At 35.2% G+C, this 57,671-nt stretch carries 53 protein-coding genes (1 of these 53 running past the window's edge); 36 read left to right on the forward strand and 17 right to left on the reverse strand.

Annotated elements, in window-relative coordinates; genetic code table 11:
- Positions 1–551: 551 nt before the first annotated feature.
- Complete coding sequence (locus BBI01_RS14785; protein WP_065395435.1) at positions 552–1,598, reverse strand: PA0069 family radical SAM protein; 1,047 nt, start codon at positions 1,596–1,598, stop codon at positions 552–554.
- A 122-nt stretch (positions 1,599–1,720) separates the two neighbouring features.
- Positions 1,721–1,915 (reverse strand): hypothetical protein, encoded by a 195-nt coding sequence (locus BBI01_RS14790; RefSeq protein WP_065395436.1) that lies wholly within the window; start codon positions 1,913–1,915, stop codon positions 1,721–1,723.
- A 174-nt stretch (positions 1,916–2,089) separates the two neighbouring features.
- On the opposite strand from BBI01_RS14790, the gene BBI01_RS14795 reads away from it, so the two are divergent.
- Positions 2,090–2,440, forward strand: a complete 351-nt coding sequence (locus BBI01_RS14795; RefSeq protein WP_065395437.1) for a hypothetical protein — start codon at positions 2,090–2,092, stop codon at positions 2,438–2,440.
- A gap of 89 nt (positions 2,441–2,529) precedes the next feature.
- Here the strand turns inward: BBI01_RS14795 and BBI01_RS14800 are convergent, their stop codons facing one another.
- Both BBI01_RS14800 and BBI01_RS14805 read right to left on the reverse strand, forming a co-directional pair.
- Positions 2,530–5,196 carry a DUF748 domain-containing protein gene (locus tag BBI01_RS14800; RefSeq protein ID WP_438830675.1) on the reverse strand — a complete coding sequence of 889 codons (2,667 nt, stop codon included), beginning with the start codon at positions 5,194–5,196 and terminating at the stop codon, positions 2,530–2,532.
- 22 nt (positions 5,197–5,218) lie between these two features.
- A complete protein-coding gene (locus tag BBI01_RS14805; protein WP_065395439.1) occupies positions 5,219–6,016 on the reverse strand; it encodes a DUF2797 domain-containing protein in 798 nt (265 codons plus the stop codon).
- A 90-nt stretch (positions 6,017–6,106) separates the two neighbouring features.
- Here BBI01_RS14805 and BBI01_RS14810 point away from each other — a divergent pair, with 90 nt between their 5' ends.
- The 9 genes from BBI01_RS14810 to msrA all read left to right on the forward strand — a co-directional run bounded on the left by BBI01_RS14810 (position 6,107) and on the right by msrA (position 19,500).
- Positions 6,107–7,135, forward strand: coding sequence for a GDP-mannose 4,6-dehydratase (locus BBI01_RS14810; protein WP_065395440.1), 1,029 nt, complete (start codon positions 6,107–6,109; stop codon positions 7,133–7,135).
- A gap of 136 nt (positions 7,136–7,271) precedes the next feature.
- Entirely contained in the window at positions 7,272–7,493 is a 222-nt protein-coding gene (locus BBI01_RS14815; protein WP_002662059.1) for a DUF2795 domain-containing protein, read from the forward strand.
- Positions 7,494–7,619: 126 nt separating this feature from the next.
- On the forward strand, positions 7,620–10,694 hold the full coding sequence (secA, locus tag BBI01_RS14820) for a preprotein translocase subunit SecA (protein ID WP_065395441.1): 3,075 nt from the start codon (positions 7,620–7,622) through the stop codon (positions 10,692–10,694).
- A 151-nt stretch (positions 10,695–10,845) separates the two neighbouring features.
- On the forward strand, positions 10,846–13,053 hold the full coding sequence (locus BBI01_RS14825) for a TonB-dependent siderophore receptor (protein ID WP_065395442.1): 2,208 nt from the start codon (positions 10,846–10,848) through the stop codon (positions 13,051–13,053).
- Positions 13,054–13,088: 35 nt separating this feature from the next.
- Complete coding sequence (locus BBI01_RS14830) at positions 13,089–14,291, forward strand: PepSY-associated TM helix domain-containing protein (protein ID WP_065395443.1); 1,203 nt, start codon at positions 13,089–13,091, stop codon at positions 14,289–14,291.
- Positions 14,291–16,405, forward strand: a complete 2,115-nt coding sequence (locus BBI01_RS14835; protein WP_065395970.1) for a TonB-dependent receptor — start codon at positions 14,291–14,293, stop codon at positions 16,403–16,405. The genes BBI01_RS14830 and BBI01_RS14835 overlap by 1 nt, the downstream gene beginning before the upstream one ends.
- Positions 16,406–16,428: 23 nt before the next feature.
- The gene (locus BBI01_RS14840; protein ID WP_065395444.1) at positions 16,429–17,640 is read left to right on the forward strand and encodes a PepSY-associated TM helix domain-containing protein; all 1,212 of its coding nucleotides are present in this window, start codon (positions 16,429–16,431) and stop codon (positions 17,638–17,640) included.
- A gap of 80 nt (positions 17,641–17,720) precedes the next feature.
- Positions 17,721–18,689 (forward strand): ROK family protein, encoded by a 969-nt coding sequence (locus BBI01_RS14845; protein WP_065395445.1) that lies wholly within the window; start codon positions 17,721–17,723, stop codon positions 18,687–18,689.
- Between the two features lie 256 nt (positions 18,690–18,945).
- Positions 18,946–19,500 carry a peptide-methionine (S)-S-oxide reductase MsrA gene (gene msrA, locus BBI01_RS14850; protein WP_065395971.1) on the forward strand — a complete coding sequence of 185 codons (555 nt, stop codon included), beginning with the start codon at positions 18,946–18,948 and terminating at the stop codon, positions 19,498–19,500.
- 55 nt (positions 19,501–19,555) lie between these two features.
- Here msrA and BBI01_RS14855 read toward each other — a convergent pair whose 3' ends face one another.
- Positions 19,556–20,416, reverse strand: a complete 861-nt coding sequence (locus BBI01_RS14855; protein ID WP_065395446.1) for a hypothetical protein — start codon at positions 20,414–20,416, stop codon at positions 19,556–19,558.
- A 397-nt stretch (positions 20,417–20,813) separates the two neighbouring features.
- Between BBI01_RS14855 and BBI01_RS22845 the strand changes: the two genes are divergently transcribed.
- The 9 genes from BBI01_RS22845 to BBI01_RS22850 all read left to right on the forward strand — a co-directional run bounded on the left by BBI01_RS22845 (position 20,814) and on the right by BBI01_RS22850 (position 27,467).
- Entirely contained in the window at positions 20,814–20,975 is a 162-nt protein-coding gene (locus BBI01_RS22845) for a hypothetical protein (protein WP_165602258.1), read from the forward strand.
- A gap of 54 nt (positions 20,976–21,029) precedes the next feature.
- Positions 21,030–22,682, forward strand: coding sequence for a tetratricopeptide repeat-containing sensor histidine kinase (locus BBI01_RS14860; RefSeq protein ID WP_083190123.1), 1,653 nt, complete (start codon positions 21,030–21,032; stop codon positions 22,680–22,682).
- Positions 22,683–22,694: 12 nt separating this feature from the next.
- On the forward strand, positions 22,695–23,360 hold the full coding sequence (locus tag BBI01_RS14865) for a response regulator (protein WP_065395447.1): 666 nt from the start codon (positions 22,695–22,697) through the stop codon (positions 23,358–23,360).
- Positions 23,361–23,429: 69 nt separating this feature from the next.
- Positions 23,430–25,151 (forward strand): hypothetical protein, encoded by a 1,722-nt coding sequence (locus BBI01_RS14870; RefSeq protein ID WP_065395448.1) that lies wholly within the window; start codon positions 23,430–23,432, stop codon positions 25,149–25,151.
- A gap of 18 nt (positions 25,152–25,169) precedes the next feature.
- Positions 25,170–25,301, forward strand: a complete 132-nt coding sequence (locus tag BBI01_RS23155; protein ID WP_262487296.1) for a hypothetical protein — start codon at positions 25,170–25,172, stop codon at positions 25,299–25,301.
- Between the two features lie 125 nt (positions 25,302–25,426).
- Complete coding sequence (locus BBI01_RS14875) at positions 25,427–25,759, forward strand: YegP family protein (RefSeq protein WP_065395449.1); 333 nt, start codon at positions 25,427–25,429, stop codon at positions 25,757–25,759.
- Positions 25,760–25,769: 10 nt separating this feature from the next.
- Positions 25,770–26,837, forward strand: a complete 1,068-nt coding sequence (locus tag BBI01_RS14880) for a type I restriction endonuclease (protein ID WP_065395973.1) — start codon at positions 25,770–25,772, stop codon at positions 26,835–26,837.
- A gap of 61 nt (positions 26,838–26,898) precedes the next feature.
- Positions 26,899–27,210: a hypothetical protein gene (locus BBI01_RS14885; RefSeq protein ID WP_065395450.1), complete on the forward strand. Its 312-nt coding sequence runs from the start codon at positions 26,899–26,901 to the stop codon at positions 27,208–27,210.
- 104 nt (positions 27,211–27,314) lie between these two features.
- Positions 27,315–27,467 carry a hypothetical protein gene (locus BBI01_RS22850; protein ID WP_165602259.1) on the forward strand — a complete coding sequence of 51 codons (153 nt, stop codon included), beginning with the start codon at positions 27,315–27,317 and terminating at the stop codon, positions 27,465–27,467.
- Positions 27,468–27,524: 57 nt separating this feature from the next.
- Here BBI01_RS22850 and BBI01_RS14890 read toward each other — a convergent pair whose 3' ends face one another.
- The 3 genes from BBI01_RS14890 to BBI01_RS14900 all read right to left on the reverse strand — a co-directional run bounded on the left by BBI01_RS14890 (position 27,525) and on the right by BBI01_RS14900 (position 29,415).
- Positions 27,525–27,974 (reverse strand): GNAT family N-acetyltransferase, encoded by a 450-nt coding sequence (locus BBI01_RS14890; protein WP_065395451.1) that lies wholly within the window; start codon positions 27,972–27,974, stop codon positions 27,525–27,527.
- Positions 27,967–28,590 carry a ribosome biogenesis GTP-binding protein YihA/YsxC gene (gene yihA, locus BBI01_RS14895; RefSeq protein WP_065395452.1) on the reverse strand — a complete coding sequence of 208 codons (624 nt, stop codon included), beginning with the start codon at positions 28,588–28,590 and terminating at the stop codon, positions 27,967–27,969. Before yihA ends, BBI01_RS14890 begins: the two co-directional genes overlap by 8 nt.
- A 63-nt stretch (positions 28,591–28,653) precedes the next feature.
- The gene (locus BBI01_RS14900) at positions 28,654–29,415 is read right to left on the reverse strand and encodes an alpha/beta fold hydrolase (RefSeq protein ID WP_065395453.1); all 762 of its coding nucleotides are present in this window, start codon (positions 29,413–29,415) and stop codon (positions 28,654–28,656) included.
- Positions 29,416–29,687: 272 nt separating this feature from the next.
- On the opposite strand from BBI01_RS14900, the gene mraZ reads away from it, so the two are divergent.
- The 17 genes from mraZ to BBI01_RS14985 all read left to right on the forward strand — a co-directional run bounded on the left by mraZ (position 29,688) and on the right by BBI01_RS14985 (position 49,613).
- Positions 29,688–30,146: a division/cell wall cluster transcriptional repressor MraZ gene (mraZ, locus tag BBI01_RS14905; RefSeq protein ID WP_065395454.1), complete on the forward strand. Its 459-nt coding sequence runs from the start codon at positions 29,688–29,690 to the stop codon at positions 30,144–30,146.
- A gap of 46 nt (positions 30,147–30,192) precedes the next feature.
- The gene (gene rsmH / locus BBI01_RS14910) at positions 30,193–31,086 is read left to right on the forward strand and encodes a 16S rRNA (cytosine(1402)-N(4))-methyltransferase RsmH (RefSeq protein ID WP_065395455.1); all 894 of its coding nucleotides are present in this window, start codon (positions 30,193–30,195) and stop codon (positions 31,084–31,086) included.
- Between the two features lie 70 nt (positions 31,087–31,156).
- Positions 31,157–31,522, forward strand: coding sequence for an FtsL-like putative cell division protein (locus BBI01_RS14915; protein ID WP_053327577.1), 366 nt, complete (start codon positions 31,157–31,159; stop codon positions 31,520–31,522).
- A complete protein-coding gene (locus BBI01_RS14920) occupies positions 31,506–33,497 on the forward strand; it encodes a penicillin-binding transpeptidase domain-containing protein (RefSeq protein ID WP_065395456.1) in 1,992 nt (663 codons plus the stop codon). Before BBI01_RS14915 ends, BBI01_RS14920 begins: the two co-directional genes overlap by 17 nt.
- A 60-nt stretch (positions 33,498–33,557) precedes the next feature.
- Positions 33,558–35,018, forward strand: coding sequence for a UDP-N-acetylmuramoyl-L-alanyl-D-glutamate--2,6-diaminopimelate ligase (locus tag BBI01_RS14925; RefSeq protein ID WP_065395457.1), 1,461 nt, complete (start codon positions 33,558–33,560; stop codon positions 35,016–35,018).
- 19 nt (positions 35,019–35,037) lie between these two features.
- Positions 35,038–36,279, forward strand: coding sequence for a phospho-N-acetylmuramoyl-pentapeptide-transferase (mraY, locus tag BBI01_RS14930; RefSeq protein ID WP_065395458.1), 1,242 nt, complete (start codon positions 35,038–35,040; stop codon positions 36,277–36,279).
- 62 nt (positions 36,280–36,341) lie between these two features.
- A complete protein-coding gene (gene murD, locus BBI01_RS14935) occupies positions 36,342–37,667 on the forward strand; it encodes a UDP-N-acetylmuramoyl-L-alanine--D-glutamate ligase (RefSeq protein WP_065395459.1) in 1,326 nt (441 codons plus the stop codon).
- Positions 37,668–37,735: 68 nt separating this feature from the next.
- On the forward strand, positions 37,736–38,974 hold the full coding sequence (locus BBI01_RS14940; protein WP_065395460.1) for an FtsW/RodA/SpoVE family cell cycle protein: 1,239 nt from the start codon (positions 37,736–37,738) through the stop codon (positions 38,972–38,974).
- 60 nt (positions 38,975–39,034) lie between these two features.
- The gene (gene murG, locus BBI01_RS14945; protein ID WP_065395461.1) at positions 39,035–40,138 is read left to right on the forward strand and encodes an undecaprenyldiphospho-muramoylpentapeptide beta-N-acetylglucosaminyltransferase; all 1,104 of its coding nucleotides are present in this window, start codon (positions 39,035–39,037) and stop codon (positions 40,136–40,138) included.
- 7 nt (positions 40,139–40,145) lie between these two features.
- A complete protein-coding gene (gene murC, locus BBI01_RS14950) occupies positions 40,146–41,504 on the forward strand; it encodes a UDP-N-acetylmuramate--L-alanine ligase (protein WP_065395462.1) in 1,359 nt (452 codons plus the stop codon).
- A 220-nt stretch (positions 41,505–41,724) separates the two neighbouring features.
- Complete coding sequence (locus tag BBI01_RS14955; RefSeq protein ID WP_065395463.1) at positions 41,725–42,102, forward strand: GxxExxY protein; 378 nt, start codon at positions 41,725–41,727, stop codon at positions 42,100–42,102.
- A gap of 44 nt (positions 42,103–42,146) precedes the next feature.
- Positions 42,147–43,124 carry a cell division protein FtsQ/DivIB gene (locus BBI01_RS14960; RefSeq protein WP_065395464.1) on the forward strand — a complete coding sequence of 326 codons (978 nt, stop codon included), beginning with the start codon at positions 42,147–42,149 and terminating at the stop codon, positions 43,122–43,124.
- Between the two features lie 88 nt (positions 43,125–43,212).
- Positions 43,213–44,595: a cell division protein FtsA gene (gene ftsA / locus BBI01_RS14965; RefSeq protein WP_065395974.1), complete on the forward strand. Its 1,383-nt coding sequence runs from the start codon at positions 43,213–43,215 to the stop codon at positions 44,593–44,595.
- An 84-nt stretch (positions 44,596–44,679) separates the two neighbouring features.
- Positions 44,680–46,563 (forward strand): cell division protein FtsZ, encoded by a 1,884-nt coding sequence (ftsZ, locus tag BBI01_RS14970; RefSeq protein WP_065395465.1) that lies wholly within the window; start codon positions 44,680–44,682, stop codon positions 46,561–46,563.
- A gap of 93 nt (positions 46,564–46,656) precedes the next feature.
- The gene (locus tag BBI01_RS14975) at positions 46,657–47,103 is read left to right on the forward strand and encodes a GatB/YqeY domain-containing protein (protein WP_065395466.1); all 447 of its coding nucleotides are present in this window, start codon (positions 46,657–46,659) and stop codon (positions 47,101–47,103) included.
- A 461-nt stretch (positions 47,104–47,564) separates the two neighbouring features.
- Positions 47,565–47,975 carry a BrxA/BrxB family bacilliredoxin gene (locus BBI01_RS14980; RefSeq protein ID WP_027372869.1) on the forward strand — a complete coding sequence of 137 codons (411 nt, stop codon included), beginning with the start codon at positions 47,565–47,567 and terminating at the stop codon, positions 47,973–47,975.
- A 105-nt stretch (positions 47,976–48,080) separates the two neighbouring features.
- Entirely contained in the window at positions 48,081–49,613 is a 1,533-nt protein-coding gene (locus tag BBI01_RS14985) for a GH3 auxin-responsive promoter family protein (protein WP_065395467.1), read from the forward strand.
- A gap of 69 nt (positions 49,614–49,682) precedes the next feature.
- Here the strand turns inward: BBI01_RS14985 and BBI01_RS14990 are convergent, their stop codons facing one another.
- The 9 genes from BBI01_RS14990 to BBI01_RS15030 form a co-directional block, all read right to left on the reverse strand.
- Positions 49,683–50,126: a hypothetical protein gene (locus tag BBI01_RS14990; protein ID WP_065395468.1), complete on the reverse strand. Its 444-nt coding sequence runs from the start codon at positions 50,124–50,126 to the stop codon at positions 49,683–49,685.
- A 28-nt stretch (positions 50,127–50,154) separates the two neighbouring features.
- Positions 50,155–50,517 (reverse strand): hypothetical protein, encoded by a 363-nt coding sequence (locus BBI01_RS14995; RefSeq protein ID WP_065395469.1) that lies wholly within the window; start codon positions 50,515–50,517, stop codon positions 50,155–50,157.
- 4 nt (positions 50,518–50,521) lie between these two features.
- Positions 50,522–51,493, reverse strand: coding sequence for an endonuclease/exonuclease/phosphatase family protein (locus BBI01_RS15000; protein WP_065395470.1), 972 nt, complete (start codon positions 51,491–51,493; stop codon positions 50,522–50,524).
- Between the two features lie 75 nt (positions 51,494–51,568).
- The gene (locus BBI01_RS15005) at positions 51,569–52,570 is read right to left on the reverse strand and encodes an endonuclease/exonuclease/phosphatase family protein (protein WP_065395471.1); all 1,002 of its coding nucleotides are present in this window, start codon (positions 52,568–52,570) and stop codon (positions 51,569–51,571) included.
- 8 nt (positions 52,571–52,578) lie between these two features.
- The gene (locus BBI01_RS15010) at positions 52,579–53,307 is read right to left on the reverse strand and encodes a rhomboid family intramembrane serine protease (protein ID WP_065395472.1); all 729 of its coding nucleotides are present in this window, start codon (positions 53,305–53,307) and stop codon (positions 52,579–52,581) included.
- 5 nt (positions 53,308–53,312) lie between these two features.
- Positions 53,313–55,103, reverse strand: a complete 1,791-nt coding sequence (mutL, locus tag BBI01_RS15015) for a DNA mismatch repair endonuclease MutL (protein WP_065395473.1) — start codon at positions 55,101–55,103, stop codon at positions 53,313–53,315.
- Positions 55,104–55,432: 329 nt separating this feature from the next.
- Positions 55,433–56,260, reverse strand: coding sequence for a YoaK family protein (locus BBI01_RS15020; RefSeq protein WP_065395474.1), 828 nt, complete (start codon positions 56,258–56,260; stop codon positions 55,433–55,435).
- Positions 56,261–56,290: 30 nt separating this feature from the next.
- Positions 56,291–56,785, reverse strand: coding sequence for a hypothetical protein (locus tag BBI01_RS15025; protein ID WP_065395475.1), 495 nt, complete (start codon positions 56,783–56,785; stop codon positions 56,291–56,293).
- Between the two features lie 400 nt (positions 56,786–57,185).
- On the reverse strand, positions 57,186–57,671 hold the final stretch of the coding sequence (locus BBI01_RS15030) for a sensor histidine kinase (RefSeq protein WP_065395476.1). 918 nt of this gene lie beyond the right edge of the window; only the last 486 of its 1,404 coding nucleotides appear in the window; its start codon lies beyond the right edge, outside the window — the gene reads right to left on this strand; its stop codon occupies positions 57,186–57,188.

Here is a 57,671-nt window from a genome sequence, read left to right on the forward strand (position 1 = left end):
AAAATTTTAAACATATGTTTGAAGGAGTGGGATCCAAGAGTATGAGGGCTGGAGTGTGGGTGGGTTTTATCTTTGGGCTAAAACCTATGTTGAGATTTATTTAGTAAACGGGCTAAAGCCGGTTCTAGTGAATGGATTGTGGTTGGGCATATTTTATTTAAATACATAGGCATGGATTGCGCAGAGAAGTATAGATGTTTTAGGAATATTATATATAATGGATTTAATCCTTCATAAAATGAATGGTTGATCTTATTATACATTATATAGAGGTGAAAGTAAAAGTATTATTGGGTTCACTAAAAGATAACTAATACGGTGATGAATGCCTATAGTGGAGACTATCGCTACATTACTTATCATTCATTAAAGGCACTTCTCCCCTAGCCCCGATAGAAACGGCTACCCCACAGCACACGCTGGAGAGGTTTTAGGCTTTGGGATGGAGAGCTAAGCGCGAGGAGTAAAAGTGGAGAGCGGGAATAAGCTCATAAATAAATGGTGAGAATGAAAAATTAGCATTATTATATATACCTAAAACTATGAGACCATCAATCAAATAATCTTAACTGCTGATCTTTACTTCCTGTAAAGCCTGTTGTAGATAGTTTTGGAAATTCTTTTCCGTCAAAAAACTTCTTTCTGCCAATTTTAAAAGTTGTATGAATCATTTCAGCAATATTCCCCTCTCCCCTTTGTCTTTCAAAATACCTTTTATCACCAAGTTTTCCACCACGCATGGAACGAATCAGGTTTAAAACTTTTTGTGCTCGGTCTGGAAAATGAGTTTCTATCCAATTAACAAAAACAGGTTCTACAGTATCATTGAGTCTTACCAAGGTATATCCAAATCCTAAAGCTCCTGCATCTGAGATTGACTTCAGAATATTTAAAGGCTCATCACTGTTCAATCCTGGGATAATAGGCGCCACCATAACATGTACGGGAATTTTATTTTCTGAAAGAAACTCAATTGCTTTAAGCTTATTCATTGCAGAACTTGTTCTTGGTTCCATTTTTCTTCTTAATTCTTCATTGATCGTAGGAATACTTAATGAAACGGAGACAAGATTCTGCTCCGCCATTGGAACTAAAATATCCAAATCTCTTAATACCAAAGCATTTTTTGTCAGAATATTGACAGGATGTCTGTAATCAAGACAGACTTGTAGTAATTTTCTGGTTATTTCAAATTGCCTTTCTGCCGGTTGATAACAATCTGTATTCCCAGACAACAAAATCGGAGCTGCTTTATAACCTCTTTTTTGAAAAAATTTTTCCAGCAATTCTGGGGCATTTTTCTTTACCATGATTTTTCTTTCAAAATCAACACCTGCACTATAACCCCAATATTCATGGGTAGGTCTTGCAAAGCAGTAAGAGCATCCGTGTTCACATCCCTGATAAGGATTCATGGAATATTCCATTGGAAGGTCTTCACTTTTGACCTGATTAACAATAGTTTTGGGGAATACTTCGGTGAAAGAAGTCTTTACAGTTTCGAAATCTTCATCTTCAGGCTCATAGGTATATCTGTCGAAACGATTGATAACGTTCCGCTGAGCTCCCTGACCTTTTATGAATTTTTCGTTTTGCATCCTGATGTAAAATTAGAATGGAATTTTTATAAAATAATGAACTTTAACATTAAAGTTTTCCACAAAAAAAATCCAACACCTAAGAAAAGTGTTGGACAAACATAATTAAATATATTTTTTTACTACTTCAGCGCGTAAAATTCAACTCCATGAGTTTCATCTTCTTGGTTCTTTTCATCAAAGTGCCTGTGATAATCCGAGTAGGCATCACTATATTTTTTATCTTTTTTAGTCAAAATTTTCTTAATGCTTATTAAACTTAATACTGCCAAAAGTCCAACTCCCCCTGCCAGTAAAACTCCAACTTCTTTTTTCATATTTTCTTTGATTTATTACAGTATGCATTGCAAAAAGTGTACCTATTTTATTTTTTTAAATTATAAATTTTGTTAACATTAAAGTTTATTTTTAGGGAAACTGTAATCCTTTATTTTTCTTATCTTTAGAAAAGCAATGGTTTAATTATTGTACTTATTAACAAAAATATTATTATGGAAAATTCAGAAAACATTGATAGAATGACGACCTTAAGCCAAGTTATGCAAAAGCTCTCCGAAAGAGGAATCCAAAGAGAATTCAGGATGAATGAAAACGGAGAAATGAAGTTTGAAAATTCTGAAAAAATTTATCAACCTGCTGATTTAACTATTCTGAAGACTTATCGTTTTGAGGGAGACAGCAATCCTGATGACAGTGCTGTGTTATATGTTTTAAAAGATGATTCAGGAAACCGCGGAATGATTATAGACTCTTATGGTGCAGACAGCAATTACCCAGGGGAAAAATTTGATGAATTCCTTAGAAACGTTCCTATTCTAGAAAGTAATGAGTTTAATTTTTAAATTCAATACCATACATATTATTTTTTAAACCATTAAGAATATCTTGATTATCTATATTCTAGCCAATCGCTTCTTAATGGTTTAAAATATTATTTCTCTTCAGTGTCTTCTTTCTTTTTAAAGATGTTATTGAAAAACCCTTTCTTTTCTTTCTTTTCTTCCTGTGGTTCTGATGAAGACTTTTTATCTTTTATCTCTTGTTTAATCTCTTTCACAGACTGCTTCATATCTTTTACTTTAGAGACTGCATTTTTCACTTTCTCTTCTGTTTTTTCCACATTCTTACCGATTAAAGTTTTCTTTAAACCTTGCTCAATTCCTTTCCAAAAGAGGTTAAAAAAGGATTTTGTTGGATCTCGTTCCACATTTTCAACGGTCACAGATTCAGGAAAACTTCCGGAGTTTGATTTTAAGAAAACATTTGCAACGGCTGTCAAAAACCCTTTCTTTTCATGATTATGCTTGTTCAGAACAGCAATTTTTAAATCCTTATGTTTTAAATTAAATGTTCCGTGTAATCCTTCCGGGTTGCCCTTAAAATTAAACAGCATCTCCTGAATAGTTCCTGCTGTAGCTGTCACATGAAGATAAGGTCTGATAAACGGATTGATCCCGTTTGCTGGTAAGTTGGATGTTTTTCCAGCAATTGAAAATCTATCACTTTGATCTGCTACATCAAAATTCCAGTTCACAGAAAGTGGCGACAAATTCATGAATGAGCAATCGATTTTAATATCAACTTTGGTAGATTTTCCTTTTGCCTTAGCAGAATTCAGGTTTTTAACCTTCATATTAAAATTGCTGAAGGTAAGCTTCCCGGGTCCCATACTTTCAGGCGTATCTTCTTCGTAAACTAAAATAGAGTTCTTCAGATCCAGATTATTAATATTCATTGGAATTTTGATGGATCGGAGCATTTTGGAATACAGTGCTTTTATTTTGGGATCATCTTTCGGAATTTTGCTCCTGAAAATATTTGCATCTGCAGATTGGATTGTAACATGAGAAGCATTGATGAATTTGTTTTGAGAAAACAGATCCCAATCTCCCTCTGCTGATATCTGCCCTGCTTTCAAGTCATACAAATCTCTCTCAACGGGTATCATTTTGATAAATTGGCTTCTCGAAACAAGAGGTTTCATGCCAAAATTATTGATTTGAACTTTATTTTTATTCAGTTTTAAAAGACCAACACTAATATTATAAAACTGAGTTTTGTAAGCAAAATTTCTTGTGGTTAAAAAATAGTCTTTTACATTAAATGATAGGTTTTGATCATTAGGTTTTGTTCCTATCTTGATATCGTTTACAGTAGCATTCAGGTCATGGAATGCCAGTGGTTCTTTTCCTTTATCATAAATAATATTTGAATTCTTTAGAGAAACCTTTCTTACAATAACAGATTGTATAATTTCAGAACCTTTATTTTTCTTTGGCTTATTTTCACCTGCTTTAATTGTCCCATTAAGATTTTCAACGAGGATGTCTTTAATGTCCAGATTCAGTTTTTTATTAATGAATTCCAGTTTATTGATATTAAATGCAATGTGATTGGATTTCAAATCCATCGTGGTTTTTCCCTTTTCAGAAGAACCGGGTGTAAATGACAAATTGTTGATTTCCCCATTCGTAGGCTTCAAAGCAATACTTCCGACATTAATATTCTGGTGATCGGAATATATAATGTCTTTACCAGAGAATGTGAAATCATGATAACCCACAGGAATAATTTGCTCTGATGTTTCTTTATTAAATGTCAGTTTATTGATATTCAAATTAAGATTGGCAGCAGATAATAGTTTACTTCCGTCTGGTTTATTAATTTGAGCAACCGCATTTTTAAGTTTAATATTTTCTAAATTAACCTCAAAATTTATTTTTTTTACTTCTTTTTTCTCTTTTTTAACGCCGGTATTATAAACCGTTAAAAGAGGATTTTGAAATTCTGCATCTGCAAGAGCAATCTTATTCTTGCTTAAAACAATCTCTTTAAAATCCATTTTCGGGATTGAAAACTCAAAGAGCTGTGTTTTTTTAGGGTAATATTTCTTAAACTGCTCAAAAGAAAGAAGCGGAATCAGTTTAAAATTTTCAACAGACATTTGTCCGTCAGCAGTATTGATGGTATTAATCGTAACAGCATATACATTATCAGGTCTGAAAAAGAATTTTTCACCTTTAATACTATATCTGTCAAATACTACAGGCAATTTATTCTCCACTGACTCTTCTGTCATTTGCAGGTTTTCTACAAACAGATTGAGTTTTTGAACTGATATAAATTTTTGTTTGGTATGCCTAAAAACAGCAATTTCCCCATCATTAATCCTGATATTTTCAAATAAGAACGGACTTTTTTTCTTTTCCTTTTTCTTATTAACAGGTTTTGCAAGAATGATATTCAGGTTAGGTTTTGCCAGCAATAGATCTGATGAGCTTATTGTTTTATTAAAAACTGCATCATAGATCCCAAAGCGACTTATTTTTAAAGTATCAACAGTTCCCTGAAGACCAATGACGTCTGTATTCTGCGGATCTTTATTATTAACAGAAATTCCGGTTGCCAGAATGTTCCCGGTACTAAGATCTACATCCAAAGATTTGTAGGAAACTTTATAGTCTGTGTTATTCTTAATATACTCAGGAAGACGGGTTTTAAGCCAATAATTAAGTCCGAAATTCGCAACAAGAAGTAATCCTGCCAGAATTCCGAAGCCTACTAATAGTCTTTTTACCCATTTTTTCATATTTGTGATTTGGTTTGTTTTTTTGTTATGATCAGTTGTTTACATTTAATTCAATTACATATCCTTCATGACCTCTTACATTAATAAAGTTCCCGCCTTCAAATCCAAGATACTGTCCTTTAATCCCTGTAAGTTTACCCGTAAATTCCGATTTCTTATCTAAAGTAAATGAATTTACTTTTTCTGGTTTTTCAAAAGGGTAATCAAACATCCATAATTCTTCTCCTTCACTATAGAATTTTTGGAAATCGGCAGGAAAATATTCTTTAATTTTCTGTCTGAAATCAGCAAGATCTACTTCTCCTTCAAAATCATCCTGAAGCATTTTTCTCCAGTTCGTCTTATCTGCTAAATGATCTTTTAAAGCAACTTCTATCATTCCTGCTTCATAACGATTTTCCGTTCTTGCAATCGGCAAGGCAAAAGTAGCTCCCTGGTCGATCCATCTTGTAGGAATTTGTGTATTTCTTGTTACTCCTACTTTCACATCTCCGGTATAAGCAAGATAAACCGTGTGAGGCTGTAGCTGAATTTGTTTTTCTATTTCCAAATCACGTTCTGCAACACCTAAATGCGCTGTAGAAAGCTCAGGACGGATAATGGTATCACTTGCATACGGGCTTTCAAAAAAACAGTTTTTACAGAAACCCATTCTGTAGATAGGCTTATCTTCTCCGCAGTTTACACATTGGAATCCGATATGTTTTATGCTTAACTCTTTCCCTAACAGCTCATTCATATGAATCAAATCTCCTGAAAGATTGAGGTAGTATTGGATAGGTTTAGCATCGTAGCTTGTCATTTTTAATATTTGCCCTTGAAACTGCATATTATATTTATATTACTTTTTTACGTAAATTTAATGATTATATTTTTCAAAAAGTAAAATTTATATTTTTGTGTTAATAAAAAACCACAGATGATTTATCTTGTAACAGGAGGCAGCGGGTTCATCGGTTCCCATTTAATTGAACAATTATTAAGAAATGGACATTCTGTCATAAACATTGACAATTTTGATGATTTCTACAGCTATCAGATAAAAATTAAAAATACTTTAGAGTCTATTGGTAAAAATTCGGATTTTAAATTCACCAATAAAGAAGATGATATTCAGCGTTTGATTTCCCTCTCCCACTCTGATCATTATACTCTTTATTACCAAGATATCAGAGATAAAAAAGGTCTTGAAAATGTCTTTAAAAATCATTCTATTGATATGGTAATTCACTTAGCCGCATTGGCAGGTGTTCGCCCTTCTATAGAAAGACCCTTGGAATATGAAGAAGTAAATGTTCGCGGAAGCATGAATCTTTGGGAACTATGCAAAGAATTCAACATCAATAAATTCATTTGTGCCTCTTCTTCAAGCGTTTACGGAAACAATGAAAAGACACCATTTTCTGAGACGGATAATGTAGATAATCCAATTTCACCTTATGCTGCCACTAAAAAGTGTGGCGAAATTTTGGGGCATGTTTATCATAACTTATATAGTATAGATATGATACAATTAAGGTTTTTCACTGTTTACGGTCCCAGACAGCGCCCTGATCTTGCTATACATAAATTTACCAAGCTTATTTATGAAGGTTCAGAAATCCCTTTCTATGGTGATGGAGATACAGCAAGAGACTATACCTATATTGATGATATCATTGATGGAATCATTAAATCAATAATCTATTTGGAAAACAACTCTGGTGTGTACGAAATCATTAATTTAGGAGAAAGTCAGGTAATTACTTTAACGGAGATGGTAGCAACTATTGAAAAAGTTCTTCAAATGACAGCTATTAAAAAAAATCTGCCAATGCAACCTGGAGATGTCACAAAAACAAATGCAGATATTACAAAAGCAAAGGATTTAATAAGCTATAAACCTGACACAGACTTCCAAAATGGCATAAAAAAATTTGTGGAATGGTTTTTGAGAAAACGACATTAAGTAAATTTCTGACAGGGCTGCCATGCAGTTGGTGACAGTCATTTATAGGAAAAAATTATAAAAAGAATTGAAAATCAAGTATAAAAAAGTTCATTATACAACCTATTTTTATACTTTTGCAAAAAATTAGAAAATTATGTACTGGACATTAGAATTAGCTTCATATTTAAGTGACGCACCTTGGCCAATGACAAAAGCAGAGCTTATTGACTACGCGATCAGAACTGGTGCACCGATGGAAGTAGTGGAAAACCTTCAAGCGATTGAGGATGAGGGAGAGATTTATGAGTCTATTGAAGAAGTTTGGAGCGACTATCCAACTGACGAGGATTTCCTTTGGAACGAGGACGAATATTAATAAAGCGATAAGCTTTAGGCTGCGTGCTTAGAGCTTTTTTGCCCTTTTTTATATATTAACTTACACGATAAGCGTGTCATTTAAAACGCTTAAAGCATCTTGCATTAAGCATAAAGCAAAAAATTTATGAGTTTTTTAAACAAAGTTCTTAAAGGGTTTTTGGGAGACAAAAAAGCGCAGGACCTAAAAGAAGTAAAAAAAGTTGTAACAAAAATCAAGGCTGTAGAACCCAACATCCAACAATTGTCGGATGATGGTTTGAGACAAAAAACTGCTGAGTTTAAAGCAAGTATTAAAGATGCTACCAGCAAGATTACAGCTCAAATAGAACAGATTAAAGAGCAGATAAAAAATTCAACAAACGTTGACGAGAAAGAAGCTCTTTTCTCAAAGATTGAGTCTTTAAAGAAAGAATCATACGAAATTGAAGAAAAAGTTTTGGTTCAGATTCTTCCGGAAGCTTTTGCATTGATCAAAGAAACTTCAAGAAGATGGGCTCAGAATAAAGAAATCCGTGTAACTGCTAGTGACTGGGACAGAGAACTTGCGGCTGCAGGAAAAGATTTCGTTGAAATTCAGGGAGACCAAGCTGTTTGGAAAAACTCATGGGACGCTGCCGGAACTCCTGTAGTTTGGGATATGGTCCACTATGATGTTCAGTTTATCGGAGGTATTATTCTTCACAGTGGTAAAATTGCTGAGATGGCAACCGGTGAAGGTAAAACTTTGGTAGGAACATTACCTATTTACTTAAATTCACTTCCGGAAAGAGGGGTTCACGTTGTAACCGTAAATGACTACCTTGCAAAAAGAGACTCCGCTTGGATGGGACCTCTTTATCAGTTCCACGGAATGTCTATCGATTGTATCGATAACCACCAGCCGAACTCAGACGGAAGAAGAAAAGCATATAACTCTGATATTACTTACGGAACGAACAACGAATTCGGTTTCGATTATCTGAGAGATAACATGGTAACTTCACCTTCGGAATTAGTACAAAGAGAATTGAACTTTGCTATCGTTGACGAGGTGGATTCTGTATTGGTAGATGATGCAAGAACACCTTTGATCATTTCAGGTCCGGTTCCTCAGGGAGACAGACAGGAATTTGACGTTCTTAAACCTTCTATCGACAGAATTGTTGAAGTTCAAAAGAAAACTGTTTCTACAATCTTCAATGAAGCGAAAAGATTAATCGCTGCAGGAAATACTAAAGAAGGAGGGTTCAAATTACTTCAGGCTTACAGAGGTCTTCCTAAAAACAGACAATTAATCAAATTCTTATCGGAAAGCGGAAACAGAGCATTGCTTCAGAAAGTGGAGGCGCAATATATGCAGGACAACAACCGTGATATGCCGATCGTAGATAAAGATCTTTATTTCGTAATTGAAGAAAAGAACAATCAGGTAGACCTTACCGACAAAGGTGTTGAATACATGTCTCAAGGTAACTCTGATCCTAACTTCTTCGTTCTTCCGGATATTGGAACTGAGATTGCAGAAGTAGAGGCTAAAAATTTATCTAAAGAAGAAGAATTCGAAGCTAAAGAAAGACTTTTCAGTGATTTTGCTGAAAAATCTGAAAGAGTTCACACGATGAGCCAGCTATTGAAAGCATATACATTATTTGAAAAAGATGATGAATATGTGGTAATTGATGGTGAAGTAAAAATCGTTGATGAGCAGACAGGTCGTATCATGGAGGGACGTCGTTATTCAGATGGTCTTCACCAGGCGATTGAAGCTAAAGAAAACGTAAAAATTGAAGCAGCAACGCAAACTTTTGCAACTGTTACGCTTCAGAACTACTTCCGTATGTACAACAAGCTTGCCGGGATGACTGGTACTGCTGAAACGGAAGCGGGTGAGCTTTGGGAAATCTACAAACTCGACGTAGTAGTAATTCCAACCAACCGTCCTATCTTAAGACATGACAAACAAGATTTAGTTTTCAAAACTAATAGAGAGAAATATAACGCTGTAATTGAGGAAATCGAAAGATTAACTGCTGCTAAAAGACCTGTACTTGTAGGTACTACTTCAGTAGAAATTTCTCAGTTGCTTTCAAAAGCACTTCAATTAAGAAAGATTCCACACCAGGTATTGAACGCGAAGCTTCACAAAAAAGAAGCAGAAATCGTTGCTGGAGCAGGACAGCCGGGAGTTGTAACCATTGCAACCAACATGGCAGGACGTGGAACGGATATTAAATTATCTAAAGAAGTAAAAGAAGCAGGAGGTTTAGCAATTATCGGTACTGAAAGACACGATTCAAGACGTGTTGACAGACAGTTGAGAGGTAGAGCTGGTCGTCAGGGAGATCCGGGAAGTTCTCAGTTCTATGTGTCTCTTGAAGATAACCTGATGCGTTTATTCGGTTCTGAGAGAATTGCTAAAATGATGGACAGAATGGGTCACAAAGAAGGTGAAGTTATTCAGCATTCTATGATCAGTAAGTCTATCGAAAGAGCTCAGAAAAAAGTAGAAGAGAACAACTTCGGAACAAGAAAGAGACTTCTTGAGTATGATGACGTAATGAACAAACAACGTGACGTAATCTATAAGAGAAGAAAGAACGCTTTATTCGGAGATCACTTGAAATATGATATTACAAATATGATTTTCGATGTGGCTAATTCTATCGTTGCGAAAGGGAAAGCTACTGGAAATTATAAAGATTTTGAATATGACATCATTAAAACATTCACAATGGAATCTCCGGTTTCTCAGAATGATTTTAATAACAAAAATATTCAGGATCTTACCAATATCCTATTCAAAGCTGCTCAGGAAGACTATCAGATGAAACTGAACTTATTGAAGGAAAAATCATTCCCAATTATTGAGAATGTATACCAAAATCAAGGTTCAATGTTCAAAATGATTCAGGTTCCTTTCACAGACGGACACAAAACAATGACTATTGTTGCTGACCTGAAAGAAGCTTATGAAACGAAATGTGAAAGTTTAGTAAATGATTTTGAGAAGAATATCACTTTATCAATCATCGATGAAAACTGGAAACTTCACCTTCGTGAAATGGATGATTTAAGAAGATCTTCTCAGGGAGCTGTTTATGAGCAGAAAGATCCACTTGTAATTTACAAGCAAGAATCTTTCCACTTATTCAGTGAAATGATCGATAAATTGAACAAAGAGATTATTTCTTTCTTATACAAAGGAGAAATTCCAGCGTAAGAAATCATTAATCATAATAACAAAAAACCGCTCTGGCATTGACCTGAGCGGTTTTTTGTTATTGATTGTATAATAATTTTATGATAAAAATCAAATATATTATTTATTTAGAATATTTAAAAATAATATATTTGCATAAAATTTGACTTTCATGAAAAATGTACTGATCTGCGCTTCCCTGCTGGGTACCATTATGGTAACAGCACAGGAGAAAGATTCTATTAAATCTAATGATATTGAAGAAGTAGTTGTAAACGGAAGATATTATAAGAAGTATGTAGAAAAGCAGGGTTCTTCTTCTCTTCGTCTAGATGAAGCCCTTATTAAAATACCTCAGAACATTTCAATCATTACCAATAAAGCTTTAGAAGACCAACAGGTTACCACTTTAAGTGACGGAGTTTTAAGAAACGTTGCCGGAGCTCAGAGACTTGAGCATTGGGGAGATATGTATACCAGAGTAAATATGAGAGGAGCCAGAGCTGCAGCTTTCATGAATGGTGTGAATGTAACTTCCAGCTGGGGACCTTTAAGTGAGGATATGAGCTACGTTGATCACATTGAATTCATTAAAGGACCATCAGGATTCTTAATGTCAAACGGTGAACCAAGCGGGATTTATAATATTGTAACGAAAAAGCCAACCGGACAGACTTTTAACGGAACAGCCAGAGTTACTCTTGGAAGTTTCAATATGTATAGAGGAGAAACAGATATTGACACAAAAATTACAGACAAGGTAGCTTTCAGACTGAATTTAATGGCTCAGAATAAAAATAGTTTTAGAGACTATGAATTCAATGACAGATATATCATCAACCCATCTGTTAAAGTAGATCTTAGTGATAAAACTACTTTAACAGCAGAATACATATACCAAAAGGCAAAGATGTCTGAAGTAGGTTCTGCTTATGTATTCAGTTTTCAGGGATACAAAGCAAAACCAGTTGGATATACAATTACTGATCCTGGTCTTGACCCTACAAAAGTTGATAACAATACCATCAATGTCAATTTACAACATAAATTTAATGAAAACTGGAAGCTAACCTCTCAATTGACGTATGTGAATGAATACACAATGGGAAGTGACATCTGGCCAAGTATGTTCGAAGGGAAATATATGATCAGACGCTTAAATTACTGGGAAGCTGATAATACCATGAAATTCGGGCAGGTTTTCCTAAATGGGCATGTAAAAACAGGATCTGTTTCTCACAAAATTCTGGCAGGACTTGACCTTGGAAGTAAAAAGTACATGGCAGACTGGTCTCAGGGATATAACATGGATAAATTTAATGCAAATGGAGATTTTGATGCGGACAATAATAATGTAGCAGATCATAGTTATTGGTACAATATCGATACAAACAATTATGACAGTAATGGACAAGGTGGATATTTCGGACCAAACAATACTGCAGCTTATAAACCTTTCAACAAGTCTACTCCACTTTCTGTAAGGGCGGGAGCCGGCAGTACCATTGACCAAAGATATACGGGGTTATACTTACAGGACGAATTAGGTTTCTTCAATGATGCATTAAGACTTACTTTAGCAGCCCGTTATACCAATGTAAAAGAGGTTAACTACGGAACAAAAGCAGAGGCTAACAGAATTACACCTCGTATTGGATTAAGTTATTCTATTAATGAAAATATGGCTGCCTATGCTTTGTATGATCAGTCATTTGTTCCTCAGGCAGGTTTATTCAGAGATGGAACAACTGCAACTCCATTAACAGGAAACAATATTGAAGTAGGATTTAAGAAAGACTGGTTTGCCGGTAGGTGGAATACTACTCTTTCAATATATAATATTAATAAAAATAATGAAATTACAGGAGATCCAGACCTTACAAATAACCCAAATGGAAAATACTCTATTCTACTTGGAAAGACAAGAGTGCAGGGATTAGAATTTGACCTTAAAGGTGAAATTGTAAAAGGATTCAATGCTATTTTCAACTATGCCTTTACAGAGAATAAGTTCACCGAAAATACAGCTGTAAGCAAAAAAGGAGACCGTGTTCCAGGATATGCAAAACACACGGCAAACGGTTGGTTAAACTATACTTTCTCCAATAATATTCTTCAAGGTTTCGGATTAAGCTTTGGAGGAACTTATATGGCAGACAGAAGCAGCTGGGGTTGGGGAAGTACAAATACCCAACAAATGGCTGATTATGTAAAATTTGATGCCGGCGCTTCATGGGAAAATTCAAAATTCAGAGTGAACCTTAATGTATTTAATGTTTTCAATAGATATCTATATTCAGGAGCTCCATATGCAGGGTATTACTACTATCAAGCAGATGCACCAAGAAACTTTAGATTATCAATCGGATATAAATTTTAAAATAAAGGTTAGCCCTTCAGGGGTTAACTTTTTCTATGAAAAAGAAACATCACCATAAAAAGAAAGTTTCTCCAGCAAAGAAATGGTCTGCCAAACTACATCTGTGGTTTGGTTTGTCCGTTGGTATTATTGTCTTCATTGTCTCTCTTACAGGGACTTTATATGTTTTTAAGGATGAAGTACAAAACAGTCTGCGTAAAGAAGCTATTTATATAAAACAGGAAGATTCTTCAAAAAAACCGTTGTCCATTAACCTGCTTCGTGAGAAAGTAAGTATGGAGCTTAATGAAAAATACCCGCTAAACTCAGTAGAAATCTCTCTTGACAAAGGAAAATCATATCGTTTTTTATACTATGAAAAGAGTAAGAAAGGATGGAATTATTTTCAGCAGGTACTGATTAACAAGCAGGTCTATATTAATCAATATACAGGGGAAATCCTTGCTGTTTATGATGAAAAATATGATGTATTCAATATTTTGAAATATATACATTGGGGACTTTTATTAAATTCCGAATGGGGACCATATGTAGTAGGAATTCCTACTGTATTGTTTATCATCATGTTAATCACCGGAATTATCCTGTGGTGGCCCAAAAATAAAAATGCAAGAAAAGGACGATTCTGGTTCAATTGGAAAAATGTAAAAAACTGGAAACGTAAAAATTATGATCTTCATAATGTATTAGGCTTTTATGCCTCATTTATTGCCTTAATAATGAGTATTACCGGGATTTACTTTGCATATCCTTATGTAAAAAATACTTTTAATCTTACCCTATCCGGCTATTGGGAACAACCAAAGGAAAAACAGATAAAATCTCCTGATTCATTGATGGCAAAGAGGTCTGATCTTTTTGATATAACAGCTTTACAAACTGAAAAACTATACGCTGAAGCTTCCAGCTATAGAATTTCACTCAATGGAAAAAATAAGAAAGGAAAAGAGCTTACTAACCTTCCGATTACCATCTATGGACAAGAAGGACGATTCAGCGAAAGAAATACACTGACTTTTGATAAATATACAGGAAAACTACTAGCCAACAAACCTCATCACAAACTGAATAACGCCGAGAAATATGCCAATGCCAATTATGACATCCATACAGGATCCTACTTTGGTTTATTTGGAAAAATCATCTGGTTTATTGCCGGTCTTATATGCACATCACTTCCCGTTACCGGATTTCTGATCTGGTGGGGAAAAAGAAAGAAACAAGGAAAGAAAATATAATGAAAAAAGTGCTTTTATCAGCAGCCTGCCTGGGAACTACAACAGTTTTTGCCCAGATTAAGGATACATTACAAACCAAAGATGTTGAGGAAATCGTAATGACTGCTTCAAGGAAAAAGGAGAACATCAAAGAAGTTCCCAGCTCCATTACAGTCGTTGGCGAAAAACAAATTCAGTCTCAATTAACCGTCAATTCGGATATTACAAGCATTTTGCAGTATACCGTTCCAAGTTTAGGAACGAATTCCGGACAAACATCCAATACAGGACAAACTTTAAGAGGTCGTCAGGTATTAGTTTTAATTGACGGTATTCCACAATCTACTCCACTTCGAAACGGAGCGAGAGATTTAAGAGTAATTGACCCTTCCGCGATTGAAAGAGTGGAAGTTATCAAGGGGGCTTCTTCAATCTATGGAAACGGCGCAGATGGCGGGATCATCAACTATATTACAAAAAGAAACAAAACGGATCAGAAGATTTCAGGGATCTCTCAAATAGGATTTACAGGACAACAATCCGGTGGAACCTTAGGAGTAAGAGCCAGCCAGCTTTTATCAGGAAAAGTCAATAAATTTGACTATACCCTTTCATTAGCCTATGAAAGAACCGGGTATATGAAAGATGCCAACAAAGTTTATCTTACCCCTACCTACAGTACTGCAAAGATGGATAACTATAACGGAATGTTGAAGTTAGGTTATGACATCAATGAAAACCAAAGAGTTGAAGCATCTTATATTGGCTATTCTTCAAGATCCAATCTTAATTTAGGATTAAAAACAGGAGTATACGGCGTTACCCCAACGATTGGTGAAGGTGAAGGAAAAAGCCTTGAAACAACGCCTCAGGGAACTCCAAAAAACCATAGCATCCGTGTAAGCTATGATAATAAAAATCTGTTTGCAGGAACTTCATTAAACGTAAATCTTTACTATCAGGATTTTAAAACAGTCTACGGATATAGTGACACCTTTTTCAATGGTGGGCAATCTAATGTTCTCTCTAAAAAAGCAGGTGCAAGATTAAATTTTGATACTCAGCTTTGGAACTCTCAGAATTCACAAGGAGAAATCATGTACGGAGTGGATATTCTGAATGATCAGACGGTACAGAAACTTGAGGACGGACGTTTCTGGACCCCGAATATGAGCATGACTAATATTGCGCCTTTCGTATTGGCAAAAATAGATTTGTTCAAAAAATTAACGATCAAAGGAGGACTTCGTTATGAAAACATTAAAGTAAATGTTGACGATTTCAATACACTTTCTGTAATCAAAAACGATGGAACTTTTACCAAAAGTATCTTTGTAGATGGCGGAAAACTAAGTTATAATGCATTGGTAGGAAATATTGGTCTTCGTTATAATATCGAACCTTATATCAATCTGTTCGGAAGTTTTTCACAGGCTTATTCAATCAATGAATTAGGAAGAATTCTGAGAACCTCAACTTCGGAAACGATTAAAAACCTTGAAACGAAACCTATTATTGTCAACAACTACGAACTAGGAGCTACAGGACAGATTTCCAATTGGTTAAATTATGAATTGACATCTTATGTAAGTACCTCAAAATTAGGTGCTACATTTGTACAAAGTGCAGACAGAGCATTAATGATCAAAAGAGCTCCGGAAATCGTTTATGGTGTAGAAGGGTTCTTACATTTCACTCCTGTTAAATGGCTTCAGTTTGGTGGAAGCTACAGCTGGATGGAAGGGATCACTTCTCCTGATGACAATGGTAATTATCCTGCAAAGATCAATAACAGCCGAATTTCTGCTCCGAAAGTGCTTGCCTATCTTCAAGTAAAACCGATCCCGGAACTTTTTATTGGGGTTGATATGCTTCATTCATTCAGACAGAATAGATTTGAACCCAATACAAAAACCGGATTGTATGCCTACGGAGAAGGATATGTACCAGATTATACAGTATTTAATCTAAAAGTAAGCTGTGAAATTTACAAAAACTGGAAGGTATCATTGGGAATTGAAAACTTCTTCAATAGATTGTATCAGCCATCTATTGCATGGTGGTCTGCAAGAGACAGCGAGTTCGTGAATTCTTTAGGGAAAAGAGGAACTTTAGTTTTTGAATATAAATTTTAATCAAACTAATCTACCATAGTTATATGAAGAAAAATCATCATCCTAAAAAGAAACCGGGATTCTTTAAAAAATGGTCCGCCAAACTTCACTTATGGTTTGGACTTGGAATTGGGTTTTTAATTTTTATTATCTCCATTACCGGGGCATTGTACGTATTTAAGGATGAAGTAGAAAACTTTACCCGAAAAGATGTCATTTACCACAATGAACAGAACATAGAACAAAAGCAGATTCTTCCTATCAGAGTGATGGAAAAAGCCGTTGCAGAACAGGTAAAGGAAAAGTATCCTATCCATTGGGTAAACATTCCTATGGACAAGAAAATGTCATACATGTTCTTCTGGTATGAGCATAATACGGATGCATGGAACTATTTTGATGAATTTCCTATTTATAAACAGGCTTATGTAAACCCTTATACCGGAAAAGTACTGAGAGTATATGATGAGAAAAACGGTTTCTTCAATATTGTAAAAATGATCCACTGGAGTTACCTTCTGAAACAGGATTGGGGAACATATGTGGTGGGAATACCTGTTATTATTTTCATCATTATGCTTATCTCCGGGATCATTCTGTGGTGGCCCAAAAATAAAGCAGCAAGAAAACAGCGTTTTGCTTTCAAATGGAAAAATATCAAAAGCTGGAAAAGAAAAAACTATGATCTTCATAATGTCTTAGGTTTTTATGCTTCTATCTTTGCTCTTATCTTTTCTATTACAGGTTTATTCTATGCATTTTTCGTAGTTCAGGCGATGATTTATGTAATATTCTCGGGAGGAGAAACAAAGTATCCGGACTTTTCACACATCAAGACAAAAGCTCCGATAGAGCTGAGAACAGAAACTACACTTGACAAGATTATCAATACAGTGAAGAATAAATATCCGGAGTCATACGGATTTGCCATAGATCTGGGGCACGAGCATATGGATGACCATGAACATCCAAACTTTGAAGTATATGTAAAACACCTTACTTATTCTTACCACAAGAGCAGCAGCCTTATTTTTGATGAAAACTCAGGAGAATTACTTCATACTCATGATCCAAAGGATAAAAACTTTGGTGAAAAGGTAGTAAATGCCAATTATGACATTCACGTAGGAGCAATCCTGGGACTTCCTACAAAGATCATTGCTTTTATTGTAAGTCTTATCTGTGCTTCTCTTCCGGTAACAGGATTCATGATCTGGTGGGGGCGAAAAAAGAAAAAACCTGTTAAAACTGCGTAAACTTGTTAAATAATACTGAGTTAATAATCCATTAATACAATCTTTTTTATAATTTTAGCCCTTAGAATTTAATAATAGAAATGTCATTAATAGATTTATCAAAACAAGTTGCCCTGGGAGTTGACATCGGTGGTACCAATACCAAGTTCGGAATTGTAAACCATCGTGGAGAAGTTCTGGACAAGGGAAACCTGAGAACTGATGCCTATGAAAAGGTAGAAGATTTCATAGATGCTTTATATGAACAAGTACATCCTTTAATGGAAAAACATGGTACAGAAAAGCACTTTGACGGAATCGGAGTAGGAGCTCCTAATGCAAACTACTATAAAGGAACCATCGAACTTGCCCCTAATTTACCCTGGAAAGGGGTCATTCCTTTCGCGGAATTGATGACGGCAAAGTTTGGTCTTCCATGTACTGTAACCAACGATGCCAATGCAGCAGCCTTGGGAGAAATGCTTTTCGGAGCGGCACGCGGGATGAAGGATTTTATCATGATTACCCTTGGAACAGGAGTAGGAAGCGGAATCATTGCCAACGGAAACCTTATCTACGGACATGATGGTTTTGCCGGAGAATTAGGACATACTATTGTAAAACCAGGCGGAAGAAAACATTGGAGTACAGGTTCTGAAGGAAGTCTGGAGGCATATGCTTCTGCAACAGGTATTACGATCACAGCGAAGAAAATGAGAGCCGAGTTCCCAGAATCTATGCTGAACCAATATCCTGAGGATGAAATCAATTCTAAAACAGTATACGAGTGTGCTATGAAAGAAGACCCTATTGCGATTGAGGTTTTCAGATATACAGGACAGAAACTTGGTGAGGCATTAGCTAATTTCGTGATGTTTTCTTCACCACAGGCTATTCTTTTATTCGGTGGGGTGATCAAGGCAGGGGATTTTATCTTAAAGCCAGCTAAACTTCACATGGAAAGAAACCTTCTTCCTATCTTCAGAAATAAAGTAAAACTGGTATTCAGTGAACTTGACGAAGCAGACGCAGCCATCCTTGGTGCAAGTGCTTTAGTTTGGGAAAAATAACTGATACACTTATCATATATAAAGCGATCTCACTAGAGGTCGCTTTTTTATTTGCCACGAATTCACAAATGAATTATTCGTGCATTAGTGGCATAAAAAACATCAATACAGAACATGATCATTAGCAATATCTATGAAAACAATTCACCAGATCAGTATCAAAGTCCCTGAAGTTTTTCTTACTTTTGATTAGCCTTTTCTATATGCTGTATTGAGTAATGAACAGGCTGTTGTAAACAAAATAATTACCAAAAAAATGGATAACAATAATTTAGAAACGATCGTTTTCGGTGGCGGATGCTTTTGGTGTGTAGAAAGCTGTTTTAATATGTTGAAAGGGGTAAAATCTGCAATTTCAGGATATTCCGGCGGGCATAAAGATAATCCGACGTATCAGGAAGTATGTACAGGAGAAACGGGGCATGCAGAAGTAGTGGAAATCACTTATGATCCAGCAATCATCACTTATGAACAATTAATGGATGTATTCTTCTTCTTACATGATCCTACCCAACTGAACAGACAAGGAAATGATATCGGAACTCAATATCGTTCTGTTATTTACTATAAAGATGATGCTGAGAAGCAAAAAGCTGAACTGGCATTAAAAACGTCTGAAGAATCAGGAAGATGGGCAGGAGAATACGTTACTGAATTAGCACCATTCGAGAAGTTCTGGGCAGCTGAGCAATATCATCAGGGATACTATAATGAAAACCCTACACAACCTTATTGCAGCGCAGTTGTAGGTCCTAAGATCCAAAAATTTAAAAAACATTTTGGTGAGCTTGGAATGCTGAATACAGACTAAATTACTAAAGAAAATCATTATTATAATAAGCGGAATATATTGTATTTCGCTTTTTTTATTCTTCAAACTCTACAGAATCCTTTTGCTTCCCTGCATACTTATAAATAATAAAGGATGAGGTTTTCCTTAATTCCCGTCCATTATCAGGATCTATTCCATCATCTGTAAAAAATTCTACTTCACTGTTATATTTTGAATACCAGGTTTTCCCCAAAGCATTTATATCCGTGAGCGTATCTTTTCTCATAATCTTTCGGAAATGAAGCAATTTATGAGCATTCATAGCCACAATTTCTATTCCCGGATTAATATAACTGCTGTCTGTTCCAATATATCTTTCTCCATTCCAATACATATATTTTTTTTCTGTCATCGGACTTACTCCAGACATAAAACCGAAAGAATATGCAGGTGTGTTACTCATTTTCTTACTATTAGAAAAAAGAACATTTCCGGTTACCAGACAAAGAATAAAAGTAATTTCTAAAATACCTAATCCATTTTGCTTTATAAAATCAGGCATTTTAAAATGCTGCTCATTGGTAATATTGATATTTAATTTCGAAAACTTTTCCGAAATAGATTGTTCATCCTCATCAACCGTTATTTTAACCGTTGTCTTATTGGCCTCTTCATCTTTTTTGACAAATGTGTTGGAAAAATCTAGAAAGTCCTTATACCCTATATATTGACTCAGCTTATTAAGGATTTCTATATCCTTTATGTTAACATCTCTATTATCACGTATACAAGCATCATAATATCTGCTGAATGTCTTTTCGTTAATGATGAATTTCAAATTCTTCTCAAAATAATCAGACAACTCAGAAGACCAACCACTCTTTGTACTTTCTGCTGGGAAATTACTCTTTGCTTGATTGAACACCTCATGGATTAGTAGTTTTTTCTTGGACATATATAGTTATTTCAGTCTTTACAAAATAGATGATAATCAATCATACCACATTACGGATTCCCATAAAGCCCACATTGTCCATTTCGTGTCCATCGATGTCCAAAACGTGACTAACACATGCGTCACCCTTTGTCGCATCTTTGCTTCAGAAAATCAGTGAAAAACAAAACATTAAAAACAAATTTACAAAACTGATTTCAAAATCACCAGATAAAACGGAGGTAAAACTCCGGGTTGGGAAGCAGATGTTTCTCCTCCGTTTTTGAAGGTTCACTTCCCAAAAAATTTAGAAGCGCTTCAATTTTTTAACCGTGTAAAACTATCTGCGATCTGTTTCGCAGGGAAGAACACGAATGCTTTAACAATAAATTTTTTGAAAATGATCCAATTTATTTTAATGCTATTAGGTTTAGCATTCCCAAATAATAACGCAAGCACATCAACAACATCAGATAATAACCCAGTAACAGTATCAGCACAAAGTGCAGCTGCCGATCCAAGCGGATCAACAGGAGATACAAGTGGCGAAACAGAACAAACTCCACCACCAAGAAAGTAAGTAATAAAGCGAAAGTAATTCTTTCGCTTTTTTTATTATTTTTGGTAAAAAACCGTGAAAACCTTTATTCATATCTTATTTATATTAATACTTTGTTCCTGTCATAAAAAAGAGATCTCAAAAATTGACAGAAAAACGTATGATAAAGCCTATGATTTTTATGATGCTTCAGAAAAAGACAGCGCTTTTATTTATTTTAACAGAGCCAAAGATGAATTAATTGAAAAAGGTTATTATTCACATGCAGGTAACAGCTTAGTAATAATGGGTATAATACAATGTGAGAAGGGAGATTATTATGGTAGCCAAGAGACAGCATTATCAGCCATTAAATACTTAAACATACAGCATGATTCCGCTGACCTTTCTGCAAACTATAACAATTTAGGGATAGCTTCTCAAAGCCTTAAAGAATACAATAAAGCTATTGTTTTTTATGATAAAGCAGCTCAATTCTCAACCGATTTCAGATATAAAATAGCACAAGTAAATAATAAAGCTGTGTCCTATTCTTATTTAAAACAATATGATTCTGCAATCAGTATTTTAAAAAAAGCTTTATCCAATCCCAATCTAAAAAAGTATCCTACAACTTATTATAGAATATATGATAACTTAGCTTATAATAGATTTCTTAAAAATCCTTCCTATAATGCGGAACCAGAACTTAGCGAAGCTCTTCAGGCTAGAATTAGAGAAAAAGATATTAATGGACAAATTACAAGCTTATCACATTTATCAACTTATCTGAAAGACAAAGACAATCAAAAAAGTTTAATGAATGTAAAGGAAATGCTAAAGATTTCCTTATCCCATCACCTGGCAAACGACAGACTTGAAGCTCTTCAAAAAATAATACTTTTAGAGCATCCTGAAAATATAAAACCATACTTTGAAAAGTACCAATATCTGAATGACAGCCTTACTTCAGCAAGAAATAAATCTAAAAGTCAGTTTGCTTTTGAAAGATTCGAAGCAGAAAAATTAAAAACAGAAAACGTACAAAAAGAAAATCAGATTCTGCTGCAAAACATTGGTATAGCTTCTTTGATTCTATTATTAATAGGCGGAACTATCAGTGGCTCTATTTGGATTAAAAGAAGAAAAGAGAGATTGCAGAAGGAAAACGAATTAAAGATCAAAGAAAATGAGCTAAAAATATCCAAAAAGGTTCATGACGTAGTAGCCAATGGTATTTATCAGGTAATGACCAAAATTGAAAATCAGGAACATTTTGATAAAGATAAGGCTCTTGATGAGCTTGAGTTTGTATATGAAAAGTCGAGAGATATTTCCTATGAAAAGGTTGACTCCAATGATACTCTTGAGTTTTATAAGAAAATTTCAAATCTCATAGGATCATTTAAAAATGAAAAAGTAAATACTTTTCTTGCCGGAAACGGAGCCAATATCTGGATGGATCTTAGCCATTCAGTACAGGATGAGGTTTACCAGATCATGCGTGAGCTTTTAGTGAACATGAAGAAGCATAGTCAGGCAAATCTTGTCGCTTTTAAATTTGAAAGAAATAATAACCTTATACAAATCCAATATACAGACAACGGAATAGGTATTCCCGGAGAAATTATTCATGGAAATGGGTTGGCAAATACGGTTTCCCGTATTGAAAAAATTAAGGGGTCTATTATTTTTGACAATACAAACGAAAAGGGATTGAAGGTTTATATTTCATTTCCCATATCTTAAAAAACAAAAAGAATGTTCAAAAAAATTTTAATAGCCGAAGACCACGAAAGCAGCAGTATTTCCGTACAAAAAACACTAGAAGATCTCAATATTACCAATACTGATTATGTTTATTATTGTGATGATGCCTTTGCCAAGGTTCAAAAATCCATAAGAGAAAATGACCTTTATGATTTATTGATCACAGATTTGTCTTTTGAGGAAGATCACCATGAGCAAAAGATCAAAGACGGCAAAGAATTAATTAAAGCCGTTAGAGAACTACAACCTTCGTTGAAGGCAATTGTTTTTTCCGCAGAACATAAGTCTGGGGTTATAGATTCTCTTTTTAAAGAATATGAAATCAATGGATTTGTTCGTAAGGCAAGAAATGATTCCAAAGATTTGAAAAAGGCAATAGCTTCAGTATATGAGAATAAAAACTATCTGTCTCTTGATATGAAACAGGAAGTAAAAAAGCTAAACAGCTATGAATTCACAGACTACGATATTATTCTCGTGTCTCTTCTTTCGCAAGGTGTCCTACAGAAGAATATCCCCGTGTATCTTCAAAATAACAATATAAAACCCAACAGTTTAAGTAGTGTGGAGAAAAAATTAAATAACCTGAAAGAAGAACTTCAGATCTCCAGTAATGAACAACTTATAGCTTTTTGTAAAGATTTAGGACTAATTTAAGCCGTTAAAAAGATATTTGTATATTTTTGTTAAGCTCAAAAAACTAATATCTTTTTAAAACACAAAGAAATGTCACGCGAAGATTCTTTACTCAACAATAATCTTAAAGGAATTAACAGTAATATTAATCACCTTAATAATAATCTTAATTCTTTTAACTCCCAATTAGGAAATATCAACTCTGAAATTGGCAACATCACAGACAAGCAACAGGCTCTGGATGGCAGGATGAACGCCATGTCCGGTATTATTGATGACTTTATTAAAGCTGATAAAGAAAAAAGAGACCTTCAGTTTGCCGAAAATATGCAGGAAAGCCTGAAGCAGGACTTAAAGAATAAATTCGGTTATTATGAAGAGATCAGAAGGACAGTCTTAGGAATTCTACAAGCTGTGGACAGTGGAATTGTAAGACATGAGATCATGCAGGATGCTGCTGAAGGCTTAATGATCAAAACACCTAATTATTGGCTTGCTCCGGCAATGGTCGCCATTGTAGCCTGGGTTCGTAATGATCGTGAGGATACTGAAAGAGCATTAAATGAAGCATTAAGAAGAGATGATTATAAAACCACTCTGTTTTTTATGCTTCTTATGAGAAGATTGGGCAGAGATGAAGCATGCCATCAATGGGTGCAGAGATATCTGATGCATCAGGATCCTTATAACCTAGACCGTGAATTTGTAATGGTATTGGAAGCTGCTGCTACCGGGTCATTTCCGCAGTCTTCCAGAGAATTAATTATTTCAACCGTAGATGAATGGCTGAATTTATTGACGCAGACCGATCAATACATTAATGAACAAAAAAATGAATGGATAAAATTCTTTCAGTATAAAGGTCGCCTGGAGAATAAAGAATATCCTTTTCTTGAGAAGTACTGTACCAATTGGGCAGAACTTAAATCTTCTATGAAGAAAGTAAAATTGCATAAATTTCTAAGTTCATATATTAAGAATATCCTTGAGACCCCTGTTGACTATTCAAAAACATCTAAAAATCAATTGGATGAAATTCTTTCCATGCTGATCACTAATTTTGATGATGAGGAGTTTGAATTACAAAAGAAAATAAAACTTAACCAACAGCTCATCGATCAAAAAAGAAATAAAGTCTCAGGAAAATCCGGATATTCTCAAGAAAAAGCATTCAACGAGAAAACAAATTTTCTTCAAATGCTGACTAATGTTGCTTTTATCCCTGAATTAACCGGAGCAACTCATGTTACACAGCCTTTAGCCGTGGCAATAAGCAGTCCCTGGATTATAGATGCTCACGAAACCTATACAAAAGAATACAGAGCCAATAACGTTATCACTGCAAACTTAGCCATCGATAATTATAAAACTTCTTCAAATGGTACGGATCAAGAGGAACAATTGAAAATCCATGGTGAACATTGGGATAAAATTTTCACGGATGACGTAAAAAAATCTTCTTCAGGTAAAGGTTGCCTGATTGCTTTTACAATACCATTCATTGCACTTGGCGTTGTCTCCTATCTAGCCGAAGCTCATATTCTCAGTTATATTATTTTAGGAGTATCTTTTGGTTTCCTTGCATTAGGATTATCAGGATACTCTTCTAAGAAAGATAACACAAAAAAACAAGTTAGTGGATTACGTCTAATCTCTCATGAAGCATTAATAGGATGTCTTATAGAACTTGAAGATTTCAAAGCCGAATACGATATGGAAGATGCAAAAGCTGAAGAAGTAAAAACAATGCTTCAATCTGTGCGTGCTGAAGAGTTTCTAGCCAATTCCAGAGATTCAAAAAATATATTATAATACTATAAACACCAGAAGATGAACAATCAAGAAGACAAACCAGAAATAAAGCAGGAAGATAAACAACCTGAAAACCCTCCTAAAAAAGAGAATGCAAAGTTTCCGGATTGGGATATCCTTCCTCCCAATCAACCCATAAAATCAAGATAAAGATTATCCTTTTTACTATCACTATACAAACCTTTCAAGTTTTTGAAAGGTTTTTTCATTTTACGGGAACCCGTAAGGATTGAAGTGGTAAGCGTCATACTTTTGACCTATAAATAAAAACAATTATGGGAAAATTTGTGATTACTCAAAGAGTCAACAAAGAATATCAGTTTAATCTTAAAGCAAACAATGGGGAAAATATTCTTACCAGCGAAGGCTACATTCAAAAAGCATCTTGTCATAAAGGAATTGAATCCGTAAAAATCAATTCTCAAGAAGATTCAAGGTATGACAAAAGAATTGCTGTAAATGATAAGGATTATTTCGTCCTTAAAGCCAGAAACGGTGAAATTATTGGTAAAAGCCAGTTTTATAGCTCCAAGGCAGCCATGGAAAGTGGTATTCTATCTGTAAAAAACAACGCACCAGACGCTGAAATAATTGATGAAACTCTTTAAACCGAATACTATGGATCTTAAAATTAAACTTGAGCAATTGCAACAAAAAGTTGTAGGATTAAAAGAACAGATAGCAACTGAAGAAGCCACAAAAAATGCTTTCGTAATGCCTTTTATACAAATTTTAGGGTATGACATATTTAACCCTACAGAAGTAGTTCCTGAGCATATTTGTGATATAGGAACGAAGAAAGGTGAAAAGGTAGACTATGTGATCAAAAACAATGATGAACCGATTTTTATTATCGAATGCAAACACTGGAAAGAAAACGCTGATGCTCACAATTCTCAGCTTCATAGATATTATCATGTATCAAAAACAAGATTCGGCGTTCTTACCAATGGAATCATTTACAATTTTTATACAGATCTTGAGAAACCAAATATTATGGATGAAAAGCCGTTTTTCACCATTAATATTGAAGATTTAAAGGATAGTTCAATTAAAATACTTGAAAGCTTTACCAAGAAAAATTACAATCTTGAAAGTATTTTGGATTCTGCGGAAGCCTTAAAATATATTAAAGCCATCAGAAAAGAGTTTGAAAAAGAAATAGAAACTCCCTCCGATGAGATTGTGAAACTTTTAGTAGGCAGATTCTTTGAAAAACCTATTACTGCTAACAGATTAGTTTCATTTAAAGAATACACAAAAAAGGCACTCACAACTTCTATTAATGAATCTATTAGTTTCCGACTTAAATCTGCATTGAGCATTAATGAACAAATTGAAAATCTTGATGAAGAAATTAAAACGCCTCAACCTATTGATGATAATAATGATTCTAAAATAGTAACCACAGAAGAAGAACTTGAAGGATTTCAAATTGTAAAAGCGATCATGAGAGAAAGAATTCCCTCCTCTCGCATCGCTTACAGAGACACCCTTTCCTATTTCGGAATTTTACTAGATGATAATAATAGAAAACCTTTATGCAGACTGCATTTCAATACGGCAAATAAATATATCGAAACGTTTCATAATGGTAAGGATTCAGGAGAAAAAGTATTATTAAATGATCTTGATGAAATCTATAATTTCAGGGAAGAACTTCATAAAACATTAGAAAATTACTAAACCTCTATGTTGTAAAATTCAACATAATCATGAAAACCTTTTTATAATTAAAAACAAAACTATGAAAAAACTACTTTTCACCAGCCTTTTAGGATTGGGACTATTATTACCGGCAACCTTTTCCGCTTCTACAAACAACTCTTCTTCCACAAATGAAGTACTCACTAAAAAACCAAGAAAAGGAAAGAGCAAAACAAGCAGAAAAAGCAAATCTACAAGATCAAATTACTCATCTTCCGGATCCTATTCTAAAAGCAGAGGATGTACTTATAATGGAAACCAATTGTATGTAGGCTCAAGAGGAGGTTGTTATTACTATGCTGGAAGTAGTAAACAGTATGTAGACAGATCCTATTGCTCAGGTTGTAACTAGCCAAAAAGAAAAAAACTAAAAACACTCAACATATAATCATCATTCAAAAGCGAAGGTTTTCTTCGCTTTTTTTATTATTTTAGAGAACTAAAACTCTAATAAATATGATTCAGATTCTATTAACATTACTAGGTTTATTATTTCCTTCTAACCATCTAGAAACAAATAATGGAAACCACACACAAACAACAATACAGACCAATATAACCCCGGAAGATACAAACGGTGAGACCGGAAGTATTCCCCCTAAAAAATAAAACCAGAACAACATTATTAATAAAGAAAAGGTATCTCGAATGAGATACCTTTTTATTTTATTTTCTAATCATTTCCGTATGCGGAATATCATCCTCCAGATATTTCTTTCCGGTATCTTTAAAACCAAAATCTCCATAAAATTTCAGCAGATAATCCTGTGCAGAAATCCTGATTTCGGAAGTATGAAAACGGTTTTCTATTGTTTCAACAGCATACTTGATAAGTAATTTTCCTAAACTTTTGCCTCTCGCCTTCTCTGTAGTCAATACCCTTCCGATCGAAGTTTCATCATACTTTATGCCCTTATCAAAAATACGGCAATAAGCAAGAATATCTCCATTTTCTTCTGCCCAGATATGAACTGCTTTCTGATCAGAATTATCCAGATCAGGATAAGGACAGTTCTGCTCAATGACGAAAACATCTATACGCGCCTTTAAAACAGCATACAGTTCAGGAACAGTAAACTCATCAAAAGTTTTGATTTTCCAGATAATATTACTCATCGAAACTTACACCATTTTGAATTAAAAAATCATTCGTCTTCTGAATAAAATCTAAAATAAGATCTCCTCCTTCTTTCTTCTCAGCTGAAGTTATATATAATTCCGGAAGATCCTCCCAGGTTTTATGCATTTCTAATTTATAATCCTCTACATTTTTAATAACTGCATTAGGCTTTAGCTTATCAGCTTTCGTAAAGACAATTGAAAACGGAACACCACTTTCACCACACCATTGCATAAAATCAAGATCTATTGCCTGCGGTTTATGTCTTACATCTACCAATACGAAAAGGTTCACCAGATTTCTTCTGTTAAGAATATAATTTGTAATCAATTTCTCAAAATCCTTACGCTGTACCTTTGATACTTTTGCATATCCATACCCTGGTAAATCGGTAAGGTACCAGTTTTCATTCACCAGGAAATGATTGATCAGCTGAGTTTTTCCCGGAGTCTGAGATGTTTTAGCCAAATCCTTATGATTCATCATCGCATTAATCAATGATGACTTACCTACATTAGACCTTCCGATAAAAGCATATTCGGGTATATTAGGCTCGGGACATTCCTGCCATTTTCCACTACTTTTTACAAACTCTGCTGTCTTAATAATCATTTTGAATATATTTTAGAAAAATAAACCACTAAGAAAAGCTCTTAATGGTTATTTATTATGTTTTTAAACTTTATCTTTTATCCAGTTGTACAGGATTTCGTTGAATTCATCCGGCTTTTCCATCATTGCAGCATGACCGCAGTGATCTATCCAGAATAAATCCGAATTAGGAATAAACTTATGCATATCTTCCGCTACTTCCGGAGGAGTTACATTATCCTGTTTTCCCCAGATCAGACATGTGGGTGTCGTAATCTTAGGAAGATCGTTCAGCATATTGTGTTTAATGGCACTTCTTGCCAGCATTACTGTTTTTATTCCCTTCATTCTATCATTCACCACTCCGAAAACCTCGTCTACAAGATCTTCCGTCGCAACTTTAGGATCATAGAAAACTTCTTCAGTCTTCTTTCTGATATAAGATCTGTCGTTTTTTCGTGGAAAACTATCCCCAAAAGTTCTTTCATATAATCCTGAACTTCCCGTTAAAACAAGATTCTTTACCAAATCCGGTCTTGCCAAGGTTAAAATAAGCCCCACATGACCTCCCATTGAGTTCCCTACAATGGTTACAGGTCCTGAAATATGACTCTCTATAAACTTGATAATATATTTTGCTAAAGTGGTAAGATTCGTATTGAGTACCGGCAAATCATAGATTGGTAACTGAGGAACATATACCTTATATCCTCTGTCCGAAAAAAAATCTACCATTTTATCGAAATTACTCAATCCACCCATTAACCCGTGCAACAGCACTAATGGATGTCCTTCTCCCGCCTCTACATAGGAATATTTCTTTTCTTTTTTTGTACTAAATATCATAAGTCGCTCTAATAAAGCCCTGCAAAAATACAAATTAAACCTCAAAAATATTTTGATTATCCTAATTTAAGATAAAAATAATACAATATTCTCCTTTTTAACTTTTTTTTTCAAAATCGCTTTATTATGGCTTAAATAACAGTTTTAACAATTACCTACATATCAACGAATTACATTCTTGGAACTCAATCTTTAATAAAACTTATTAACATTGAGTCAAAAAGTGGGAAAAAGTGGGAAATTTTGGAAATTATTATATAAATTTGTCCCAAATGAAAAATTTCATTGGAACATATGAGTGTAAAATTGACGACAAAGGCCGCTTAAAAGTTCCTTCCTCTCTGATCAAACAGATGGAGAACTTCGACGATAAGGCGTTTGTAGTCAAAAGATCTGTGTTCCAACCTTGTCTGGAAGTCTACCCGATGAATGCGTGGGATAAACTGATGGGCAAAATTAATAAACTGAACAGATTCATAAAAAAGAATGCTGATTTCATACGAATGTTTACGGCAGGAGTAAAAACAGTGGAATTGGATAACGCAGGAAGATTACAGATCTCCAAAGATTTGATGACTTTTTCAAATCTTCAGAAAGATGTAGTCATTACAAGCGCAGGAGAACTTTTCGAAATTTGGGATAAAGAAGCCTACGAAGAAGTAATTTCCACCAATGAAATAGATTTTGCCAGCCTTGCCGAAGATGTGATGGGCTCTTTCGATGAAGAATAGCTGTATAGTTATTAAGGATTATATTAAATAAAAAACACAATTAAGCATGTATCATAACCCCGTTTTGTTGAAGCAGAGTGTAGATGATTTGGTGACGAATCCTGACGGAATATATGTGGACTGCACCTTTGGAGGTGGCGGACACTCAAGGGAGATTTTGAGCAGACTTTCCGAAAAAGGAAAACTGTTCAGCTTTGATCAGGATCTGGATGCGCTTAAAAATACAATTGATGATCCGAGATTTACATTGGTTAATCAGAATTTCAGATTTCTGGAAAACTCATTACTGATGTACGGAATTTCTCAGGTAGACGGTGTTCTGGCTGATTTAGGTGTTTCATCACACCAGTTCGATGAAGCAGACAGAGGTTTCTCTACAAGAAGCAACGCTCCTTTGGATATGAGAATGAATGTAATGCAGAATCTAGATGCCAAAAGAGTAATCAATGAATATGGAGAAGAAGAACTGGCTGATATCTTTTATCACTATGGCGAGCTGAGAGAAGCAAGAAAACTGGCTAGAGATATTGTTCATCATAGAAAAACAAAAAGTATAGAAACTACTGAGGATTTGAAAAAGCTTTTCAGCTATCTTCCGCCTCATAAAGTGAATAAATTCTATGCACAGCTATTCCAGGCAGTAAGAATAGAAGTAAACCAGGAACTTGAAGTATTAAAAGAAATGCTTGTTCAGGCTTACAGTGTTTTAAAATCTGAAGGAAGATTAGTAGTGATTTCTTACCATTCTTTAGAAGACCGATTGGTAAAAAGGTTCCTGAAAAACGGAATGTTCGAAGGAGAACCGGAAAGAGATATCTACGGAAATTATAAAAAGGCATTCGAATTGCTTAAGAGCAAAGCAATCATCCCGGACGATCAGGAGATTGAAGAAAACTCGAGAGCAAGAAGTGCAAAAATGAGAACAGGAATCAAAGTTTAAAAGTGAATTGTCAAAAGTGAATTTTAAAAAAAATTGACCATTGACAACAAAACAAATTGACTTAATTAAATTGGCAAAAAGAACAACAAATCGCCCACAGAAAAGACTCACTTTTATAGATATTATAAAAGGAAACTTTCTGAATCGTGATGAGATCAAAATACATTACAAGTATTTTCTCCTGTTGTTTGTCTTGATGATGGCAATGATTTACAGTAATCATCTCGTCAACAAGAAAATTAAAATTGTAAATGCCTTAAAAGAAGAAACGGAAGAATACAAATCAAGAAACGCTTACGCTCAGAGTAAGCTGATCAAGGTAAAAATGGAATCAGAGCTGGGGAAAGAGGTTGCGCGGGACTCTTTAATGACCCTCGAAAACCACCCTCATAAATTGCTAATAAAACTGGACAGTACAGATGCAAAAGCAAAATGAATACGACAACAAACGTAAAAAAACGTTACGATGGGGCTACCTCTTTGCAGTGGTAGCTTTGTGCGTGTTTGTAATGTTCTTGGCAAGGATTGTAATCCTTCAGAATACCAATGTTCAGGAAATTAAAGATGATTACATTAATAAAAATTACCGTGAAGCCACTTTAAAAGCTGCCCGTGGTAATTTATTCGCCTCCGATGGATCTATTCTTGCCACAACGGTGATGCGCTATGACATCTATCTTGACTTCAAAACGATGAAAGATACGATCTACAGCAACAACATCGGAGCATTAACGGATTCCCTGAGCAAAATGTTCGGGAAATCCAGAGGAGAGTTCAGACAAAAATTCGACGAACAAAAGAAAAAGAAAAACCAATACTATACTTTGGTAAAAGGTCTTGATTTTGATCAATACGACAGAATCAGAAAATTTCCAATCTTTAAAAGAGGTAAAAATAAAGGCGGTTTCATCGTAGACAGAAACTACAAAAGAGAACTTGCCACTTCAGAAATTGGAGCCGGAACCATCGGAATAGATAACGGAGAACTTAGATCCGGACTTGAAGGAGCTTTTTCAAAGTATTTAACCGGTACGGACGGAAAAAGATTAGAGCAGAGAATCAATTCTTCACAATGGAAACCTATTGACTTCTGGAAAGTTCAGGAACCTGTAGACGGAGAAGATGTTTACACCACCTTAGATCTTAGAATTCAAGACATTGCACACTCTGCTTTGGAAAAACAACTTACGCATTACGAAGCCAAACATGGAACCGTAATCGTAATGGAAGTGGAAACAGGAAAAGTACGTGCTTTGGTTAATTTAAGAAGAACAGAATCAGGAGATTATGAAGATTCTTACAACTATGCTTTAAAAGATAATATTGAACCGGGATCTACCTTCAAAACCATTTCTCTTTTAGCAGCAATGGATGATGGATTCATCGATGAAAACACCACTGTAAACGTAGGAAACGGAGTCTGGACTTACGCAAAACAGAGAATTTCAGACGGTCATGGTGGAGGAACTTATGATATCAGTGATGTGTTAGCTAAATCCAGTAACGTAGGAACAGCTAAGCTTATCACAAAATATTACGCTGAAAAGCCACAGATCTTCCTTGATCATTTGAAACGTTGGAAATTATTCGACAAAATGGACATCGAACTTCCGGGAATCACAAAACCGAAGATCGTAACCCCTGAAAATAAAAGATGGAATGCAGCAACACTGGCTTCTATCTCTTACGGATACTCTTCAAACATTAACCTGTTACAACTCGCAACGTTCTACAACGGAGTTGCTAACGGAGGAAAAATGCTTAAACCATTATTCATCGACAAGATCATGAAAGATGGAAAAGTAATGTATAGCTCAAAACCCGAAGTAATGGTTAATAAAATGGCGTCAGAAAAAGCCATTAAAATGATGACCAGCGCTTTAACCAAAGCCGTAGAAAAAGGAACGGGACGAAGCATCTTCACCCCAAACCTTAAAATGGCAGGAAAAACAGGAACAGCAAGATTTGAATACTGGCTACCCGGACCAATGAAATATCGAGCTTCATTCGCAGGATTTTATCCAGCAGATGCACCAAAATACACGTGTTATGTAATGGTAAGTGAACCGAATACTTCAATAGGATTCTATGGAGGACCTGTAGCAGCACCGGTGTTTAAGGAAATTGCAGGAAAAACATTCCTGAAAACGCCACAGAACATTGAAAAAGAAATGCTGGTAGACAAAAAGGTAAACCTGAGCAAAATGGTGGAGCCTAATGTAAAAGTAGCAGTCACAGATAAGCAAATGCCAAACGTAGTCGGATTGATTGGTAAAAACGTCATCCCACAATTGGAAAACTTAGGATACCGTGTAGACTATAAAGGAGTTGGAAGAATTAAAGAACAGTTTCCTTTAGAAGGCACCACAATCAGTAAGAACCAGAGAATATATTTATCTCTACAGAATTAAAAAACAGAGTCCCGAAGGGACGATTTAAGCCAAAATAGGATCAAGTCCTATTGATATAAAATGATAATAACAGAATTAGTAAACAGAATCCCAGTAATAGAAATCCACGGAGATAACAACCGTGAGGTATCAGAACTGGTGTTCGACAGCAGAAAGGTTACAGAAAACTCTCTTTACATCGCAATGAGAGGAACAGTGGTGGATGGACATTCATTCATTGAGTCTTCTATTGAAAAAGGAGCAAAAACAATTGTTTGCGAAGAACTTCCTGAAACCCTGGCAGAAAATGTAACGTATGTAAAAGTAAAAGATTCTGCTAAAGCTTTAGGACACCTTGCTTCCAATTTCTATGGAAATCCTTCTCAGAAGTTGAAACTGATAGGAGTTACAGGAACCAATGGAAAAACATCTGTTTCTACCCTGCTTTTTGATGTTTTTAAAAACCTAGGATATGATTCTGCATTATTATCAACAGTTGAGATCAGAATTGGTGAAGAAATTATTCCGGCAACTCATACCACTCCGGATGTGATTACGATCAATAAAATCTTAGCTGAAGCTGTAGAGAAAGGATGTGAATTCGCTTTCATGGAAGTAAGTTCACACGGAATTGCCCAAAACAGAATTGAAGGATTACACTTCAAAGTGGCAGGATTTACAAATCTTACCCACGATCATTTAGATTATCATAAAACTTTCGAAGAATATTTAAAAACGAAAAAAAGATTCTTTGATGAATTAGAAGATACAGCCATTGCCATTACCAATGTAGATGACAAAAACGGTAATGTCATGCTTCAGAACACTAAGGCAAAAAAGAAGTCTTACGCTCTGAAAACAATGGCAGACTTTCACGGAAAACTTTTAGAAGTTGATTTCAACGGAATGCTCCTGAATTTCAACGGAAAAGAATTCTGGACGACTCTGACAGGAAAATTCAATGTTTACAACTTATTGTTAGTTTTCGGAATTGCAGAAGAGCTTGGTTTTGAGCAGGATGAAATTCTTCAGGCAATCAGTAAGCTAAAAAGAGTTTCCGGCAGATTTGAAACCTTCAAATCAGATGGCGGGATTTTCTTTATCGTAGACTATGCACACACTCCTGATGCTTTAGAAAACATTTTGGACAGCATTAACGATATCAGAACCAAAAACGAAAGATTAATCACAGTTTTCGGTTGCGGAGGAGACAGAGATCACTCTAAAAGACCTGAAATGGGGAATATTGCCACTAAAAAATCAACATTGGCAATCATCACTTCAGACAACCCGAGAACAGAAGAACCGGGGCAGATTATCAAGGAAATTGAAGCAGGTGTTGAACCTCAGAACTTCAGCAAATACACCTCAATCCCTGATAGAAAAGAAGCCATAAAAATGGCAATAAAATTTGCAGAACCTAAGGATATTGTTCTCGTAGCCGGAAAAGGACACGAAACCTATCAGGAGATAAATGGTGTGAAACATCATTTTGATGACAAAGAAGTAATTAATGAGCTTTGGAAATTAATGAGCAAATAATTATTAACAAATTGAAACTATGCTATACTATCTATACGAATATCTAACCGACCATGGAATCCACATCCCCGGATTAGGAATGTTGAAATACATCTCCTTCCGTGCTGGAATGGCTGTGCTGTTCTCCCTAATTATTGCTCTTGTCTACGGGAAAAGAGTAATCAATTACCTGAGAACAAAACAAATGGGAGAATTGGTACGTGATCTTGGATTAGACGGACAGAAACAAAAAGAAGGAACTCCTACTATGGGAGGTCTTATCATCATTTTGGCAACTATTATTCCGGTATTGTTGTTTACAAGAATTACCAACGTATATATTGTATTGCTGCTGGTTTCAATGTTTTGGATGGGAGCCATCGGATTCCTGGATGATTATTTAAAGAAAATCAAGAAAAACAAAGACGGATTAAGCGGCAAATTCAAAATTGTAGGACAAGTTGGATTGGGATTAATTGTCGGAGTTACAATGTATTTCCACCCGGATATTACTGTAAAAAGAAAATATGCTGATGCAAAAGTGGTAAATAGAAACAACGTAGAGCAAAACTTCATGCCTACAGAGAAAATCACAGTTTCTACAGTACCATTCGCGAAAAACAATGAGTTTGATTATAGCGGAATACTGTTTTGGATGAATGAAAAAGATGCCCACGAATGGGCATGGATTGTCTTTATACCTATCGTGATCTTCATCGTAACAGCCGTTTCCAATGGAGCCAATATAACGGATGGAATAGACGGTCTCGCAGCAGGAACCAGTGCCATAATACTGCTTACCCTCGCGCTTTTCGCATACCTTTCCGGGAACATAATTTTTGCAGATTATCTGAATATCATGTTCCTCCCGAATATGGGTGAAACCACCATTTTTGCTGTCGCAATGGTAGGAGCCGTGATCGGATTTTTCTGGTACAACACCTATCCTGCACAGGTTTTCATGGGAGACACAGGAAGTTTGATGCTAGGAGGAGTAATTGCTGTTTTAGCCATCATTTTAAGAAAAGAATTGTTGATTCCTGTTTTATGCGGAATTTTCCTGATCGAAAACCTATCTGTAATGCTTCAGGTAATCGTTTTCAAATACAGAAAGAAAAAATATGGGTTAGAATATGCCCAAAACAATAGACTATTCAAGATGTCACCATTACACCACCATTATCAGAAAGACGGATTTCACGAAAGTAAAATCGTAAACAGAATGATCATCATCGGAGTAATACTTGCAATTGTATGTCTGATCACACTAAAAATGAGATAAACCTTAATTTAAAAATTGAAAGATTTTAACACTGAATCTTTTGATCATTAAATCAAAATAATATGAAAATAGTTGTTTTAGGAGGAGGAGAAAGCGGATGTGGAGCTGCTTATTTGGCTAAAAAGAAAGGTCTGGAAGTATTTCTTTCAGATAAAGGAGCCATTAAAGATAACTATAAGCAGTTTCTTACCGAAAATGGAATTGAATTTGAAGAAGGGAACCACGATGAAGAAAGGATTTTAAATGCCGATTGGATCGTAAAAAGCCCGGGAATTCCGAAAAAGGCAGAGATCATCCACAAAATTCATGAAAAAGGAATAAGACTTTCCTCTGAAATTGAATTCGCTTCTGAATTTACAGACGCAAAGATCATCGCCATCACTGGAAGCAACGGAAAAACAACCACAACTTCCCTGATCTACTACATCCTGAAAAATGACGGATTAAATGTAGGCTTAGGTGGAAACATAGGATATAGCTTTGCAAAGCAGGTTGCAGACGAAAACCATGAATATTATGTATTGGAAGTAAGTTCTTTCCAGCTAGATGATATTCAGAATTTCAGACCATATATTTCCTTATTGTTGAACCTGTCCCAGGATCACCTGGATCAGTACAACTACAACTATGAGGAATATGCTTTAGCGAAATTCAGAATTACTGAAAATCAGGAAAATGATAATTTCTTTATCTATAACAAAGATGATGAAATGAGTAAGAACCTTCTTGAAAAGCTAGAAATAAAAGCAAAAATGATCCCTTTCTCTACAAAAGAGAAGCTGGAAGAAGGAGGTTTTGTAAATGATGATCAGATTGTAGTAAAAATGAAGGACGATTTCTCAATGAAAGTTGAAGAATTATCACTCCTTGGAAATCATAATGTTGCCAATAGTTTGGCGGCTTCTATTGCTGGTAAGATATTAAAAATCAATAATGAAAGCATAAGACATTCATTAATGACATTCCAGGCAGTAGAACACAGATTGGAATTCGTAACTGAAACTGATGGAGTAAAGTACATCAATGACAGTAAAGCAACCAATGTAAATGCTACTTACTACGCGTTGGAAAGCATGAAAACTCCAACCGTATGGATTGTTGGCGGACTAGACAAAGGAAACGACTATACCGAAATTGAGGACTTAGTTAAAAGAAAAGTAAAGGCAATTGTTTGCCTTGGAATTGATAACAAGAAGATCATTGATTTCTTTAAAGATAAAAAAGAATTCATCTATGATACTTCAAGTATGGAAGAAGCCGTGAAAATATCAAAATCACTGGCTAAAAACGGAGACACTGTTCTTCTGTCACCATGTTGTGCAAGTTTTGATTTATTCAAAAGCTATGAAGACAGAGGACGTCAGTTTAAAGAACAAGTATTAAAATAAATGTAAAGTATTAATGTATTAAGTATTATCAACAATACATTTTACATCAATACAAGAATACAAATATTATGGACGAGCAGAATACAGAAAGCAGATTTGAATTTCTAAAGGGCGATAAAGTACTTTGGATGGTCATTCTTGTGATCTCCATTTTCTCTATTTTCCCAGTTTACTCTGCTAGTTCAAACCTGGAATATATCGTTAATAACGGAACCACTACAGGTCACGTTATCAAGCATATGTTCTTCGTAGTCTTAGGTTTAGCAATCATGAGACTCGTTGGAACCATAAAATACGAATACATCGGAAAACTCAGCAGTATATTGCTCGGGCTGATGATCGTTTTATTGATCGTTACCATGTTTACCGGACAAACCATTGATGGAGCCAGTGCTTCCCGATGGCTTAAAATACCGGGAACACCGATCTCGTTCCAGCCATCATCATTTGCATTTTTGATGCTGATTATCTACCTGTGTAGATATTTAACAAAAAAAATAACGAGAGAAAGACTCCCGATTGAGAATATCATGTATATTTTCGGTCCTATTCTTCTTGTTTTTGTATTAGTAGCAAAAGATAACGGTTCCACTGCATTAATGATTCTAATGGTTTCTGTGATCGTTCTTGTGATAGGACAACTTCACTGGAAATACATTGCAGGGTTCATTTCAGCATCATTTGTAGCCATCGTGTTCTTCCTGTTGATTGCTTTGAATACCAATATGATTGGCGGAAACCGTGTTCATACATGGATGAGCCGTATTGAAACCTTTACATCAAGCAAAGCCAAATCAGCAGATACCGACGACGAAAGCGTAAAAGCTAAAAATTATCAGGTAATGCAGGCAAAAGCAGCCATCGTACACGGTGGAATTACCGGAATGGGACCAGGAAAAAGTGCATTAAAACAAATGCTCCCACAATCTGCTTCCGACTTTATCTTCGCTGTAATCGTAGAAGAATATGGAGTAATAGGAGCAGCATTCCTGATCAGTCTCTATCTCATTATGATGATACGGATTGTAATGATCGCCAGTAAAATGCCAGCCTTCTTCGGATCGTTGCTCGTGCTCAGTCTTGGGGTGATGATCTTCATACAGCTTTCGGTAAACATTGCCGTAGCCGTCAATCTGATCCCGGTAACAGGACAGCCATTACCACTGATCAGTTATGGAGGAACCTCAATGTTGGTAACCTACTTACAGTTAGGAATTATCTTAAATATAAGTTCCAGAATTCAGATTTACGATGAAGAAGGAATGGGCAAAAAACAAAGCATAGCAGAAATAAACGATATCGCATAAACCAAAGAGTCCCAAAGGGACGATTTAACAAAAAAATCGGACGCAGTCCTATTATATAAAATGAACAAAAAACTAAAAGTAATACTATCAGGCGGAGGAACAGGAGGACACATCTTCCCTGCAATCGCCATCGCAGACGAAATCAAAAAAAGGTTTCCTGATACAGAATTTTTGTTCATTGGAGCCAACGGAAAAATGGAAATGGAAAAAGTTCCGCAGGCAGGCTACAAAATAGAAGGAATTGATATCGCAGGAATCGACAGAGGAAATCTATTATCCAATTTAGGACTTCCTTTCAAGATTATCAAAAGTTTAAGCAGATCAAAAGCTATTATTAAAGAGTTTAAGCCAGACGTTGCAATTGGAACAGGAGGCTTCGCAAGTGGTCCTGCTTTATATGAAGCAACCAAACAAGGTGTGCCGGTTTTTATTCAGGAACAAAATGCTCATGCAGGAGTTACCAATAAAATATTAAGTAAAGCTGCTAAAGCTATATTTACCGCCTATCCAAAAGTAGCAGGTTTTCCTGTAGAAAAGATAAAGTTTCTAGGAAACCCTATTCGTTCAACGATTATTTCCGGAATGATGGAAACTGCTCAGGCAAAAGAAAAAATGGGATTAAATAAAGATAAACTTACCATTTTATCAGTAGGTGGATCTTTGGGCTCCAGAACATTAAATAATGCATGGAAGTCTCATTTAAAGGAAATTGTAAGCAAAGATTATCAGCTGATCTGGCAAACAGGAAAGCTTGATTATAAAGATATCATAGAAGAAACAAAAGATATTGACTCCCGAAATATTCAGATCCTTGAATTTATCAAAGACATGGAACTTGCATATTCCGCAGCAGATATCATCGTTTCAAGAGCCGGAGCCATCGCCATTTCAGAGCTGGCAGTAGCACAAAAACCGGTATTATTGGTTCCCTTCCCTTTTGCAGCAGAAGATCACCAAACTAAAAACGCCATGAATCTGGTTGAAAAAAATGCAGCAAGAATGGTAAAAGACTCTGAAATGCAGGAAAAATTCTGGAGTACCCTATCAGAAATCTGCGAAAATGAAAATGTAAGAAAAGAAATGTCTGACAATCTGAAATATTTCGCTAAGCCAAATGCAACAAAAGAGATTGTAGATGAGATATTTAAAGTGATTAATAGATAAATAAAAAATGAATAATTTAGAAACATATCAAAACTTTTACTTCGTTGGAATCGGAGGTATTGGAATGAGTGCATTAGCACGCTATTTCAATGCGTCCGGAAAAAAAGTATTAGGTTACGATAAAACCAATACCAAGCTTACTCAAAATCTGATGAAGGAAGGAATCGATATTGTTTTCGAAGACCTTATTGATGAAAGGATCACTTCCCTTCAAAAAGAAGATACATTAGTAATTTATACCCCGGCAATTAAAACACTTGGAATTTTAGATTACTTCAATCAAAATCACTTTGAGGTTTTAAAACGTGCAAAAGTTTTAGGATTAATTACAGAAAATACAGACTGTATCGCCATAGCAGGAACCCACGGAAAAACGACAACGTCAACTCTGGTTTCTCATCTGTGCAAAGAAGCAGACCTGCCATTCTCATGCTTTTTAGGAGGTATTTCCGAGAATTTTAAATCAAACTTCTTGTATAATGGTTCTAAGTATTCAGTAGTGGAAGCAGATGAATATGACAGAAGCTTCTTGAACCTGTCTCCGGATTGGGCGGTAGTCACTTCTACTGATGCAGACCACCTGGATATTTATGGAGATAAAAGCCATATTGAAGAAGGTTTCAGACAATTTGCAGCTCTGGTACCGGAAGACAAGCAGCTGTTTGTAAGAAAAGGAGTAGAAATCGGAAGAGGACATAAAACTTACGCAGTAAATGAAAAAGCAGATTACTACTCAGATAACCTGAGAATGGATCATGATAAAATTTATTTTGACTTCCATACATCTACAGAAACAATAAAAGATTTTGTTTGGGAAATTCCGGGAATACATAATGTAGAAAATGCTACGGTAGCGCTGGCTATTTTGCATAATTTGGGCGCAGATTTTGATACGCTGAAAAAAGCAATTGCCAATTTTAAAGGAATTAAAAGAAGATATACCAAACATATCTACGAAAACGGGAAAATTTATATTGATGACTATGCTCACCATCCGACAGAAATCAATGCGGTAATGAGCTCTATTAAAACATTTTATCCGGATAAAAAATTATTGGTTGTATTTCAGCCACATCTGTTCAGCAGAACAAGAGATTTTGTGGATGGGTTTGCAGAAAGCTTAAGCAATGCTGATGAATTGATCTTATTGGATATCTATCCCGCAAGAGAACTTCAGGAAAACTTTGAAGGAGTTACTTCAAGCTGGTTATTGGAAAAAGTAACATTAGATAAAAAAGAAGTATCGAATTTATCTGATGCTTTTGAAAAAATAAAAGAAAAAGATTTTGATATCCTTCTTACAGTAGGTGCAGGAAACATAGATACACTGTACGATCCAATCTGTGAGTGGGTTGCAAAAATTTAGTATAAACGCAGTGATGCAAAGAAAGTTTAAAAAGTAAAATATTTTTTGGACGCAAAGGCGTTTCACTCAGCAAAGAAAATGAGTTAACAGAAATTTCTGTAAAAAGAGATGCATTAATAATAAAATTGTAAAATTACAGCCTTCGCTGAGTGAAACGCCCTCGCGAACGAAAAAAATAAAGATCCTTTGTGATCATAGCGTTAAAATAAAAACACAATGTATGAGAGAAAATGAAATTTCAGGTATTGTTTTCGATGCCGGAATTAAAATACATCGTGCGCTGGGGATAGGACTTTATGAAAATGTATATGAAGAATGCTTAGTCTATGAATTAAAGAGAAGAGGCTTAAATGTAGAATATCAGAAAAACATTGATATTCAATATGAAGAATTAAACATTTCTAAAGCGTTCAGAGTAGATTTATTAATTGAAAACAAAGTAATAATTGAAATAAAAGCAGTTCAGGAAATTAATGATTATCATTTCTTCCAGCTCTTAAATTATTTGAGAATAACAAATTTAAAATTAGGAATGATTTTAAACTTCCATTCAACGTTATTCAAAAATGGAGTAAAACGGGTTGTAAATAAATTATAAAGGAGAATAAAAATACTTTGCGCCTATAGTTTTTAAAGAAAAATATGAAAAATAAGTACAGAATATTAAAAATTGTTATCACCGTAATTATCCTGGGATTGTTACTGAGTTTCTCGTTGAAGAGATTCAGCCGCCAGAAGATTACAGACAATAATATTTCTGTAAAAATGAATGAAAAAACTCCGGTTTACTTTGTTGATGAAAAAGACATCAGAAATATTGTAAAAAAAGAAAATCCATCGGGAACAGTAGGAGATCTTAATATCCCTGCATTAGAGAAAAAGATTAATTTACTTCCTGCTGTAGATAGTGCCAATGTCTATCTGAACCTAAACGGTAAACTAAACCTGGATATCAAACAGAGGGTTCCAATTTTTAGGCTCAATAAAGATGGAAAAGACTTTTATGTAGATGAAAAAGGAGTTGAATTCCCAATTTCAAAAACCTATTCCCATCCTTGTATGTTGGTAACAGGTAATGTAAAACCGGATGAGTATGAGAAACTGGCAGAATTAGTTGGAAAAATCGACAAAGATGATTTCAGTAAAAAATTCTTCATCGGAATCTCAAAAAACAAAGACAGCTATAATCTTCTGACAAGCGAAGGAAATTACAGAGTAGAAATAGGAGATTTGGATAATATTGACTTTAAGGTAAAAGGATTTAAAACCTTTGTGGAAAAATACCTGGTCTATCAGGATCCACAAAAATACAGCATGGTATCGGTAAAATATCAGAACCAGATTGTAACGACCTTAAACCCTTATTTCAAGGAAAATGATAGTATCCTGAAAGCTGGTAAACTAGAAATGGCAAAAGCACCTGCGCTGGCAGCAACTGCAAAAAAGCCTGAAGTAAAACCAAAGGCAACTGAAGTAAAAAAAACAAGCTCGACTTCCATAAAACCGAAAGAAAGTACAAAACCAAAAACACAACAAAAGGAAACTAAAAAACCTGAAAAAAAATCAACGGTGCCGGCACAGTCTAAACCAAAGCCGAAAACCAAGGTAAAAATAGAGTAAAAGACAACCTCAAAAGGACAAATTAACACAAAAGCAGGATATAATCCTGATCATGGAAAAAGTAGAAAAAAATCAAATCGATATAAAAATGGAAAATCAAGAGTATTCAGTAGGTCTGGACATCGGGACAACAAAGATAGTCGCGATTGTCGGAAGAAGGAATGCACACGGGAAAATAGAAGTTCTCGGTGTAGGAAAAGCTAAAAGTCTTGGTGTTCATAAAGGTATTGTGAATAATATCTCACAAACAATTAATTCAATCAAGGCTGCAGTATCCGAAGCACAATCCAGTGCTGGGGTTCCTATCCGCAAAGTAACGGTAGGTATTGCAGGAAAACACATCCGTTCTCTGCAGCACTCCGATTATATTATGCGTGAACATCCGGATAAATTCATCACAGATGATGACATTGAAGCATTAAAAGATCAGGTCAAGAAGCTGGTTATGCTTCCTGGAGAAGAAATTATCCATGTACTTCCACAAGAATATAAAGTAGATTCCGAGGGGGAAATTCAGGAACCCGTAGGAATGCACGGTAAACGTTTAGAAGCTAATTTCCACGTGGTAGTGGGACAGATGGGAAGCATCCGAAACATTGCAAGATGTGTTCGTGAAGCCGGATTGGAAATGGAAGCCCTTACACTGGAACCATTAGCCTCTTCAGAAGCCGTTCTTACCAAAGAAGAAAAAGAAGCCGGAGTAGCAATCGTAGATATTGGTGGTGGTACCACAGATATTGCTATATTTAAAGATAATATCATCCGTCATACCTGTGTAATCCCTTATGGGGGCGGAATTATTACCGAAGATATCAAAGAAGGATGCTCAATTATTGAAAAACACGCTGAACAATTGAAAGTAAAATTCGGTTCAGCTGTTCCCGAATTGGAAAAAGACAGTACTTTTGTAACAATTCCTGGGCTTCATGGGCGACCAGACAAAGAAATTTCATTAAAAACCCTTGCACAAATCATCAATGCAAGAGTAGAGGAAATTTTGGAAATGGTAAACACAGAACTGAAGGCATACGGAGCTTTTGAGCAAAAGAAAAAACTGATTGCCGGAATCGTTCTGACAGGAGGTGGTTCAAACTTAAAGCACCTTCGTCAGCTTGCCAATTATACAACAGGTTTTGACAGTAGAATCGGTTTTGCAAACGAATATATTGCCAACGATAAAAATCAGTATCTGAAAGGTCCTGAATTTGCTACATCCATTGGGTTACTAATGGAAAGTTTGAAGATCAGAGACAAAAAACAGACTGTTGATGACATCGAAGAGACTGTAAAAGAACAAACTAAGCCTGAAGCAGCTCCTGTACAGGCTGAAACAGTTCAGCCAGTTCAACAGGCAGTTCCCGTTCAGGAACAACTTGTTGCAGATGAAAAACAGGAAATTAGAAAAGCGAAACTGACCTTTGGACAGTCGCTTATGGAAAAAGTAAAAAAATTCTTTGAAGAAGTAGAGTAGATTATAAGTGATAAATGATAAGCGATAAACGATCTTTTCCTTATCAATTATCAGAAATCAATTATCATTATTAAAAGTATAGTTATGGAAAATATAGGCACACAAGGATTTTCATTTGACCTACCAAAAGGAAATTCATCCATCATAAAAGTAATCGGTGTAGGAGGCGGAGGAAACAACGCGCTAAAACACATGTATGAAAAAGGGATCCACGGAGTTGATTTCGTGATCTGTAATACAGACGCTCAAACCCTTGATAATAACCCTGTTGCTAATAAAGTTCAGTTAGGAACTTCCATCACCGAAGGTCTTGGAGCCGGCGCAGATCCTGAAGTAGGAGAAAAATCAGCAATCGAAAGTATTGAAGATATCAAAGCCGCTATGGGACAGAACACGAAAATGGTGTTCATCACTGCCGGAATGGGTGGTGGTACAGGTACCGGAGCAGCTCCCGTTATTGCTAAAGTAGCAAAAGACATGGGAATCTTAACTGTAGGTATCGTTACCGTACCTTTCAGCTTTGAAGGAAAAAGAAGATTGGAACAAGCCGAAAACGGACTTGATAAATTAAAAAATAATGTTGACTCATTAATCGTTATCAATAATGACAAACTGAGACAGCAATTCGGAAACCTTGGATTCAAGCAGGGATTCTCTAAAGCAGATGAAGTGTTAGCGAATGCCGCTAAAGGAATGGCAGAAGTTATTACAGGTTACTTTGATGTAAACATTGACTTTAGAGATGCTAAATCTGTGCTTCAGAACTCTGGTACAGCTCTAATGTCTACAGGTACTGCTTCCGGTGAAAATAAAGCCGAAGAAGCGGTAAGAAAAGCATTGGATTCCCCACTATTGAATGACAACAAAATTACAGGTGCTAAAAATGTACTATTGTTGATCAGAAGTGGTGCAGAAGAGGTTACCATGGACGAAATCGGGATCATTATGGACCACATCCAGAAAGAAGCTGGAAATACTGCTGATATTATTTTCGGGGTGGGTGCTGATGAAGAATTAGGAGATGCAGTAAGCGTACTTGTTATTGCTACAGGATTCTCTAATGACAATAAGAAATTTGCAGGTCCTACAGAGAAAATCAGAATCAGTCTTAATGATAATTTAGAGACGCCAAAATCCTCTCCTTTTAAAACAAGAGAAGAAAGAGAGTCTGCTCCTGAAGTAACTCATGATTTCGGTGGAAAAAGCCTTTTCAGACTGGATGATGAAGATCATGACACTCCGTTCAATGTGACTTCTACCGAAAAAAAAATGATTATTGAGGAAGAGGAAATCAGAACTGAAATAAAATTCTTTGATAAAGAAGAAAATACCCCTGAACAAGGATGGAGAAATGAAGATGAGCAGGAAGAATACAGCCTTTCCATTGAAGGTGAGGAAGAAGATCCAAACGATTTGGAAATTCAGTCTTTCTCATTTGATTTCGACAATAAAAAAGAAGATCCTCAATCTGGTAATGTATTCAACAACAATTCTTCACAAGAGAAACCAGTTGAATTCAATTTCTTTGTTAATGAGCCTATCAGAAACGAACCTAAGACAGATTACGGACAGCCAAAAGCAGAGTTTAATGCTCCAACAAGTGCTGTAGCAGAACCTGAACAAAAAATTGAAACGTTCTACCAAAAACAAGAAGAAACAAAACCTGTTACTGAAAGCAGAACAGAAATTGAAACTCCAAAAACGGAAGAAGCTGGATTCACTTTTGTGAATAAAACAATCGACCAGGAAAGAGTAATTGAAAGAAGAAATAAATTAAAGGAATTCAACTCACGCTACCAAAGCTTTGACAGCACAAGCGAATTCGAATCTATTCCAGCTTTCAAAAGAAAAAATATCTCGATTGACGGAAACAATGCATCAGATCAGAATATCAACACATATCTATCTGACAACAATGGTTCTATGCAAATCAGAGAAAACAGATTTTTAAATAAAGACGTAGACTAATTAATATAACAATGTAAAAATGTACCAATGTAACAATATGTACTAATAATCATTGGTAAACTGTTACATTGATACATTGTTAAATTTAAAACTATGAGTTTAGAACATACAATAAGCGAAGCTATAAAAACAGCCATGAGAGAAAAGGACAGAGTTGCCTTAGATTCTCTTCGTGCCGTAAAATCTCAAATTCTTCTTTTACAGACAGAAGCCAGAGGAGCTGAAATTTCTGCAGAACAGGAGATTGCCATTCTTCAGAGAATGATCAAGCAACGTAAAGATTCTTTTGAGCAGTTTTCAGCTCAGGGAAGACAAGACCTTGCAGAAGTAGAAGAAGCTCAGATGAAAGTCATTGAAAAGTTTTTACCTAAGCAACTTTCTGCTGAAGAATTAGAAACAGAAATTAAAAATATTATTTCAGAAACCGGAGCTGAATCTATTAAAGATTTAGGAAAGGTAATGGGAGCTGCTTCAAAAGCATTAGCCGGAAAATCTGACGGAAAAAGTATTTCCGAGATGGCTAAGAAACTCCTTTCATAATGTGATATAAGTTTAGGGGTTCAGGTGGATTACTGATCTCCTAAACGCATATCTCATTCCATAACTAAGGATATACAACCTTTGCATATCGATTTGATTAAAGAAGCCCGGGACTTTGAGTCTCGGGCTTCATTTTTCTTGGGATATTCAAGTTTTTCATTCAGTTTCGAATAAAAAACTATAAAAAGAGTCTAACTACTACCATATTTCAGACAGTATTTAATGGGTTGATTGCTTGAGGGAAAGCCGTAAATGTTTTTTTCATGGTCGTCTGTTTTTCAGAATCATTTCAAATTTAATAATTATATTTTATTATTCCTAATTTTAATTCACATTTTTATGAATATTGTTATATTATTAATATTCAATTAATTTTATATTGACTAACGCATTGATAGTTATTATGTATTGAACAAACGTAAAGAAATGTTTAACTTTGTACTGATAAAAAAACAAAATATATGTATCCAACAGATTTAGTAATGCCTATGAAGGCTGAACTTACAGATAAAGGTTTTCAGGATTTAACAACTCCAGCTCAGGTAGAAGATGCTTTAAAGCAATCAGGAACTACATTATTAGTAATCAACTCCGTATGCGGATGTGCTGCTGGAGCTGCAAGACCTGGGGTAGTATACTCTTTAACAGGAGATAAAAAACCTGACCATTTAACAACTGTATTTGCAGGTTTTGATACAGAAGCTGTAGTAGAAGCAAGAAAACACCTTGCTCCATTCCCTCCTAGCTCACCATGTGTAGCTCTTTTCAAAGATGGGGAATTGGTTCACATGCTGGAAAGACACCACATTGAAGGAAATCCTGCAGGAGCTATTGCTGCAAACCTTCAGGCTGCTTATGACGAGTATTGCTAAGAAATAATAAGCTCAATAATAAACCGTTACATATTTTGTAGCGGTTTTTTTATTTAACTCCATAAAAAATTTTCTAAACATTCAAATATCATTATATTTGTTGGAATGGCAACAAAAGCACTTTTCAATACTGTGGTCAACTGGTTCATCCGTCAGAGGATAGATCAGATTCAAAATTTCATGGATCACCCCATTGAAACACAGAAAGGTATATTGTTTTCTCAACTGTTTCATGCAGAAGATACTGAATACGGTAAACTTCATGGTTTCAACTCAATTTCAAGTTATCAGGACTTTAAAAACAAGGTTCCTATTGTAACGTATGAGGATTTTGAACCTTTTATTGAAAAAGCAAGACAGGGACATAAGGATGTAAGCTGGCCCGGACTAATTAAGCATTTTGCAAAGTCTTCCGGAACTACCAATGCGAAGAGTAAATTCATCCCTATTTCCGCTGAAAGCCTTGAATATTGCCATATGAAAGCTGGAAAGGACATGGTGTCTATTTACGCTAACAATCACCCTGAAAACCAGCTTTTCAATTATAAAAATTTACGTTTAGGAGGAAGTTCTGAGCTCTATGCGGATTTTAATACGAAATTCGGCGATTTATCAGCTATTCTTATTGATAATCTTCCATTTTGGGTTGAAATTACAACAACACCGAGCAAGAAAGTTTCTTTGATGGGTGAATGGGAAAGTAAGCTAAGAGCAATAACTTCTGAAGTAAAAAATGAAGATGTAGGAAGTATCCTTGGAGTACCCAGCTGGATGATGGTTCTTCTGCAAAAAGTTTTGAAAGAAACTAATGTAGGAAGTATTTCTGAGCTATGGCCTAATTTAGAGGTGTTTTTCCACGGTGGAATTAGTTTTAAGCCCTACAGGGAACAATTCAAGCAGATCATCGGAAAAAACATCAATTACTACGAAATTTACAATGCCTCCGAAGGTTTCTTCGGAATACAGGACAGATCCAACAGTGATGAAATGCTTCTGATGCTTGATTATGGTATTTTCTATGAATTCATTCCAATGGATCAGTTTCATTTTTCAAATCCGAAAGTAGTGAGCCTTGAAGATGTAGAAGTTGGAAAAAACTATGCAATGGTTATTACCACCAACGGAGGTTTGTGGAGGTACCTTATTGGCGATACGGTTGTATTTACATCAACGAATCCTTTCAGAATAAAAATAACGGGAAGAACAAAACATTATATCAATGCCTTTGGTGAAGAGTTAATGATTACTAATGTAGAATCTGCTCTTTCAAAAGCATGTGAAGTAACAGGAGCACAAATTACAGATTTTACAGGAGCACCGGTATTTATGAAAGAAAATGAAGGAGGAGCTCATGAATGGATCTTTGAATTCAGCCAGTACCCTGATAATCTTGAGCACTTTATTGATGCTTTTGATCAGCATTTAAAGAAAATCAATTCGGACTATGAAGCGAAAAGATATAATAATATGACGCTGAGAAGACCAATTGTTCACATTGCAAAGGATAATCTCTTCTATCACTGGTTAGAATCTAAAGGTAAACTTGGGGGGCAGAATAAGGTCCCTAGGCTAAGCAATGACAGGGAATATATAGATCCTTTATTGGAAATGAACAAAGTCATGATGGAAAAAACTTAAGCTACAGTTTCTGATTTCATCATTAAAAATAAAAAACCGCAATTGAATTCAACTGCGGTTTTCTTTTTATTATTTACTTAAATCGTCTTTTAATTTCTTCGCTGCATCTTCTACTTTTGCCGCGCCTTTTCTTGCTGCTTCTTTAGCATCTTTTCCTGCTTCCTGAGCTCCGGACTTGATATCTTTACCTACTTTGTTTGCTTCGGTTTTAATATCCTGCCCTGCTTTATTCAGATCCTGTTTCGTCTTATCGGCTGTTGCATCAATTTTATCCTTAGCTTTTTGGGCAGCATTATCAATCTTTTCTCCGGCTTGATCTAATTTTTTATCAACGTTTTCTTTAGCTTCATTAACCTTTGCACTATCAACACCAGCAGGGGTTTCTGTAACAGTGGTTGTAGTTGTTGTAACTGATCCGTCCGGGTTTTCTACCTGTTCTGACTTTGTTGTAGATTTTGTACATGCAACAGTGAAAACTGAAATCACTATTGCTGTAAGAATTTGTTTTTTCATATTGTATATTTTTAAAATGATGATTGGTTTATTCTGTCTTCACATTAGTGGCTGGTGAAGATTCAGATGCCTTAGATTTTTTCTCAGCATCAGCTTTTTTCTTTTCTTCCTCGGCTTTAATTTTATTTTCTTTTTCAAGCTCTGCCTTTAATTTCTTTTCTTCTTCCAAAGCTTTCTGAACCTTTTTTACGGAATCAAGATACTGAGGAGAAGACATTCTTATTTTACGGGCAATATCCACTGTAACAGCTCCTGTTGAAAAAGAATCAATGGCAGTTGTATCATACTGTATCTTCACATCCTGCTCTGCTACAAATCCTGGAGTATCCTTCTTGGAACAAGATGTAATCAGAATGGTAAAAATAAAAATTGCCGGCAGTAAATTTTTCATGGAACTAATTTAGTAGAAATTCTGCAATTACAGGATAGTGATCCGATAATTTCACAGACTGATCTACTTTATAGCTTAGAGGAATAATTGATTTTGAACTGAAAATATAATCAATTCTTAAAGGTATCTTATAATCATGGAAACTGCTGGCACTCCCCTTTCCTGTCTTCACAAAGGCATCCTGAAGGTCTTTTCCAAGACTGTAGTATTCATATGAATTCGGGACAGAATTAAAGTCTCCTGCAACAATTACAGGGTAAGGTGAAGAGTCAATAGTTCTTCTGATTTTTTTAATTTGGTCTTCATGAGCCTGAAACGTAGGAATCATGTGAGACAGAAGTGTTGAGACATTTCCAATTCCGAAAGCATCAAGCTTTGTAAACATTGTTTTATGAAGTCTGAAAGGTTCAAGATAAACATTTACAATTCTGATGATCTTCCCATTGATATTGACGTCTGCATAGAAAGAGTTTCCTCTCGAATTATCTTCAATGATCTCAGCCTGTCTTATAATTTTATGCTTTGTTTTCAGGATTACTGAAGGATATTTTACCAAATCTTGTCTTACAGCACGGTTGGTATCTTTTTCCTGGACTAAAATGATATCCGGATCCTGAGCTTTGATATAGTCTTTTACTTTATCCCATCCGTATTCTCCATATTTAACATTAAAAGTTAATACTTTGATATCACGTACGGTTTTTAAATTATCTGTTTTAGGTGAGTAATTAACCCATCTTCTTATTGGATTAAAAAAAAGTAAGGTTCCCGCGGCAAAAACAATAGCAATTTTTTGCTTTTTGAATGCCCAGACCATCGTAAGAAGAAGATGCGCCAGTATCAGATACGGAAAGCCAAGGGATAAAAGATTAAGGTTCCCCAATAAATTAGGTGGAACCCAAGCGTTTCCCAGCGTGCAAAGCAGCAAAACGGCAACGGCAATATGTATAAATAGCAATATCTGATTCGACTTCATGAAAAAAACGGTCTTGGTACGTACTTTTCCAAGCAAAAATCTGACCAAGCCATCAATTTTTAACTATTTTTATGATTATTTTTCACTTAAAGACACCTCAGAAATCACCGGATAATGATCTGAAATACTGACAGAACGGTCAACAACGTAAGAAATTGGTGTCAACGATTTTGATAAAAAAACATAGTCTATCCTAATCGGAAATTTATAATCATGAAAACTTGTTCCGCTTCCTTTTCCTGTAAGTAAAAACGCATCATTCAAATTTTCAGAAACGTGGTAATATTCATAAGAATTCGGAACAGAATTGAAATCTCCAGCCACAATAACCGGATATGGAGAAGTATCAATAGCATTTCGAATTTCCTTTACCTGATCCTGGTGCTTTTTAAAAGTGGGAATTAATTTTTTTACAATACCCTTTACTTTTTCTTCATTAGCATCGTTGTTTCCATCAAGTTTGATCATCTCTTTTTCAAACTGAAACGGATAAAGATATACATCAATAAATCTATATGTTTTTCCTTTTATTTCAATATCTGCCTGAAGCCCGCTAGGTAACCAAATGTCTTTATCCTCAGAGTAAATTACTTTTTCATTGGATATTTTATATTTCGATAATATCGTTAAAAGACCATTTGAAGTAGTTCTATTGTACTCTTTTAATGAAGGATACGAAATTCCTCCATCTTCCTGTGTAAGAATAACATCCGCGTTTTGGGCTTTAAGGTAATTCAAAACCTCTTCTTTTCCCATCGTTCCAGCCTTGATATTAAAAGAAACAATCTTTAACGGACTTGAATTTTCGCTTTTCTCGGATGAAAAATTAACCCATCGCTTTACAGGATTAATAAACACTAACCCAATAAGCATAAATATAAATGCTCTTTTTTTCCAGCTGAATATCCAGAAAAAAATAAGGACAATATAAAGAGACATTAGGATAGGAAATCCCAGTGAAAGAAGGTTAAACCACGGAAATATCTTAGGTGGAATATAGGCATTTAGTAAAGATCCAAGCAATAGAAACAGAATTCCCAAATGCAGGATCAATATGATGAGTCGAAAAATTTTCACAAAAATTATTAATTGAATCTATACAAATGCTTTTTCCAAATCCGTGCCAAGATCCAGCCTACCAAAGCCCCACCAACGTGCGCAAGGTGAGCAATTCCTCCCCCATTTCCTGAAATTCCCAGATAGACAGAAACAACAATAACGATAGGAAGAAGGTACTTTACCTTTATCGGAACAGGAATAAACATAATTCCTATTTTTGAATCAGGATATAATGTTGCAAAGGCAGCAACTACGCCGAAAATTGCTCCAGAAGCGCCTACCATAGGGGTTGCAACAATACCTTTCAAACTTTCTAATAATTCTTTCTGCTTAAGAACAGCATCTGCATTTCCTGCAAATTCAACACTTGCACCGGAAAGATAAGCCCCAACATTAAATCCTAATTGTTGTAATTCACTTGAAAGTTGCTGAGCTTCAACGAAATTCCACAAATTAAATAAAAAGAAAGCACCTAAACCACTTAAGAAATATAGAATTAAATATTTTTTTTCTCCTAAAACCTGTTCCAAAATAGGACCGAAGCTAAAGAGTGTCATCATATTAAATAAAATATGCATAATACTTCCATGCATAAACATGTGAGTAATAATCTGCCAGGAATGAAAAAACGGTGAGAATGGGTAGAATCCGGCAAGGTATCCAATCACCTGATTCCCCATTAAAGATGTAACAATAAATACGATCACATTGATAATGATAATATTTCTTGTAATTGGCGGTATATTGTTAAACATATTTTCTAGAATTTGTTTTTAAAATCATTAAACGGAACTTCATAGAAGCATCTTTTTCCATCTGGCAAAAACTCAGGAAATCCTAAAGCTGTAAAGTCTTTGATAACCTGTTCTGCATCTTTTTTATAAATAAAATCAAACCTTGACTTTGATTGCATTTTACTCCATTGGTTATGATAGTACTGCAAAAATTCGTCTTCAGTCTTATAATCCAGAATTTCAAAAAGATTTTCAAGGAACTGCATTGCCTGCGTTTCTTTTAATCCTTCGGGAAGTGAATCTATTCTTAGTACACTTTCATGAGCAATTTTCATGTCAAACCCTAATTCCGGAAGATATTTTTTGAAAGATTCATACTTACTTTTCTCAATTTCATTCATATGATACTCTAAAGAGAATAAAAGTGCATGACTGTTTGTAGCTGATTTTCTGGTAGATTTATTGTTTTCTGATACCAATAATCGATGCATCCTCCCAAGGTCCAGCATCAGGGTTACATCTCCTTTATTGAACAACCAATATCCGTTGGGAAGCCTCATCAGATCTTCATCAAAATCTTCATCTTCAAATAAATTAATCTTTGAAGGTTCCGCAGTGATATTCTGATGGTACATTTCTGTAAGGTTCTGAATTTCTTCCGGATGTACTACATTTTTTTCTTCCAAAAACGGGTTGTAATCCCTGTCTACAATAATCTCCGGCATTTTGATAACACCGCTTCCACCACCGTTTCCTTTGCTTGGAATAGGTTTATTCATCATTTCATCCAACTCCGGATCCCTGTCAAAATCGAGACTTGGAGAAACATTATAGATTCCTAGCGATCTCTTAATTGTAGAACGAAGTAAAGCGAAAATAAGGTGTTCATCTTCAAATTTCACCTCTGTTTTTTGCGGATGAATATTCACATCTATTTTCTCCGGATCAAGTTCCAGATAAAGGAAAAATGAAGGAACATATCCTGGCTGAAGAAGACCTTCAAAGGCTTCCTGAACCGCTTTATTGAAATATGGACTTTTAAAATATCTGCCGTTTACAAAAAGGAACTGCTCTCCTCTTGCTTTTTTGGCGCCTTCCGGTTTTGCAACAAATCCATGAAGCTTACACCAGATAATATCTTCTTTAATAGGAATCAGAAGAGGTTGCAGCTTTCTTCCGAAAACATCTACAATACGCTGCATTTGACTTCCTTTTCTTAATCTGAATACCGCTTCATCATCATGAAACAGTGAAAATTCAAGTCCTTCATGTGCTAATGCAACACGTTGGAATTCATCGATTACGTGTCTGAATTCAATATTATTATTTTTCAGAAACTTTCTGCGTGCCGGAACGTTATAAAATAAGTTCTTTACCAGAAAATTTGATCCTTCAGCTGTTTGGGCAGGATCCTGAAATTGAAAAACACCACCTTCGATATAGATATTTGTTCCGATAGCGGTACCTCTCTGTTTTGTTCTCAGCTCGACCTGGGAAACGGCAGCAATAGATGCTAAGGCTTCTCCACGGAAACCTTTGGTTGCAATTTTAAATATATCTTCCGTTCCTTTGATTTTGGAAGTAGCATGTCTTTCAAACGCCATTCGGGCATCTGTTTCGGACATTCCCTTTCCGTCGTCTACCACCTGGATAAGGTTTTTTCCGGCATCTCTGATGATCAGTTCAATTTTCGTTGCATCTGCATCTATAGCATTTTCCAAAAGTTCTTTCACGATGGATGCAGGTCTCTGCACCACCTCTCCTGCTGCAATTTGGTTAGCTACATGATCCGGTAAAAGCTGAATAATATCTGACATAAAAACGTAAATCAACTTACAAAAATAGTCAATGAAAACGGGAATAAAAATATTAAAACGGTGAATTAATATTTAATTATCAACATTTTTACCACATTTATCCCCATCATCTTTTTTAATGATTGTAACGACAGGCGTTAGCAAGGGTCGGGATTTAGTTTTGTTACTTTCGATTTTATGATATCAAAAACCTGATCGCTGTTTTTTTACAGACAGAGATCTCATTGTATTCAGGATTAAAAAACGCCCCCTTTCCATAGAGAAAAAGAGGGCATTCACAGCTAGTTTATACAAAAAATTAATAGTGATATTTACTTTCACCTAATATTTCAGTCTTCAAAAACAAGTTTTCTTTTCTTCTTGCTTTTAGGGATACCGTGGATTTTTTCATACAGATAAGCTAAAAGATTAGGTTTTCTGTAGATCCTGTTGTATCTGTATTTAGTATTAAAGTGTCTTACATGAATTTTATAGGCGTCATACCCTATGACAACAAGAAGACATATACTGATTACATAGAATACTCTAAATTCTAAGTAATAATAAGTTAACCCAGAGAAAACAGCCCCCAGCACATACGCAAGCATAATACTCGACAGTAGTTTTGCTCTTCCGATTAGCTCTCCGTTTTTTCTATATTTCTTTTGGGTAAACATAGAAACTAAAATCCCTAAATCGGTAGTAGTTCCCGTAAGGTGAGTGGTTTTTACAGAGAAGTTGGAAATACTCGCCGTTAAACCATTCTGTAGCCCTGTTGCGAAAAGCATAATTGCTACCAGTACTTCTGTTTCTTCCAATGTTTTCCGGTAGTAGAGCTGTCCATATACTCCAACACCAAATAAACATATTATTTCCAATACAAGAGGCATTGCATGAGCAAAATACTTACTCTTTTTATTGAAGTTAATTACAATAAAGTTGGATAAAAAGCTTCCGAAGAAGAATAAAAAGATCCAACTTGCCATTACTGCAACCTGAGACCAGTTTCCTTTACTGATTTCTGCCGCCAGAATAGCATAATGTCCTGTCACGTTTGATGTGAAAGAGAGGAAGATAAGTAGGGATGCTATATTTATAGTACCTGCCGTGAAGGCAGTCAGCGTCCCCAATCTGATATTGTCTCCCAGTGTCCTGCTGTTACTATAATTTCTTAACATTTTCTATATTTTTAAATTGTGTTTCTATTTTTAAGCTTCCACAAAGATCTCTGCAAGCCTACCTCTTTCCGGAAGTCTTTCTCTTATCTCAATCGCTATATCCTGAGATGTAAGATCTTTGCATTTTTTTATATAAGGCGTAATATCAAACTTACCTTTACCCTTGCTTTTAATGGATGAAGAATAATAAGCTTCTTCAATATTTTCTGCTTTTACATACTGATTGAATGTTCTTTGAAAACTTCCTGTAAAAACATCGCAGATGATCTTGTTAACCAGATGAGGATATTTATTTTTGATAATTCCATAACCATCACAGAATTCTTCAGGTCTGATTTTGTTGAAAACCGTAGTTTTTGTATTGAACAAAAGATCTCTGATAGAATCTCCGGAATCATATCCTGAAGTTAGAATGATATTATATTGGTTCTGATCTTCTGAAGCGTCCTTCTCTTTTAATACTTTTTTTAATATGTTTAATGACTCAAGAGAATAATCTGTAGCAATTAAAATTGTTTTAGCCATGTTCTTATTATTTTGTTTTGTGTTGATCTTTTTTGATGATACAAAACTAGAACGGTCAGATTAGAAGATCTTTGGAACGGAATTAAAATGTCATTAAAGAGATTAAAATGAGATTAGAAAATTGTTAATGCGAATTAATATGGGAAAAATAGCAGCAAACAAAACAATACAAAATATTGATTATCAATAATATAAATCAAATTAATGTTTTTTTGCAGATAAAATATGAGGTTTTCAAGTATTACATTGAGATTTTTAAGCCACTAATGCACGAATAAATAATTCCTATAATATATCGGCTGATCTAAAAATGATTAAAAATAGTGATATGTGGTTCTTTAGCAATAAAGATCCTTTCAAAGCATTTTCATGAAGTCTCTGATCTCTTTTATTTTCAGCTTTATACTGTTTCTTTTTGTGTACTGTAAAAGTTTGGAAAACGCATTTGTACGGTTGTGCCTTGATTTTCATTGGAAGTGACAATCAATTCTCCATGATGCATTCTTACGATGTTTCTTGCTAATGGAAGCCCGATTCCGTAGCCTTCGTAATTATTGGTATTAGAAGCCCTGAAAAACGGATCATAGATTTTATTCATTTCTTCCTGAGGAATTCCGATGCCGTTATCCTTCACAATGATATAAACATCAGTATCTGTAGCCCCAAGGGAAACTTTTACCTGCTGAAAATTAGAATATTTACATCCATTACTGATAATATTGGCAACAGCAAGGTGAAGCAGCTGTTCATTCCCTTGCACTTTCAGTTTTTTAGGATTATCTGGAAGCATATTGATATCCAGGTAAATATTATTTCTGGTATCAATTCTTCTAAGTGTTTCGATTACATCCCAAAGCAGCTGATCAATTCTCACTTTATCCATTTT

Source organism: Chryseobacterium artocarpi (genome assembly GCF_001684975.1).
Classification (GTDB): Bacteria; Bacteroidota; Bacteroidia; order Flavobacteriales; family Weeksellaceae; genus Chryseobacterium; species Chryseobacterium artocarpi.

Bases quoted from the DNA above. Each gene is read 5' to 3' on its own strand.
- ftsZ (WP_065395465.1), top strand. From the start codon at position 44,680: ATGGAAAATATAGGCACACAAGGATTTTCATTTGACCTACCAAAAGGA.
- BBI01_RS22845 (WP_165602258.1), top strand. From the start codon at position 20,814: ATGCTATTAGGTTTAGCATTCCCAAATAATAACGCAAGCACATCAACA.
- BBI01_RS14845 (WP_065395445.1), top strand. From the start codon at position 17,721: ATGTCATTAATAGATTTATCAAAACAAGTTGCCCTGGGAGTTGACATC.
- BBI01_RS14990 (WP_065395468.1), bottom strand. From the start codon at position 50,126: ATGAAAAAACAAATTCTTACAGCAATAGTGATTTCAGTTTTCACTGTT.
- BBI01_RS14805 (WP_065395439.1), bottom strand. From the start codon at position 6,016: ATGCAGTTTCAAGGGCAAATATTAAAAATGACAAGCTACGATGCTAAA.
- mutL (WP_065395473.1), bottom strand. From the start codon at position 55,103: ATGTCAGATATTATTCAGCTTTTACCGGATCATGTAGCTAACCAAATT.
- murD (WP_065395459.1), top strand. From the start codon at position 36,342: ATGAAAATAGTTGTTTTAGGAGGAGGAGAAAGCGGATGTGGAGCTGCT.
- BBI01_RS14870 (WP_065395448.1), top strand. From the start codon at position 23,430: ATGTCACGCGAAGATTCTTTACTCAACAATAATCTTAAAGGAATTAAC.
- BBI01_RS14880 (WP_065395973.1), top strand. From the start codon at position 25,770: ATGGATCTTAAAATTAAACTTGAGCAATTGCAACAAAAAGTTGTAGGA.
- BBI01_RS14835 (WP_065395970.1), top strand. From the start codon at position 14,291: ATGAAAAAAGTGCTTTTATCAGCAGCCTGCCTGGGAACTACAACAGTT.
- mraY (WP_065395458.1), top strand. From the start codon at position 35,038: ATGCTATACTATCTATACGAATATCTAACCGACCATGGAATCCACATC.
- secA (WP_065395441.1), top strand. From the start codon at position 7,620: ATGAGTTTTTTAAACAAAGTTCTTAAAGGGTTTTTGGGAGACAAAAAA.
- BBI01_RS14790 (WP_065395436.1), bottom strand. From the start codon at position 1,915: ATGAAAAAAGAAGTTGGAGTTTTACTGGCAGGGGGAGTTGGACTTTTG.
- yihA (WP_065395452.1), bottom strand. From the start codon at position 28,590: ATGATTATTAAGACAGCAGAGTTTGTAAAAAGTAGTGGAAAATGGCAG.
- BBI01_RS14875 (WP_065395449.1), top strand. From the start codon at position 25,427: ATGGGAAAATTTGTGATTACTCAAAGAGTCAACAAAGAATATCAGTTT.
- BBI01_RS22850 (WP_165602259.1), top strand. From the start codon at position 27,315: ATGATTCAGATTCTATTAACATTACTAGGTTTATTATTTCCTTCTAAC.
- BBI01_RS23155 (WP_262487296.1), top strand. From the start codon at position 25,170: ATGAACAATCAAGAAGACAAACCAGAAATAAAGCAGGAAGATAAACAA.
- BBI01_RS14955 (WP_065395463.1), top strand. From the start codon at position 41,725: ATGAGAGAAAATGAAATTTCAGGTATTGTTTTCGATGCCGGAATTAAA.
- murC (WP_065395462.1), top strand. From the start codon at position 40,146: ATGAATAATTTAGAAACATATCAAAACTTTTACTTCGTTGGAATCGGA.
- BBI01_RS14920 (WP_065395456.1), top strand. From the start codon at position 31,506: ATGCAAAAGCAAAATGAATACGACAACAAACGTAAAAAAACGTTACGA.
- BBI01_RS15010 (WP_065395472.1), bottom strand. From the start codon at position 53,307: ATGTTTAACAATATACCGCCAATTACAAGAAATATTATCATTATCAAT.
- BBI01_RS15000 (WP_065395470.1), bottom strand. From the start codon at position 51,493: ATGAAGTCGAATCAGATATTGCTATTTATACATATTGCCGTTGCCGTT.
- rsmH (WP_065395455.1), top strand. From the start codon at position 30,193: ATGTATCATAACCCCGTTTTGTTGAAGCAGAGTGTAGATGATTTGGTG.
- BBI01_RS14830 (WP_065395443.1), top strand. From the start codon at position 13,089: ATGAAAAAGAAACATCACCATAAAAAGAAAGTTTCTCCAGCAAAGAAA.
- BBI01_RS14825 (WP_065395442.1), top strand. From the start codon at position 10,846: ATGAAAAATGTACTGATCTGCGCTTCCCTGCTGGGTACCATTATGGTA.
- BBI01_RS14975 (WP_065395466.1), top strand. From the start codon at position 46,657: ATGAGTTTAGAACATACAATAAGCGAAGCTATAAAAACAGCCATGAGA.
- BBI01_RS14985 (WP_065395467.1), top strand. From the start codon at position 48,081: ATGGCAACAAAAGCACTTTTCAATACTGTGGTCAACTGGTTCATCCGT.
- BBI01_RS14840 (WP_065395444.1), top strand. From the start codon at position 16,429: ATGAAGAAAAATCATCATCCTAAAAAGAAACCGGGATTCTTTAAAAAA.
- murG (WP_065395461.1), top strand. From the start codon at position 39,035: ATGAACAAAAAACTAAAAGTAATACTATCAGGCGGAGGAACAGGAGGA.
- BBI01_RS14925 (WP_065395457.1), top strand. From the start codon at position 33,558: ATGATAATAACAGAATTAGTAAACAGAATCCCAGTAATAGAAATCCAC.
- ftsA (WP_065395974.1), top strand. From the start codon at position 43,213: ATGGAAAATCAAGAGTATTCAGTAGGTCTGGACATCGGGACAACAAAG.
- BBI01_RS14785 (WP_065395435.1), bottom strand. From the start codon at position 1,598: ATGCAAAACGAAAAATTCATAAAAGGTCAGGGAGCTCAGCGGAACGTT.
- BBI01_RS14995 (WP_065395469.1), bottom strand. From the start codon at position 50,517: ATGAAAAATTTACTGCCGGCAATTTTTATTTTTACCATTCTGATTACA.
- BBI01_RS14940 (WP_065395460.1), top strand. From the start codon at position 37,736: ATGGACGAGCAGAATACAGAAAGCAGATTTGAATTTCTAAAGGGCGAT.
- BBI01_RS14890 (WP_065395451.1), bottom strand. From the start codon at position 27,974: ATGAGTAATATTATCTGGAAAATCAAAACTTTTGATGAGTTTACTGTT.
- BBI01_RS14815 (WP_002662059.1), top strand. From the start codon at position 7,272: ATGTACTGGACATTAGAATTAGCTTCATATTTAAGTGACGCACCTTGG.
- BBI01_RS14900 (WP_065395453.1), bottom strand. From the start codon at position 29,415: ATGATATTTAGTACAAAAAAAGAAAAGAAATATTCCTATGTAGAGGCG.
- msrA (WP_065395971.1), top strand. From the start codon at position 18,946: ATGGATAACAATAATTTAGAAACGATCGTTTTCGGTGGCGGATGCTTT.
- BBI01_RS14855 (WP_065395446.1), bottom strand. From the start codon at position 20,416: ATGTCCAAGAAAAAACTACTAATCCATGAGGTGTTCAATCAAGCAAAG.
- BBI01_RS14865 (WP_065395447.1), top strand. From the start codon at position 22,695: ATGTTCAAAAAAATTTTAATAGCCGAAGACCACGAAAGCAGCAGTATT.
- BBI01_RS14980 (WP_027372869.1), top strand. From the start codon at position 47,565: ATGTATCCAACAGATTTAGTAATGCCTATGAAGGCTGAACTTACAGAT.
- BBI01_RS15025 (WP_065395475.1), bottom strand. From the start codon at position 56,785: ATGGCTAAAACAATTTTAATTGCTACAGATTATTCTCTTGAGTCATTA.
- BBI01_RS14795 (WP_065395437.1), top strand. From the start codon at position 2,090: ATGGAAAATTCAGAAAACATTGATAGAATGACGACCTTAAGCCAAGTT.
- mraZ (WP_065395454.1), top strand. From the start codon at position 29,688: ATGAAAAATTTCATTGGAACATATGAGTGTAAAATTGACGACAAAGGC.
- BBI01_RS14810 (WP_065395440.1), top strand. From the start codon at position 6,107: ATGATTTATCTTGTAACAGGAGGCAGCGGGTTCATCGGTTCCCATTTA.
- BBI01_RS14960 (WP_065395464.1), top strand. From the start codon at position 42,147: ATGAAAAATAAGTACAGAATATTAAAAATTGTTATCACCGTAATTATC.
- BBI01_RS15020 (WP_065395474.1), bottom strand. From the start codon at position 56,260: ATGTTAAGAAATTATAGTAACAGCAGGACACTGGGAGACAATATCAGA.
- BBI01_RS14885 (WP_065395450.1), top strand. From the start codon at position 26,899: ATGAAAAAACTACTTTTCACCAGCCTTTTAGGATTGGGACTATTATTA.